The organism is Candidatus Enterococcus huntleyi (assembly GCF_009933175.1).
In the GTDB taxonomy this organism is placed as follows: Bacteria; Bacillota; Bacilli; order Lactobacillales; family Enterococcaceae; genus Enterococcus_K; species Enterococcus_K huntleyi.
Window position 1 is genome coordinate 112539 of sequence record NZ_MAEJ01000032.1, and the last position, 57671, is coordinate 170209.

A 57671-nucleotide genomic window follows, 5' to 3' on the forward strand; every position below is an offset into this window, starting at 1 on the left:
TGCACTAAGGCGTAAGAACAAAGCAAAGAAGAGTGCGTACCACCATGAGAACAAACCATTCTATCGGACACAAGCATGGCGTGATGTTTCTGATTTTGTTTATGAAAGAGAAGGTGGTTGTTGTCAAAGATGTGGTCGCTTTGTATTTGGAAGGCAAGCACATAGACACCACGTAGTACCGATCAAAAAGAACGACATGCTCAAGCTTGATCCAAATAATATTCGCTTATTATGTCCAACATGTCATGTAATTGAAGAAAATGAGACAGACGAGAAGAAAGTTTTCCCGTCTTATTTTGATTAACCCCCCCTATCCTTTTCTGATAATTTTGTTCGCCGGGAGATAGGGTAGAGGGAGTTACGCGCATCGTTTTTTTTCAAATTTCAAAAACAAAAGGGGGGTATGTATAAAAAATGACGACTAAAGCGCAACGTAAAGCGATTGTTGATGAGAAAATTACTGCGGAAAAGGCGCGAATTTTGCATATTATGCAATTGTCCGATATCTATACAATTACCCTTGATCCGTTGATTGAATCTTATCTGGATATCTTTGAAATTTATCAATATAAATTTTTGGCGTGGAAAGAGAAAGGATTTCCTGAAACGCAAAAATACACGAACAAGTCTGGAGCAACCAATCCCTCAAAACATCCTTTAGCTCAACAAGTGGAAACTTGGTCTGATAAAAAGATAAAAGCACTTGATTTGCTAGGATTAACAAATAAATCTGTAGGAAGTAAAAAAGTTACTGGTGGTTCCACTGCAAGAATGAATGAAGAAATTAAAAGACCAGAGGAATCACATATGGATGAATTTACTAAGCATAGGAATAAATGGCGTCCGAAAGAAGGTGCTAATTTATGATTGAACAAGGTGTGAATTACGCGGATTTATTTGCAAAAGAGGTGAGAAAACACCCTGAAAAATATCCTAAAACGGTTAGACTTTCAATTGATCGTTGGTACAAATGGAAAAAAAGAAAAGATATTTGGTTTGATGTAAACCGTGCAAATGAAATGATGGACTGGGTGGAAACATTTATTGTCCATACAAAGGGTGATATGGTAGGGAAACCGTTTATTCTGGAACCTTGGGAGAAATTTATTTATTCATGGATTTATGGTTGGGTAAAAGAAAACGAAAAAGGAAAAACGGTTCGGGTTACGCGTGAAGCATATGTTCAAATTCCTAAAAAAAATGGAAAAACCCTAATCGCGGTTGGTTCTTTGGGTTACGCAATGTATGGCGAAGGAGCTTTATCTGTAAACTGTTATGCGTGCGCATCTGATTTTGCACAAGCACAGTATGCAGCACAGCCGTTTGCGGATGCAATCTTAAATAATCCGTATTTGCTCGAAGGAACTAAAATTTTTAAAGGACCAAAAGGAACAGTATCTAGCATTACTTATGAATATTTGAGCGGAGAACTTGCATTAAAGAATAAACTAATTGTGCAAACACAAAATATTGATAATATTGAGGGTTCCAATCCTTATTTCATTGTGAATGATGAATTGCACAAACAAGAAAAAATGGAGCAGTATGACAACTTCAAGTCGGCACAGATATCACTAGCTCAACCGTTAATGCTTAATATTTCAACAGCTGGTAAAGGTTCATCGTCGGTTGGCATGCGTGTTTATCGTGAAGCAAAAGAAGTTTTGCAGAAGGATGATAACGATTCTAACTTTGTTTTAATTTACGAACCAAACAAAAATTATGATTGGACTGATCGTAAAGTTTGGGAAATGTGTAATCCAAACTGGGGAATATCAGTGGACTTGTCAGCTTTGGAATCAGCTTTTAAAACTGCGCAACGTTCTGCTCATTCAAAAGCAGAATTCCTTACTAAACATTTAGATGTTTTTGTAAATAGTGCAGATAACTTTTTTGAGCAAGATCAAATAGAACCATGTTTAGTTTCATCAAAAGAACTAGGTAACTTGCAAAATGAACCTTGTTACGTAGGGTTGGATTTATCGAAAACACGGGACTTAACTTGTGTGTCTCTTAATTTCCCGACGTGGGATGAAGACGGAAAGTCCATTCTAAAAGTTAAACAACTGTATTTCATACCAAGTGAAAATCTCGATTTTAGAGAAAAAGAAGACAACGTTCCTTATCGAGAATTGGAAGAGCAAGGATTTGTAGAATTCTGTGATGGTAAATTTATTGATCAAGAACAAATCGTCCAGTTTATACAAGACTGCATGGATTTGTATGATATCCAGCAAGTGAACTATGATCCAGCTATGAGTGACAAAATTGTTGAGAGGTTAGAAAATCTTGGACTTGAGTGTATTGAGGTTCCTCAGTACGGTAAATATCTTAATTCAGCGTTTGATGACTCAGAAAGATTGTTTCATGAACAAAGAATACTATTCGATAATCCTTTGCTTTTGTACTGTACATTGAATGTGGTTGCTTTCACCAATACTCAAGGTTTAAAAATACCTAGTAAGAAGCAATCAAAAAAGAAGATTGATGGTTTCGTGGCGTTTTTATGTGCCCATAAAGAAACAATGGATCAAATGACTGACTTTGATGATGGTCAAATGGAAGAGTATTTAGGCAGCATTTATAGGTAAATTATTTGAAAGGCGGTGAGACTTATTGAGATTAAGAGATAGAATTTCAAATGCAGTATTTTCATTCATAGAAAAACGAGGATACATTGAAGATATCTTTGGTAAAACAACACGATACGGGCAGAGATATGTTAATGATAATTCAATCATGGAATCTTCTGATGTATATGAATTAGTTCAAGATATTTCTAATCAAGTTGCATTGGCTACTCCAATGGTAATCGGACCAGATGGACAAGAAATTAAAAATCATTTCTTGCTGAATATTCTGAATAACCCAAATGATTATCTAACTGGTTTCGAGTTTTCGAAGCTGGAAACAAATACACTTTTGATTAATGGTGAAACATTTCCCTTAACCGATCGTGATCAACTCCATTTGGCCTATGGCGTAACTACAAAAATCAATGAACGGCTGCAAGAAGAGTTTAGTATGAATGGTCAAGAGATTCCTGGTCAAATGATTCGACATATTAAAAATATCGGAACTGATTCATTAAAAGGTGCCGGAATTATTGACCTAGCTCGAAACACGCTAGAAGGTGTTCTAAGCGCTGAAAAGGTATTAACAGATAAATACTCAAAAGGTGGATTACTTGCGTTCATGCTTAAACTGGATGCACATATTAATCCGAATAACAGTGCACAAACTCAAATCGTTTCAAAAATTCTTGATCAATTAGAAGGAACTCAAGATGACAATAATCACACAGTCAAGATGATTCCTTTAGGGAAAGGCTATTCTATCGAGACGCTAAAAAGCCCGGTTGACGACACAGCAATTTTGAATTATTTAGGCGTATACAAGAAAGATCTAGGGAAATTTTTAGGAATCAATGTCGATACTTACCAAGCACTAATGAAATCAGATATTGAAAAAGCAATGATGTATTTGCATAACAAAGCAATTAAACCAATATTGAAAAACAAGGGCGAACATTACACTGCTCTTTTTTTTATGCCTAATTCTGGCTACCGAGTGGAGTGGAAAATCAATATTTTGGACTTCGTTCCTTATTCAACAAAAACAAACATCGGCTACAACATTGTGCGTACTGGTATTACTAGCCCGGATAATGTGGCAGAAATGCTCGGATTCCCTAAACAGAATACACCAGAAACGCAGGCAATCTATATTTCAAATGACTTATCAAGGATTGGACAGAAGAATGCAACAGACAATTCTTTGCCTACTGGTGACGAGTTGAAGGGAGGTGATGGAAATGAAAAAGAAGGAAATTCGGACATTTGATATCACCAACTTGACAACAAGAGATGACACCGAAAACAACAGTCGTATCGTAACGGGGTATGCATCAGTTTTCAATAGTCCGACTCTTTTATGGGAAGGGTTAGAAGAGAAAATTTCTCCAGGGGCTTTTTCAAGAGCATTATCTAACTCAGACGTACGTTGTTTGTTCAATCATGATTGGGGGAAAGTATTAGGACGTAACAAAAGTTCCACATTGCGTTTGGAAGAGGATGACCACGGATTGAAATTTGAAGTGGAATTACCTAACACCACCTACGCGAATGACCTCGTTGAGTCCATGAAACGCGGCGATATTAATCAATGTAGTTTCGGTTTTATTCCCACAGAAGAAACATGGGATTACAACACTGACCCAGTGCTTCGTACGGTCAATGAAGTGGAATTATTCGAAGTATCAATCGTTTCTCTTCCTGCCTATCAGGATACAGAAGCAGCACTTGCTAGAAGCAAACAGGAAGTCCAGCAAGACATTGCAGCACGAAAGAAAATGATCCAAAAAATAAATGACGCATTAGCGTAATGGAGGAAATAGAATGAATAAAAAATTATTGAAAAAATTACAAGCTCGTCATGAACAACGTTTAACAGAATTACGTGGACAAATCGAATCAGGTGAGGTTCGTGAAGCGGATATTGAATCCGTACAAAATGAAATTGACACCTTAATTGATGAACTAAAAGATATCAAAGATGAATTGGATGAAGAACCAGTAGACCCACCGGCTGATCCAGAACCTGATGTGGATCCTGAAGATGGTGAAGGTCGTTCTGCAGATCCGGCAGATCCAGTTGATCCAGAGCCAGATTCTAATGAAAATCGGGCTGGTATGATCACGCAACAACAACGTGATGGCTTGTTGGGCAACATAAAAAAAGGAATGGAAGGACGAAACGCATTGAACAAAAAGCAAAAAGAACAACAACAGCGCAAGGCGTTTGCTGATTTCATAGTAGGAAATATCTCTGAACATGAAGCTCGTACATTAGGTATTGTAACAGGTAACGGATCCGTCACAGTTCCAGAAGTGATTGCTTCAGAAGTTATTACGTACGCGCAAGAAGAAAACTTGTTACGTAAATATGGTCAAGTTGTTCGTACTTCGGGTGATGTTAAGTATCCTTTCCTAGTTAAAAAAGCAGAAGCAAATGTTAATAAAAAAGAACGTACGACGGATGTTCCTGAAACGGATATTGAATTTGATGAAATCACTTTGGATCCAGCAGAATTCGATGCATTGGCAACAGTTACTAAAAAGCTATTGAAAATGTCTGGTGTTCCTGTTGAGGATATTGTGGTTGAAGAGTTGAAGAAAGCCTATGTGCGAAAAGAAATCAATTACATGTTTAATGGTGATGATGCAGGAAATGAAAACCCTGGGGCATTAGCTAAAAAAGCAGTGGCTTTTACTCCTTCAGCAGCTGTTGATTTGACTGCCGCCGAAGCTGGTCAAAAGCTTTATGATGCTTTGATTGAAATGAAGAATACTCCAGTATCTGAAGTAATGAAAAAAGGACGTTTCATTATCAATCGGGCAGCATTGACAGCAGTTGAAAAAATGAAGACAACTGATGGCTTCCCATTGTTACGACCATTTACTCAAGCTGAAGGTGGAATCGGACATACTTTGGTTGGTTACCCTGTTGATTGGACTGATGCTGCAGACAAGAAAGGTGAAGTCGATACACCAGTCATTTACTTTGGCGATTTCTCTGCATTTAAAATTCAAGAAGTTATTGGAGCGTTAGAGATTCAAAAACTAGTTGAAAAATTCTCTGGAAAGAACCAAATCGGCTTCCAAATCTATAACTTACTAGATGGGCAATTGATTTATTCGCCATTCGAACCAGCCGTTTATCGCTACGAAATTGGGAAAGTTACCGGTGGCGGTGAATAATTATGGTCGAAAAACCTAAAGAGTTATCTTTAGAAGAAAAGTTCAAGGCACACATTCATTTTGAGGAGGGCATGGATGATTCCATGCTCTCTTTCTATTTGGAGATGGCGAAGGATTATGTTATGACCGCTACTGGTGGCCAAAAAGAATATTTGATTTTATTAGTGGCAGGTATTGGTTATGAGTATCGAGTTGCTGAAGGTGAGCTAGAAGCAGCATTGAATGCTATTACACCATTTATTGTGCAAGGGGTGATCCAAAATGCCGAAGAGACAGACCAATAAACTTAGATGGAAGGCTGAATTGTTGGAAATTGAAGAAGCTTTAGATTTAAATGATCATCCAGTTACGGTTTATAGAAGTAAAAGAGTTTTATATTACGAAGATATCGGTGTGACTGCCCAAGAAAAATATTTATCTCAGCAAGCAAAAACCGACGTTGTCAGACGGATTAAGATTAGATTGGATAAATCTATTACTGAGAAGCTAAGTGCCGTAAGAATCGATTCTGTAGCGTATAACATTACACGTATTTATACGAATGTTGATGACCGAGAAATGGAGTTGAGTTTAGCTTATGTCAACTAGTTTTGAAGGTCTAAAAAAAGTATTGAAATCAACAGGATTGCCAGTTACCCGTGACAAAGCAAAAAAAGGAACCGTTTATCCTTACATCGTTTATTCAAACGTAAGTAAAGGAAAAAAAATGGCCTCCTCAAAAGTTCATAGACGATTGCCATATTATCAAATTTCTTTTTATACGACAGGAACAGAAAGTGATTTGAATGTCCTAGAGAACGCTTTAGAAAAAGCCAATATCTCGTATTCTGATTTTGTAGGAATACAAGGAGATGAGAATGACGATACTGTGACGAATTATTATGCTTATGTGAGGTGTGTTGAAAATGGCTAATAACGGGTTTAAAGATATGGCGGACTATCTTAGTAACCTTTCTAAAGTGAATCCGAACAAACTTACAATTGATTCGCTAGAAAAAGCCGCTAGTTTTTATCTTAAACAACTACTGCCCAATATCCCTAAATCTCTACGTACAAAAAAGCATATGAAAGATCACATTAAAGTAATAGTTGAAGATGAACAGGTAAAAGTAGTTTTTGAAGACACTGCTTTTTATTGGCGATTCGCAGAGAATGGAACTGTAAATCAAAAAGCACAACATTTTGCGAGTGGTGCATATGAAACGAATAAAGGTCAGATTGAAGAAATTATGACAAAAAAAATTATTGAATTATGGGAAGGATGAATCATTAAATGGATGCTCAAGAGATTAAATTTTTCGAAGGTTTAAGTGATATTTTAATTGCGCCTATGTTGACTCAAGAAACGACAACAACAGAACCGACGTATGATGCGGTTATTCAACTGCCTATTGCAACTAAATTAGCAATCAAAGGAAACGGGAGTACATTAGAAAAATATGCTTCTAGTAAACTATTTCGCTCCATTAGTCGGGAAACAAAACACGAAATAGGGTTAGACCATGTGGGGATACCAGTTGATTTATTAGACAAACTGAAAGACTTGAAAGCTTCAAAAGGTGTTACATTCAGTAATACGAAAGCTAAACAGTACCCATTTTTTGCATTTGGTTTTATTGGGAATATTGAAGGTGGCGCTCAAATGGCCGTATGGTACCCAAAGGTTCAGTTATCCAATGTGATTGATGAAGAATATGTTACAACTGAGGCAGAAATCGATATTAAAGATGTTACTGCGAATTTAGTAGCATATGGATTAAATATTGAACCCAATAATATGTTTGCTACCTTTAACTCCTTACGAGATACGGCGGCAGGAGTTACGTTAGACAAGTTTATCAAACAACCTGTCATCAGTGAATCACAATGGAATGAATTAGCTGCTGCAACAGGTGGAGGCGGTGGGAAGTAATGGCTAGACTGATTGATTATGGAATCCATGTAAAGGATTTAAAAAATGCAGCAGAAGTCACGATTCGTGGTCAAAAGTTCCCGATAGCTTTTACAATGGAAACAATGGAATATATCGCAGATATCTATGACGACGATTATTCAAAGTTTGAAGAAGAAACAAATCGTATGTTAAAAAGTAAAGGTGATAGAATCTCATCTGCTGATTTAACTGCAGGAGATTTAAAAATTATGCGATCATTAGTTTATGCAATGTTACGAACTGGCGGATTGGAAGATAGTCCAGAAGATATCTTTATCTTTCTAGGAATGAGTCAAAACATAATTGACATTTATGGCGTTTGCATGGAAATTTTCTCAGATCAAACATTTCAGGTCGCTGATATAAAAAAATCCAAGAAGCCACAAGACTTCAAGAATTCAAATCAAACTCAAAAAAGAAAAAACAAAAACAAGCACAAGAAGAAATAGGAACTCCTTGGGCTTTTTATATCTATGTTGCCCTCACTCTTTTAAATTGGAGTGAGGATTTCTTTTTAAAAGCAACGCCCAACTTGTGGCTTAAGTCGTACATCCAATGGGTTCAAGCGAATAATGCTGATTTTGAAGTGCCAGAAACCATTCGCATGGATCAAAGTCCATTCTGGGGATAGGAAAGGAGCGCTAAGATGGCAGGGAAAGAATCTGATGTTGTATTAAGATTTAAAATGGATGGTCAGGTTCAATATGCGAAGACCATAAAAGAAATAAATCAAGAAATGAATCTAGCAGCTACCGAGTACAAAAACCAAGTATCTGCTATGGACAAGGATGCAACACAAACAGAAAAATTAAGGGCAGCAAAACAAAAATTAGAAAAACAAGTGGAGTTAGCTAGTCAGCGAACTAAACAATTAAGAGAAGAGTATGCACAATCAGTAGCAGAAACCGGTCGCTACTCTACGCAATCGGAAAAATTGTATAAAAAGTTACTAGATTCTCAAACTGGAGAAAATAAATTAAAAGATGCTTTAGAAGAAACAAATGAAGCCTTGAAAAAACAAGGTGATGTATCTATCGAAACTGCCAAAAAGTTAGAAAAAATTGAGGAAGCTGGTGAAAAAGTAAAAGGGGTCGGAGAAAAAATGTCCGTAGGAATAACGGCTCCTTTAGTTGGAATTGGTGCAGTAGGGTTTAAAACAGCCAATGATTTAAGTACCGCTCAAGGTCAAATTCGCGCCGCTTTCGGATTAACGGAAGATGAAGCAAAAAATTTAAATCAAGCCATGGAAGATGTTTTTGCTGATGGGATGGTAGAAAGCATTGATGAAGCAAAAGAAGCTGTGATAAAAATTGTAAATCAGTTTCCAGAATTAAAAAAACAAAGCTCTGAAGCTATTCAATCTATGACTGAAAAAGCTTTAACTTTAGAAAAAACGTTCGATTCTGACCTTGACGAAACTATGCGTGGTGCTAATGCGTTAATGACAGCTTATGGATTCAATGGTGAAGAAGCTATGGATCTTATTACAGTTGCAACTCAAAATGGTTTAGACAAAACACACGAGCTAGGAGACAACCTAGCTGAATATGCGACTCAATTTGAGCAATCGGGTTATTCTGCCCAAGAAATGTTTACCATTCTTGAAGCAGGATTGGACGGAGGGGCATATAACCTTGATAAAGTGAACGATTTAGTAAAAGAATTTGGTATACGAGTATCTGACGGAACAATAGAAGGAGCGGTAGAAGGCCTCGGAGGTAATTTTCAATCTTTGTTTAATGAAATAAAGAATGGAGGGCTTACAAATAAAGAAGCCTTTCAGAAACTAGCCAATGAAATCACTAATTTAGGCTCAGAGCAAGAAAAAGCGACAGCGATCTCTGCGATATTCGGTTCTCAAGGAGAGGATTCAGGTATCCAAGTAATTGAAGCTATGTCAAAATCAGCTGATGCAATAAACAAAAACAAAGAAGCATACGAAAATGTCAGTGGCGCGAGTGACAAATTAAAGGAGCAGATGAAAGAAACGGTCACGTATCAAAGTGCCATGAATGAACTGATGCTTGCAGGCTCAGATATTGGAGAAGTATTTGCTCCTTATATTCAAAAAGCAGCTGATGCTGTCAAAGCGTTCGCGCAATGGTTCCAGAGCCTTGATCAAGATTCAAAAAATTGGATAGTCACTATAGGAGTATTAATCGCTACAATCGGTCCTATGCTAGTAGTATTTGGTACTTTAATGGGATCGATTACGAAAGTTGCAGGTGCCATTCGAACGTTACAAGCAGTTTTTGGAGCCATGAAGTTAGCTTTTGCAGCAAATCCATTTATTCTTATTTTAGGAGCTATTGCAGCTCTTGTTGCAGCGTTTGTTTGGGCATATAACAACGTAGAATGGTTTAGGGATGGCGTGAATGCGGTTATTGGTGGCATAAAAGATATTGTCGTTCAATACTTTAATTACATCAAAGGATTTTTAGGGAATGTTTTTGGCGGTATTCTGAAGAATTTTGAAAATTTTTATAATGCAGGTAAACGTATATTCAACGGGTTTATTGATTTTATTACGGGTGTATTTACAGGTGATTGGTCTAAAGCGTGGAATGGGATTGTTGATATCTTTGGAGGGATATTTGATGGTATCTCTGCCGTAGCAAAAGCCCCAATTAATGCCATGATTGGGTTGATTAATGGGTTTTTAGGCGGGTTAAACAACATAAAAATACCAGACTGGGTTCCAGGGGTCGGAGGTAAAGGATTCAAGATATCCACCATTCCTTATCTAGCAAAAGGCGGTCATTTAGTGAATGGACAAGCAATTGTAGGTGAAGCTGGTCCAGAGTTACTAACTGCTAAAAATGGAAAGACTACTGTTACACCATTATCTGATGATGAAAAGCGAAAAGGAATCGGCGGTAAGGTTGGGAGCAATATTACACTTGAACAACATAATCATTTTGGAAATGTTGATGCCAATAACCCTTCGGAACTAGATCGGATGAATCGAAAACTAGCAAGGGCTGAAAAAGAGCTTGAACAAGCATTAGGAGGGATTGTTTAATGAGTGTTACGTTCATGAATTCAGATGAACCAAATTTCATTTGGAAAAATCTAAATGCATTGATTGATATGGAATGCATCATTGAATCAGAACTTCCTGATATATTACCAAACAAGCGATATGAAACTTATTCTGTTGTTGGCAGAAACGGGGAATTAACAGAAACATTCAATGATTATGAGCCTTTTGATTTTGAAATTAAAGATATCAGCGTTCCATACGATCGATTACAAGAAGTTAAGCGTTGGTTGACGGGAAAAAGTAAATTGATTACACATAATGATGAGGACAAATATTTAGATGCGGTTTGTTCCATGAGTAAAGCAGTCTCATTCGAAAATGAATGGGGCTGTTTTTATAAGTTTGACGTGGTATTTCGCTGCCAACCGTTAAAAAAGAGAGTGAATGAGCCACCTAAAATAATAACTTCCTCTCGAATAGATTTTACTGATTCAGGAGACGAACTAGCACATCCATATTTTGAGATTGATTCAAAAGGTGGCAATCTATCTCTAACGATTGGTGTTAAGACAATTTTACTACAAAATACCTTAACAGGAATGATTACTGTAGATACTGAATTGGGAAAGGCTATGCAAGAAGGTGCCCCACTGTTTACTCGTGGTGATTGGCCAACAATTAGCCCCGGAAAAAATCGATTGATTGTATCAGGGAATTTCCAAGAAATTAAATTATGGAATAGGAGCGTGTATCTGTGACACAGAACTTTATTTATGGCTATCAAAAGATACCGAACAATCTCTCCGATCACGGAGCCTCTTTAACTGATTGGCAAGATTTGCCTGAGATTAATCGAGTTTTAAACGGTCAATATCGATTTTATGGGAATTATAAACGTGATGGTCAATTTCGCAGTTACTTAAAAAAAGGAAATTTTCTTAAGGCGATTGTTGAAGATGGTTCCTATCAATATTTTGAAATATATACTGTCAAAAAGAATGTCAATTCTGTTGCTGTTACAGCAAGACATATCGGTTTTATGGCGAATAGAAATTTCATTGTCAATTCTTTTACCGATAATGGAAATGGCACAAAGATTATGAATAATCTATTTAAAAATCTATCGTTTCCTCAGAAATTTAATTATTTATCAAATATTGGTACAACACATCAATTTACGGCAAAACAAGTTGCGCCAATAGAAGCGATTATCGGTTCCAATAATGGCAATCAAAATCTAGTGGGTGTCACTGGTGGAGAATTGGTCATGGATAATTACGATTTAAAACTGGTGAAACAAATTGGCGCAGATAATGGTTTTAGAATTGATTTTGGTATTAATCTTGAGTCAATAGAAGAGGAATATGATGACGATTCGGTCAGAAATAGTCTCTATCTGATTGGGGGAGTTCCTGATAATGATTATGACGAAGATAAAGAGCCTATTGAATATGGTCTGTTAGAAATTTCTGGAGTAACCGATGCAAACAGACGAATTGCGAAAAGAGAAAATTCAGAATGCAAAACAATAAATGACCTAAAAAAATGGGGACAATCTTTATTTGATAAAGACCGGATTCACGAACCAAAAATAACTCATACCGTCAGCATGGTTTCGTTAGAGCATACGCTAGAATATGGTGAAATGTACCAAGAACTGGCTTCTTTACATTTTGGGGATGTCGCACATGTTCGAGCAAAAGAAATTGATATTGAAGTACAAGAGAGAATGGTTGAATACACTTGGTTTCCAACAATTGGAAAGTTTAAAGATATTGTGTTGGGGAATGATTTATCTATGTACACCTCAAAAGTATCTAGCCAAACACAAGAATTGAAAAAAAAGATTGATAATCGAACGGAAACGCTTGTTCAAACGGTATTGAATGCGACAGCTTGGATTACTGGTAATTCTGGCGGTCATGTAATCTTTCGACCTGAAAAAGCCCCGTCTGAAATATTAATTATGGATACTGCAGATGTTGCGACAGCAAAGCGTGTATGGCGCTGGAATTTAAATGGATTGGGATACTCGGAAAATGGTGTGAATGGTCCATTTGGATTAGCTATGACTTCAAAAGGAGAGATAGTAGCTGACTTTATCAAAGTTGGCACTATTCAAGCAGACGTTTTTGAGTCTTCTTTTAATGCATATGGCGACGTAATGAAACTTGTAAAAGGGACTCTACAAGCATGGAACAAAGGTAAAAAAATCATGGAACTGACAAAACGAGGGATGGAGTTTTGGAATACAGAAGGGAATTTAATCGGAACGATTGGAACAACCGATTCTGCCGGAAATCCATTTCCAAATAGTGCCATAAACCCTCCTATCCCAGATCATTCTCTAGTTATAAAAACTGAAGAGGACGGGCATTGGATTGTATTATCTCCCGAATTAGAAAAGGGATTGATGCTTGGCCCGGATTTAGCAAACTATATAGGAAAACGTTTTATTTTTGCTGGTCTTGTACAGGCGAAGGAACTAAAAGTTGTTGATCGAATTGATACAAAAGAACTCTATGTAAATGGTGTGAAAATCGATACTAATGGTGGAGGTAGTAGCGGCGGTGGCGGAAGCTGGAACGGGCAATATCCACCAGAAATAACTACCGATCGAGATAAACGGTATTGGCAAATTTGGGCTATGGCGATTAGTGCAGGATTTTCTAAACAAGCCGCAGCCGCTTTACTGGTAAACGCTCAAGGAGAATCTGATGCAAATCCAATAGCTGATGAAGGCGGAGGACGTCCTGGTTTCGGGTATGGCGTTTGGCAATGGACAGATTCAAATGGAGCATTGAGTGGACGCGTGTATATGATTAACTTAATGACCAAAGCTGGTGTTTCTGATGATCCAGATACCATCCAAGCACAATTTAAATTGCTTATGTGGCATGCACCAAATGGCCAATGGATAGCAACAAGTGCCTATCCGTATTCTTGGTCTCAATTTATGAATATGACCGATATCAACACTGCAGCACAAGCATTTGTATCAAACTTCGAGCGTCCGCTTGACCCACACCCAGAACGGACTACATGGGCGCAGGAATGGTATGACAGATTCGTAAATATCAAGATTCCGGAAAACACAGGATATAAACAACCGATTGCTAATCCACAAGTTACGAGCGAATTCGGATGGCGTACAAGTCCTATAAATGGCTCTCAAGAATTTCATAATGGCATTGATTTAGTCAATAGTAATCCAAACACGCCAATTTTTGCAGCCGCTGATGGTGAGATTATCCAAGCAGGCGCAGAATATTTTGACTGGTACGGAAATTACACGGTGATTAAGCATGCTGACGGAATGTATACGGGCTACGCTCATCAAAGTAGGATAGATGTATCAAAAGGCGCAAAAGTTACGCAGGGACAACAAATTGGGCTAATGGGAACAACTGGCCCATCAACAGGCGAGCATTTACATTTCCAATTTATGGATGAGTTTTATCCGTCATCAAGCGGACATTTTAAGAATCCTCGTGATTATATTAAATTTTAAGATAGGAGCTGAATAATTTTGGCAATTAGATACCCAATTACTCTTTCAACAACAGAGCCCAATAACAATATCGGTTTAATAAAGATACGACAGGCTGATGAAGAAACACAAACCTTGGTAGTAGAAATTACTGAAAATGCCATTCCTAAATCCTACGAAGGGCTACAAGTCTTTTTCTGTGCAAAACTGGGTCAAACGGAAGGTATAGGACTCATTGAGCAAAAACTGAATACAAACGAAATGAAGGATCCTAAAAAAGGTCTATTAGAATATACGATGCGACCTGAGGACTGGCAAGAGTTAGGGCGTCAAGTGGGCTATTTTAGTTTTAGAAAAATGAAAGATGATCATGAGTGGGTTGAACAGTTTTCTACTCGTGATTTTTATTTCCATATCACTAAGAGCGTATTTTCTGACGGCGTTAAAGAAGTTAAAAAGGATGGATCAACTTACGTATGGACAATTGAAGACTTAATTCGATTATTTAATGAATATATCGCTAGTGGTAAAACTGACTGGGAAGACTTTGTCGAACAAAACAAGGATATTATTGAATCTGTTGATCCTGGTGGAGAGCTACTTTCTCGCTTAGGATTATTTAATCGTTTTAGAGCTTGGGACTTTTCTGTGATTGAAAAAATGGAAAATGAGTTTGCCGAGCGAGAATTCAATGTGAAATGGTTTGGCGCGAAAGGTGGTCTAGTTGAAGATGATACTGACGCTATTCAAGCAGCTATCGATAAAGCTGCCGAAAACGGTGGAGGAATAGTGTTGCTACCACTTGAGTCTTATCGCATCACTCATGCTTTAAGAATGAAAGACAATGTAGTTCTAAAAGGTCAAGGATCACAGATGTGGGAGACGAATGCCCAGCGAACAAAGATTGTGTTGGATAGTACCAATATTAATGAAACAGCTATTGATTTTCGTGGAAAGCTGTTAGAAACGAATGATTATCCTGACAAAATTATTTATGATTTAACCAAAATTAAACACACGTTTGGCGCAGCCCTTGTCGATCTGCACATTACCAATATTCCCGAAAATCGAAATAGTGCAGGAGTTATGTTCAATTGTTGCCCAACCTGTTTCCTTCAAAATGTCTCTATTGATGGAACATTCGAAGTGGCGCTTGTATCTGCAATGTCATGGTTTACATCATTTAAACGTGTTTATGCTAAAGGTATATTTGTTGGCGCGTTTATGCAAGGAATGAATGCAAGCAATATTGATATGCTGTTAGTTGGAGGGAGAAATCAAACAGAAGTTGCTAATAATATGAGTTTGAACGTATCTGGAAAAGACAAAATAGACAAATCAGTTGGCTTGTTCTATCGAAATAGTCCAGGAAATACGTTTAATTCGTTGACGGCCGAGTTTTCATATAATGGTCTAATGTTTTACGAAACAGGTAGCGTGATAATTAACGGTTTATATTTAGAAAATCTTATTAACCGAGGGCTAGAAGTTCGCTCCATCACTCAAGTAACTGTTGATGGAGGACATGTTGCAGCCGTGCCAAAGTTGTACAAAATTACAGATAGATCGAGTGTAACAGCAAGCTCTATCGATGTAGCAACCAATGATAAATATATCGAGACGATCGATGATTATTCCAATTTATTATGTATTAACGAGAAATTTCCAAGGTACTCTCATACCCGATTAAAATATATTGGTCATTTTGTAAATAATGTTATAGCAGTAGATTCTGTAAACGGTGATGATGGTAATAGCGGAATCATGTATAACGCAGAAATTCTCTATCCAGTTAAAACATTGGAAAAGGCGTTTGCGATTTGTGAAGCGTCCGAAAACAGCGATTTTACAATTTATTTGCAAAGCGCAAGTACCTATAGTTTAGCTAACTATGCAACAACGCTTACTAAAAAATACACGTTACGAAAACGCGGGTACGGAAATAATCCTGTTATTTGGAGAGGTGGCGCAAGTGCTAAGTCAATCAAAATGGAAGATGGCGCAGTTAGTTTGATTAACGTGAACATCTTAGATGAATCAACAGGAAATGCAATAACAGAGGTTGGTGTATTCAGTTGTTCAGGAAAATCGACACTTGGGTTTCAAAATTGTAACATCAATGTGGGGGTGAATGGCGTTATCCAACCAGGTTACAATAGAGGGGCGATTATCGAATTATGCTTTGCCACTTGCACGTTGTCTGGAAGCTGGTTAGTAGCACGGCAAGCAACAGGACTCGGAAAAGCAGTAGTTATTGAGACTAGCTCATCTACAACATTACCCTCATCAATGGCGACTAATGGGATACCATCAACTGTTAATTTTTTAGCATCGACATTATTTAATAAGTAGTTATTGAGAGACTTACAATTGTAGGTCTCTTTTTCCTATTAGATAAGGAGTCGATTAAATGAAATGGTATGAAAAAATTGAGCGCCATCATGTTTGGCGAGCGATTGCGTTGTTTTATCTGTTTGGTTTTGGCTTACTGTTGCACTGGTTTTTAAAATAGAAAAGGAAAGTGAGTATATATGGATATGAAAATGTTACTTTGGGCAGAAGAAATGATGAAAAACGAGTATGGGAAAGTCTTAATTTGGTTAGGGTTTGTAATTATCTTGATGGCCATTGATATGGTCACTGGGTTTATTCAGGCATACATTAACCATGAAATTAAATCAGGAAAGATGAGTACAGGATTGCTTAAAAAGTTTGCATTGCTACTTGTTTTAGTGGCTATCATTCCGTTAACGATTGTACTTCCTGAATTGTTTTCAGTAAGTATTATTGTAGGTGTGTATGTGTTAGAGACGCTAAATGAGATGGTTAGTATCATTGAAAACCTAAATAAATTAGGCGTGGCTACAGCTATGTTTGAGCCGATTATAAAACGTCTGCAGAGCGGAACGAAGGAGGATGATAAATAATGGCAATTAATATAGAAACGGCTATTAATCATATGGAATCACTAAAGGCAAAGGGAGTCACGTACTCGATGTATGGCTCACGAGTGGGAACAGATGGCACAGCTGATTGTAGCGGCGCTATTTTTGCTTCATTAAGAAAAGCTGGGGCGTATAATCCTGGTTGGATACTCAATACTGATAGTATGCACGCATGGTTACTAAACTTAGGTTTTAGTTGTATCGCTACGAATAAAGAGTGGACGGCTAAACGTGGTGATATTGTCATTTTTGGCAAAAAGGGAGCGAGTGGAGGGGCTGCAGGACATGTTGTAATCTTTACTAGTCAATCTCAAATTATTCATTGTAACTATCCTAAAAATGGTGTGACGATAGATAATGAAGCTACAACTTGCCCTTATTCAATGGGCTGGTATGTGTACCGTTTAAGTAATTCATCTAAATCAGAGCCGAGCCAACCAAATGACAAAGGGCTAGAATGGATTGAAAGTGGAAGTTTTAAGCTAATAGAAAACAATGTAGCTTTGCGATCAGATAAGAAGACAAGCAGCAAACTAATTGCGCGATTAACTAAAGGTGATGTTGTTAAGTATGACCGCGCCTATAAAGCACCAAATAACTATATTTGGATTCGTCAAAAACGTGCGAGTGGTTATGCTTGGATTGCGACAGGTGAAACCGACAAAAATAATAAACGTGTAAGTAGCTGGGGAAATTTCTATTAGTTATCTAAAAAGCCAAGTATCCGTGAGTGGGTACTTGGCTTTTTTTATTTTATGCGAATTGAGTCTCCAGGAGATAAAAAGTAACTGTCGGGACTCATCCCATTCAACTCATAAATAGTTTCTACTGGAACACCAGTACGAGCAGCAATTTGGTCAGGATTTTCCCCCGCCTGAACAGTAGTATATTCTTCTCCTTGTGGTGCTGGTTCTGATTCTGCTATTTTATACTCAGATTGTTCAGTTTGTTTCGGAGGTTCGATGGTATATTCTTCATATGACGGTTCGCTAAATTCAGGTGTTTCTATTGCAGCAGATGCCATATAGGCATCAATTATTTTTTGAGCTTCTTCAGAATAAACTGCAATTAACTTACCTGCCCATTCTTCATAAACAGAATAGTCATCTTTATTATTTAATTGTAATTCAGCCATTTTCGCTACGCCTTCATTTGAAGTTTCTGCAAGCTTTGCTACTTTTTTATTTGATAGTTCGGCTAAAGCATTAATTCCGCCTTGAATAGAAGGATATTCTGCATTATATTCATCAACCAGTTTAGGCGACTCATCCTGCATTTTTTTAGTGTACTCATCAAGTATGGACTGATAAGATGCTTTTGGCGCTACTTCTTTTTTTGTTTTATTAATTTTTTCAGAAGGTTTTGTTGTGCTTGTCTCAGTAGTACTTACTTTTGTTGTTGAGGAGCTGCTAGTGGATGAACTACTATTTATAGTATTTTCTTTACTTGAGCATCCACCTAAAATCATAATTGATAATACAGTGATTCCTAACCCTAGTTTTTTCAAATTTCTCCCTCACTTCTCCTATTAATATTCAACCCCATTATATCAGATTACATATAAAAAAATACCACCATTTTTATGGTGGCAACGGACAATATGCTGTTCAAGTAAGTTGTGTTTAGAGGCGTCCGCATATCTATTATAGCAGAGCCTTACTTTTTGGATAAACACTATGCTCGAATTCATACATAATTTTCGTTTTTCCAATTGCATTATATTTCCTAGTCACAAATTGATTTCTTTTATTGTATAGACCAAGTATAGACAGTTGCATTCCTTCATCTACATCGGCTAGAAAGGACAAGGAGTGCAGACTAATCAAACAGTTAACGTTTTTGTCATTGGTTATTAAAGTAAATCGTACAAGTGGCTGTGCGGTAAACTGCAAAACTCGAATCTTATCAACTGTGCCAGTCAAATTAATCATGGAATCACTCCTTTAAATTATTTTTTTTGATGTACTTCAGCTTCAAGGATGTAACGTACTCTTAGTTTCCCGTCTTTTATAATTGTTTCCTTTTCTAAACTTACAGGTTGATTGCTTGTTCCTGTAGCAAGAACAGAAATAAAATTCAAGTCAATTTGGGTCTGAACGGTTTCTGTTGAATCTCTGTAAGAATCTGCAAGCTCATTTCCAAAGTTATTTCTAATAAATTCTTCCATCATACTAATCACCTCACTGTCATTATACGAACGTTTGTTCTTGTGTGTCAAGCGAACAGAAAATAAATATTTAGGAACAAAACGACTACCATTTGAATACCAAAATAATGGCATTCATGACTGCTGATGATAGATATAGAACACAGTAAACGTTGATTTAGTAGCATTTGAGTATTTATTTTTATTGATGAATAGAGTAAAAATAGAAGATGATATTCCGCATGTGGATATGAGGATTGGGTAGAAGACAATCCGTATATAAAAATATTTTTATAAGTTAAATGGATTAGACGATGATTCCTTGATGATTAATCAGAAAGTTATTGTATAATGAGTAATAAATAAGAGATGGATGCTGCTGCATGGAGAGTTTTTAGACCTGATTCAGTCAGAACGAGGAGGGGTCACTTGAATAGTGTGGATAAATACTTAGCATTTGCTAAAACAAATAAAGATAGATTTATTTCAGATATTGTAAAAGGCAAAAAAACCTTGTTTGACAGGGAAGCCATTTTTATGGCAGGAAGCCCTGGGGCGGGTAAAACAGAGGTTGTGCTTAGTTTGACTGAAAGTTATGAAAACTATGTTGTAATTAATGCAGACTATTTTCGAACGCAATTCCCTGATTATAATGGAAAAAATTCAAGCTTATTTCAAAAAGGTTCATCGTGGTTAGTTGAGCAGTCCGTAAAATATGTGTTGGAACAAGGATATTCATTTATTTTAGATGCAACATTTGCTATACCTAGTGCGGATAAAAATATAGTAAGAGTATTAAAAAATAATTTTTCAATAACCATTTTTTATGTCTATCAGCAACCAGAAATAGCATGGGGGTTCACTAAGAAAAGAGAGCAAGTTGAAGGAAGGTTTGTACCAAAAAATACATTTATCAATGCCTTTTTTCAATCTAGAGCAAATATTAAAAAAGTAAAAGAAAGACATCCAGAAATATTATTAAACTTAATTGTTAAAGACTATCAAAATAATATTTCAGAAACTCATTTTTCAGCAGACAATATTGAATTATCTTTACCTTTGACCTTATACACTGGAAGAACTGGAGGAGCGAATCCATGGATGAAAAAGAAGAAGTTAAGCGAATTGTAGATAAATATGGGCAAAGCATTAGACAATTACTCGATAATGGGACCATCAAAGAAGTGAAGACAGTATTTAAACATGTAGCAGACGAATCCAATCGCAAACAAAGGAAGTTAGTTGGATTAGATGACTAAAATGAAAATTATTGTTCGAAGGGAGCCTATATCGGGGTTCCCTTTTTGCGTATAGATAAGTGGGACGCTTCATTTTTCCGTGTCTCCTCCTGATAATTTTGTTACCCAACGAATGTAAGCTCTTTCTTCCGGGCGTTTCTGTAGTATAATGGAGATTATTTTAGCAAACAAACAGAATAGTTACTTATTCTGATCGCGCGGTTATAGATGTATTTGATGGTTCTATCGATAGTGAATAAAGGAGAATTAGGGATGGAAAAAGAGAATCGAAGGATAAAAATGACGAAACTTTTACTCACAGAGAGCTTTCTACAGCTTTTGGAGCAAAAGCCACTTTCGCGGGTTACTGTAAAGGAAATATGTGCGCATGCTGATTTGAATCGGTCGACTTACTATCGGTATTTTTCAAATCCGTATGATCAAATGGAAAAGCTTGAGAAGGAAATTATAGAAGAAATGCTCTCTTGGATTGATGCCGAAAGTGGGGAGCGTAAGCTATATTATGATGCGGAGGGTTTATATTCTCTGATTAAGCAAATCTTGGATTATATTGATTCCAAAAAAGACATGTTTCTGATTCTGTTAAGTAACAACAGAGATTTGAGTCTGCAAAAGGATATTTTAACGGTTCTTGCTGAAAAACTGCTCACAAAAGAAGTGAAAGATTCTGCGGACAACCATCTTCTACAGAAATTTGTTTTTACAAGCACTGGCTGTTTTGGTCTCATTTATTATTGGTTGGTGACGGATCGGCAAGAAGCGACTGAAGAGCTGTCAAAGCGGATTTCAGAGTATTGTCTAGAGGTTTTTCAGCATGAAATAGTTAAATAGAAGCGTTGGATTGATGAACCCTATTCGTTTTCTTTAGAGTGGAGCAATCGGATGTTACAAGTATTATAAGCTTCAAACACAAATGAGGATCTAGATAGAGTTCTAGATTCCAGACATAGAAAGTATTTTTTCAGCGGTAATATAACAGTGTAACAAGCTAAACTAGGTAACCTTAGAGCAGTTAATTGAATCTGATTAGCTGCTTTTTTGTTTGTCTGTGAGTGAGAATTGGAAGAAAGCGATAGTCATTATCTGCCAAGTTTTGTTAAATTAATTTCCAGTGATCGGCTAAAATTCCAACAGATTTTGCTAAAGTGTCGATTTCAAAACATTGCGAACAGCTTTGCTGATTGAATAGTTTTGGTCCATGCGTATAATCGAAAACATGAACGTGTTTATTAAGTAATCATTGAAGCTAAAAGAGAAAGGGGTCTGCATTATGGCAAACAGAATTTATTTATTAACAGGTGCAGCAGGATTTTTAGGAAATAATATAGCAAAACAGTTAATTGAGGCAGGCTGCAAGGTTCGTGGCCTAGTATTAGAAGGCGATCCAGCGGAAAAACATATTCCTCAAGGCGTTGATATTATCCACGGAGATCTGACTGATAAAGAATCTTTGGCGCGATTTTTCGAGGTCGACGCAGAGAATATTGTCTGTATACATTGCGCAAGTATCGTTTATTTAAAAGAAGAACCAAGTGAATTAGTCCGCCGTGTCAACGTGGATGGCACGCAGAATATTATTGATTTTTGTTTGAGCAAGAATGTCGAAAAATTGGTTTTTGTTAGTTCGACTGGAACGGTTTCGGAGCTTCCGCACGGAACGGCGATGAAGGAGCCGGAAGCTTTTGTAATGGATGATATCGTGGGTTATTATGGCAAGACGAAGGCGATGGCAACGCAGCTTGTGATGGATGCGGTGAAGAATCAAGGATTAAAGGCATCAATCGTCTATCCGACTGGAATTTGTGGACCGAATGATTATGCGCATGGCCCAGTTTCGACTTTCATCATTCAGTATTGCAATGGGGAAACTAAGATGGGCATTCCGGGCTCATTTAACTCAGTAGATGTCCGAGATCTTGCAGCAGGAACTATTGCTTGTGTAGACAAGGGCCGGATTGGGGAAGGCTATATTCTTGGAAATGAAGTGGTCTCTATGAAGGAGATGTTTCAATATATCAGTGAGGCAAGTGGCGTGAAGATTGTCCGGACGATTCTGCCTATGGCTGTTGCAAAACTGATTGTAAAAGGCGGCGTTCTAATGGAAAAAATAACAAAGAAAGAGCCCTTATTTACAGAATTAATGTTGTATAATTTAGTCCGCAACAATGCCTTTGATAGCAGTAAGGCAAGAAAGGAATTAGGCTACACCACGAGACCATTCTCAGAGACTATTCGCGACGAAGTTATCTGGTTGAAGGAGGAAGGTCAGATTCAGCTTAGCAAAGAATCATAAGGATAGGGTCGTATAACTTAAACGTAAAAACCAGCGCACTCTCAGTTAATCCTGAGGCATGCGCTGGTTTCTTTCACGTTATAAAAATGTTTTACCCTAATGGTGGTTGATGATTGTTTGAAGAGTTGTTGGCTTGTTGTTCTAACAAGTCGCGGATTTCGCTGAGGTAGATTTCGACAGCGGGTGTTTCTTCAAGTAACTCTTCCTCTTCTTCTTTTTTGCGAAGATTTTTGGCGCGGTTAGCGACTTTGACTACGATGAATAGCACAAATCCTGTAATCAGGAAGGTAATAATCGCGGTAATCACATCACCGAAGGCAAACTTAACCCCTTTGACTGGTGAGTAATCTAAAATAGAAGCGGCTTCCTCCAAATCTTTCCCATTTGTGAAGAGTGAGATGATTAAAGCGACTAGTGGCGTGATTAGGCCTTCAACAATTTTGTTAATAATGGCAGTAAAAGCACTCCCAATCACAACCCCAACAGCTAAGTCTAAGACGTCGCCTTTTGTAATAAATTCTTTGAATTCTTTAAGCACAAATTTTCCTCCTTTATTATTGCTACACCCTAGTATAACTAAGAACTTGTGAAATTTGAACCAATAAACGTTTACTAGTTGTAAAATTCCTCAAAGCCTGCAGAGCTATGCTATAATTGATAATACGTGAAAAAAGTGTAAAGGAGATTTTAAATAGATGATGACAGAATTAGTAAATGGCGTAAATTTCCACCTTTTACCGACCAAAAAATATAAAACTTTGCGAATATTTCTTCGTTTTACGGCGAGATTGGATCAAGCAACGAGTACCAAACGGACGTTGTTGAGCAGTTTACTGGAGACAAATAGTTTGAATTATCCTGATCAAACAAAATTAAGTGCTCGTTTGGCCGAATTATATGGCGCTAGCTTTGGCTTGAATGTGGGTAAAAAGGGGAATCTGCATTGGCTGAATGTTGGCTTAAATGTGGTGAATGGCAAATATGTCTCCGATGAACAGTTACTTTCTGAGGTGGTAGACTTTTTGAAAGAGGTCCTATTCTATCCAAATATCAAAGAGGGCGCGTTCGAAGCGCAAACCTTTGCCTTAGAAAAAGAGAATATGCGAGCGTATTTAGAGAGTCTAAAAGAGGATAAGCAAACTTATGCATCCTACTCGTTACAGGAATTGTATTTTGATAAGGATGCACATCAAAGAATTCCTAGTTTTGGGACCGTCGAAGCTCTGGAACAGTTGACAGCAGAAGCGTTGGCGGCCTATTACCATGAGATGATGGCTACTGACCAAGTGGATATTTTCATGGTTGGGGATGTCGATGAGGCAGCAGCGACGGCGCTAATCAGTCAGTTGCCGTTTGCGCCGAGAGCGACTAGTAAGCCTGAGATTTTCTATCAACAGCCAGTCAGTAATGTGATTGCTGAGCGTCAGGAGCAAGAAGCAATTACTCAGGCGAAATTAAATCTGGCATATTCGACAGATGTGTATTATGGTGAAACGCAACGCTTTGCCTTGATGGTTTTTAATGGCTTATTTGGCGGCTTCCCGCATTCTAAATTATTTATGAATGTCCGTGAAAAGGAGAGCTTAGCCTATTATGCTTCTAGTAGTGTCGATACCTTTAGAGGCTATATGACGGTTCAAACGGGCATTGACGGCGTAAATCGCAATAAGGTCATGCATTTAATTGCTGAGCAGCTGGAAAGTCTGCGTCAAGGGGAAGTTTCCGATTTGGAATTGGCTCAAACGAAGGCTATGCTGAGAAATCAGTACCTGTTATCTTTAGATAACCCGCAATCAGCGATTGAAACGAATTATATTAATCAATGGCTGCCGGAAACGGAGCTAACAGATGAGGCTTGGTTAGCTTTATTGGAGGGTGTGACAGTGGCTGAAGTCCAAGCCGTTGCCCGACAAATCAAGCTACAAGCGGTATTCTTTTTAGATGGGGAGAGCGACCATGAATAAAACATATTATGAACAAATAAATGAAGTTTTGTACCAAGAAACATTGCCAAATGGCTTACAAGTCTATTTATTGCCAAAAAATGAGTACCATAAAACGTATGGCTTGTTTAGTACCAATTATGGCTCAATCGATAATGAATTTATTCCATTAGGTGAAACGGAATTGACTAAGGTGCCAGATGGAATTGCTCATTTTCTAGAGCACAAAATGTTTGAAAAAGAAGACGGCGATGTTTTTCAATTGTTTGGTCAACAAGGTGCTTCCGCTAATGCTTTTACCAGCTTTACTAAGACGAGCTATCTATTTTCGACCACCGATCAAGTGATGCAAAATCTAGAAACGTTGATTGATTTCGTGCAAGCACCTTATTTTACTGAAGAGACGGTGGAGAAGGAAAAAGGCATTATCGGTCAAGAAATTCAGATGTATGAAGATGATGCAAATTGGCGCTTGTTTTTCGGGATTTTGGGCAACCTGTACCCGAAACATCCGTTGCATATTGATATTGCGGGGACGATTGAAAGCATCGGCGAAATCACTGCGGAGGATTTGTACACTTGTTATCGAACATTTTATCATCCGAGTAACATGACGTTATTTGTGGTGGGTAAAATGGACCCTGAAGAAATGATGACAACTATCCGTGAAAATCAAGCGGCCAAAGAGTTTGCGCCAGTCAAAGAAATTGTCCGTCATTTTCCTGAAGAAGGCCCGACTGACTTAATCAAAGAAAGTCAATTAGAAATGGCTGTGTCACGACCTAAATTTGTTTTAGGCATCAAAGGTACAGCGGAATTACCAGAAGAAGGCCGCGAATTATTGCGCTTTAAGCTAGCTATGAGTTTATTTATGCAGTTGGTGTTGGGTAATACCTCTCAAAGTTATTTAAATCTGTATAATTCAGGCGTAATCGATGACTCGTTTGGCTTTGAATTTAATTTGGATCGTAGTTTCTATTTTGCCGACTTCAGTGGCGATGCGGATCAGCCAGTGGAAGCCGCAAATAAAATTGAAGAAGTGTTATTAGGTTTTAAAGAAAATCCAGAAATTAACCAAGAGAATTTGACGTTATTAAAGAAAAAAATGTTAGGGAAATATTTCCAATCATTAAACTCGCTCGAATATATTGCCAATCAATTTACTCAAAGCTTGTTTGGTGACACCACGCTCTTTGATATGCCAGAAGTCATCCAGTCGATTGAACTTTCTGATGTCATGGCTGTCGCAGAGTCATTTGTGCAAGCTGAAAACTGTAGTCGATTCTACATGTATCCTAAAAAATAAGCACAAAAAATAGCGTATTATTCGACTGAAATTCGCCGACTGCCTATGATTTTCAGTCGGCTTTTTCTATAACCTTGAAAAACTATTAAGTTTCGTTTTAGACTTATAAGAAACCTATCCCCAGCTCGCCTATTTTGTGGTATTCTTAGAGAGGTCAGAAATCTGTTCCAACGTTTTTGACAGACTTAATTTGAACGAGAATTGGTTCAAAAGATGGCCTTGAAAATAAGTGGACAGCAAATTTAGTGTGCATAAGTTTCGTTAAATCAGGAACTTATTGCGTATAATAGAGCTTACGAAGCCAAAATGAGTAATAATTGGGCCGGTTTCTTGCACTCATTGAAAGAGTAGCGGTGTAATAAATAACGGCCAACAGTAGAATGCTGTATCAGATGGATGAATAAGCATAAATAAATGACAAAATTGCCTCAGTTTTAGGGGATGCAATAAATTAGACTGGAGAAGATGAGCGAGTGGCCAATGGATATATAGGAGATAAATTACGGCAAGCCCGTTTAGATAAAAATATTTCGTTAGATGAACTGCAGCAAATGACGAAAATTCAAAAACGCTATTTAGAAGCGATTGAATCAGATAATTATGACTCATTGCCAGGAACTTTTTACGTGCGCGCATTTATTCGACAATATGCGAACGCGGTGGGCGAAGATGGGGAACATTTAGTTGCTGTATTTAACGGAGAAGAAGATTTGTACCCGGTAGACCGGATCAAACGACCTGAACCGGAGCTTGCGAATGGGTCAAGAAAAGATATTTATGAAGATGAACACACACCAAGTCGTTTTGTCAGAAGTTTACCAGCAATTGCGCTGGGACTAGTTGCATTAGCTATTTTAATTGTTGTTTTTTATTATACATGGCAAAATCGACAATCAGATCCGATTATTGGCAGTCCGGCTTCATCGGTGAGTGTAGAAAATGAAGTGACAACTGAAACGACTGAAAGTAGCAGTCAAACGGCAGAAACATCAACAAGTAGCTCTTCAACAGAGAGCACGACGCAAGAGTCTTCAACCACCGAGTCAGAAGAGCCTAAGATGAAAATATCTTTGGATAGTCAAGCGGGGGATGATGTTAATATGACCTTTGCGGAAGCAACAAGTCCGATTAAGCTTGATTTTGAAGGTCAAAATGACATTTGTTGGATTGGGATTATGGTAGATGGTGCCTACATTTACCAATATACTTTACAGCCTGATGAAAAGCAGTCAACGACGCTACCTGAGAATCTTGCCAATGCAACAATCGTCATCGGTGCAGGAGCGAATGTCAAAATTAAGGCCAATAATGAAGCGGTCAACTTTAATCCGAAAAATGAAGCGTTAAGAAAGAACGTTAATTTGACGGTGACTTATCAACAATAAAAACGAGAAAGTTAGGCGAACTTGGCCTAACTTTTCTTGAGTGTTCTTGTCACTTTAGTGGAAAGTTTTGGCTTTCTCACGTAAAATAAGAGAGAGCAAGAGAGGGGTATTTTTGTGAACTTACCAAATAAATTAACGGTGTTACGTATTTTTATGATTCCCATATTCATAGTGATTTTGGCGCTGAATCTCGACTGGGGTAGCTTAACTGTGGGCGAGGTTCACTTGGAAATTACGCATTTAGTGGCCGCAATTATTTTTGCCGTAGCCAGCATTACAGATTGGTTGGACGGAAAGATTGCTCGTTCTCAAGGATTGGTCACGAATTTTGGGAAATTTGCCGATCCATTGGCGGATAAAATGTTAGTGATGACGGCGTTTATTATGCTCGTCGGTCAAGACAAAGCGCCTAGTTGGGTCGTAGCGATTATTGTCTGTCGTGAATTAGCAGTTACTGGTTTGCGTTTATTATTAGTCGAAGATGGCGAAGTTATGGCGGCTGCCTGGCCTGGAAAAATTAAAACGGCGACACAGATGGTAGCGATTATCTTATTATTGATCGACAATGTGCCATTTAATTTAATCAGTCTGCCACTAGCAGACATCATGCTGTACATTTGCTTAGTGTTTACTATCTATTCTGGAGTTGACTACTTTGCCAAAAATAGCCATGTCTTCAAGGGTTCCATGTAATAATTTGACTGATTAGCTAAATAAAAAGTTGCTTGAAAATAGAAAAATGATTATTTGAGTCCAATCAGAGTAAAGAAGCTAGGTGTTAGCTTCTTTTTTTTGTTAAAATAAAGAAAGTTGAGTCTCGCTCAAAAAGAGACCTGAAACTTTACTGAAATAAATCAAAAAAGGTTGAGAAGAAAGCCAAAGAAAAAGTTTGCGAAACCAGTGAGCCAAAAAGGTGATCTAAAAAGGCAATAAAATTCCGCTAAAAAAATAAATCTATTTTCTTGGCGTATATTACTTTGTGGAAGAGGGAAAAATTATGAAGGCAGAAATCATTGCGGTAGGAACCGAATTACTATTGGGTCAGGTGGTTAACACGAATGCGACGTTTATATCTGAGCAGTTAGCAGGGCTAGGATTAGATGTGTATTATCAAACGGTGGTAGGCGATAACCGCGCGCGTATTGAGGAATTATTAGTTTTAGCTGATACACGTAGTGATTTAGTTGTATTATGCGGGGGTTTAGGACCAACTGAGGATGATTTAACGAAAGAAGTTGTGGCGGCGCATGTGGGGAAACCGCTCGTTCAAGATCCACAAGGTTATGCTGTTTTACTAGAATTTTTTAAGAAATCAAACCGCGCGATGACAGAAAATAATTTACAACAAGCATTGACGATTGAAGGGAGTATTACGTTGCAAAATCCTAATGGGCTAGCAGTGGGTTCGTTATATCAAGGCGATAAAAGTACGTATTTACTTTTACCGGGACCGCCTAGTGAACTGAAACCAATGTTTCGTCAATGCGCGATTCCTGAGTTGGCGAAAGTTTTCCCTGCTGACGAGAAACTTTATTCGACAGTCTTGCGTTTCTATGGGATTGGCGAATCCCAACTGGTGACGGATTTAGCAGAGTTGATTGAAACACAAACGAATCCGACAATTGCGCCTTATGCCAAAGAAAATGAAGTGACTCTAAGGATTACCGTCAAAACAGCTGATGAAGCTGAGGCAGAGCGATTGTTAAAAGTTACCGAAGAGAAGATAATGGCTCGAGTGGGCGAGTTTTTCTACGGCTATGGTGATGACAATAGTTTAGCGGCGGTAGTGGTAGATTTATTACGTCAGGCAGATCAAACGGTGACTGCGGCAGAGAGTTTGACTGCAGGTCTATTCCAATCAACCTTAGGTGGGATTCCAGGAGTATCTGAAGTCTTTCCAGGTGGCATGGTGACCTATTCGCCTCAGTCGAAAGTAGCCGTTTTAGGGGTCAAAGAAGAGACAATTGCAAAGCATGGAGTCGTCAGTGAAGCCTGTGCAAAAGAAATGGCGCAAGCAGTCCTAGAACTGGAACAAACTGATTTTGCGGTCTCCTTTACCGGTGTCGCAGGTCCAGATGCGCTAGAAGGTCAAGCAGCTGGAACGGTTTGGATTGGCTTAGCAAAGAAAGATGGAACAGTTGAAGCGAATTGCTATCAGTTCAACCGAAATCGTGCTTATGTGCAAAAAAGTGCGGTAATGAAAGGATTAGACTTGATTCGTCGAGCCATTTTATCAGAAAAATAAAAATGCGAATATTTGTTCGGTTTTTCTTGATTTTTTGAAAAAAAAAAGCTATGATAGTTTTATCGAAAAGAAACGTAACTGGTGAATTTAGCTAGTACGTTTAACTATAAGGAGGATTATCCGATTGGCAGATGATCGTAAAGCAGCCTTAGATGCTGCACTAAAAAGAATAGAAAAGAATTATGGTAAAGGCTCTATTATGAAGCTAGGTGATAAGATAGACCAACAAATTTCGGTTATCCCAAGTGGCTCTCTAGCTCTTGATGTAGCTTTAGGTGTCGGTGGTTATCCTCGTGGCAGAATCGTTGAAGTCTATGGACCAGAAAGTTCAGGTAAAACAACTGTTGCGCTTCATGCTATCGCTGAAGTGCAAAAAAATGGCGGAACAGCAGCCTTTATTGATGCTGAGCATGCCTTAGACCCGCAATATGCCCAAAAATTAGGGGTTAATATTGATGAATTGCTTCTTTCTCAACCAGATACAGGTGAACAAGGTTTAGAAATCGCTGATGCTTTGGTTTCAAGTGGTGCTGTCGATATTGTTGTTATTGACTCAGTAGCAGCCTTAGTACCACGTGCCGAGATTGATGGTGAGATGGGTGATAGTCACGTCGGATTACAAGCTCGATTGATGTCACAAGCACTACGTAAATTATCAGGTTCGATTAATAAAACCAAAACAATTGCTATTTTCATTAACCAAATTCGTGAAAAAGTCGGCATCATGTTCGGGAACCCAGAAATTACACCAGGTGGACGTGCCTTGAAATTCTACGCAACGATTCGTTTAGAAGTTCGTCGTGCAGAACAATTAAAACAAGGAACAGATATCATCGGGAACCGTACAAAAATTAAAGTCGTAAAAAATAAAGTAGCGCCACCATTTAAAGTGGCTGAAGTTGATATGATGTATGGCTTAGGAATCTCTCAAGAAGGCGAGCTATTAGATATGGCTGTCGAGAAAGATATCGTTGATAAGAGTGGTGCATGGTATTCATACAAAGAAGATCGTATTGGTCAAGGTCGTGAGAATGTCAAAGTCTACATGACAGCTCATCCTGAGATGATGGCTGAGGTTTCTGCTCGTGTCCGTGAAGCATACGGCATTGGCGATGGCTCAACATTAGTAGAAGAAGGCCAAGAAGAATTACCATTAGACGAAGAATAAATCCAAATAGATAATGAAGAAGTGCCAGTGGTAGCATAAAACTATCACGGGTACTTTTTTGATGTCTGGTCTATAACTAAAAAAAATACGCGAACACCTTCAACTACTTCATGAAGATGTTCGCGTATTTTTTTATAAAGTGTACTAAGCGATACCCAATGCTGAGAGAAGCATAGAAATAATTACAATAACTAAGATAATCCAGTTTAAATTTACTTTTTTATTTTTCATAAAATATAGAGAAAGTAACGTAACAGACAGTGGAACTAACCCAACAAATATTTGATCTAGGATATCTTGAATAACTAATGGATTATCTTTTACTGCAGCATATTCTAAGGTTGTTTTAAAGGAAACGGTGTTAAAAGTCATACCACCAGCCATAATCAGTCCTAGTGTAGAGGCTGCTTTAGTAAGTATGTCCATTAATCCCTTATCGTAAAGCTCCTGAATGTAGGTAGCACCTAAACTATACCCCATAAATCCACTGTAATATCTAACAATCACAGAAGGGATATTGTATAAAGCTAAAAATATAATTGGTGCTAGGATATTTCCTTGTTGTCCGATATTGATAGCAATACCTGCTGCTAATACTCGCAAAACTCCCCAAAAGATTGAGTCACCGATACCAGCCAAAGGCCCCATTAAACTTGTTTTAACCGCAGGGATCGATTCTACGTCAAAATCTGATTTAAGGCTATTTTCTTTTTCCATTGCTGCTGAAATACCCATGACAAAAGGAACGACATTCCCAGTTGTATTAAACCAAGTCATATGTCTTTGTAGAGCTTGTTTGCGATCTTCTTCGTTTGTATAGAATTTATTAATAAAGGGCATCAAAGATACGCAAAAGTTAACACCACCAGACTTTGCGAAACTACCGTCTGCATATAATGAAAAAGATCTAAAAAACATTTTTCGAATCATTTTTTTCTCATCTGAACTTATATTCTCAAATTTAGCCAAAGAATTCATCCTCCTCTGAAAGTTCTACTTTGTCAGTAGTTACTGTATTGAGTTTAGTAAATCTAAAATCATTCATACCCATTGTGATAACAAAGATTAAACCGAATCCTGCTAAGGCAATTAATGGAATATTTAGATAAGCCACAGCTAGAAATCCTAAGAAGTAGTATATGGCTAAAGAATTTGTCCAAAGCATTTTTAAAAGAATAGCTACCCCAACTGCTGGTAATAAACCTCCACAGACTTGCAGCCCATTCATAATTACTTCAGGAATACTATTTACGAACACTTCAACTGCACTGGAACCGATTAATACTGAGATGAAAACGATAATTGGAAATACTGAAAATTTCAGTACCCATAAAGAATAATGCATACGGAAAATAGCTTTATCATTTCCTTCAGCTGCTAAACGGTCATACGTGGGTGCAAAGATACTCATTACTACATTCATCAAAGTTTCGACATAAGCCGCCAAAATTCCAATAGGTAGTGCTAAAGCTAAAGCGACTTCGTTTCCCCCACCTAAAATAATTGCAAAGCCTGCTCCAAAGACAGTTCCTACACATGGGTTTGCAGAAACTGCACCGCCAATATTTACGGCTCCCATGAAAACAGCCTCTAAAGCTGCGCCGATAAGTACACCTTGTTCCACATCACCTAAGACTAAACCTACTAAAGATCCCACAACGATGGGACGATCAAGCATGCTTTGTCCGAGTAACCAATTACCACCAAAAGTTATAAAAGTTACTAGTGCTAATAATGCTGCTGTTCCTACCATATTACCCCTCCTTAAAATCTGACTCTTTAACTAAGTCAGTTAATTTACTTTTTTTGTCACTAGGTAGCATTTGGAAATAAGTATTAGAATTGATTTTTTCTAACTCTTCGATTTTTTTGTAATCTTCATGAGTAATTCTCATTTCAGGCAAAATACTGATTCGCTTCAAGTCAGAACGAACCATTCTGCCATAGTTGCCCAGATTTATATAGTCAATTTCCGGAAATTTTTTGCTCAGTGTTAAGGCATCATCTAAATTATTGACAAGAATCATGATTTTCATTCCTTGTGCTTTCGGGTTCTCTAATAATTGAATCGTATCCATAATATTTTTAATAATTACTTTTACATTATTTGGTGTGGCCATTTTTAAAGCCATCTGCTGTGTCTTGTCATTTGCTACATTATCATTGGCTACGACAATTCCTTGTACGCCCAATTCTTTTGTCCACATCATACCTGTTTGTCCATGAATTAATCGGTCGTCTAAACGTAATGCTACAATCATCTTATTGTCCTCCTATTTTTAATCGAAAAAGTCTTCGTTTGTTTCTTCAGCTTTAGTAACTCTTAATTGCGTGCGACTGCCTTCTAAAATTGCAGGCAGGTTTTTCTGGAAGTCAGAAATATCAGCAAACGGGGTCAGTAATATTTCCATAATTACAGGTAAATTGGTTCCTGTTATGATCGTTACTGGTGCATCCCCATAGGCTAAAAAAGCATTTTGATTGACGCTTCCACCATATAAATCAGTAAAAATGATGTTTAGATCTTGTGGAGATGGCGTAGTAAAGAATGTATTTAGTGTCTCTTGCCAATCTTCTTCGTCGCTTAAGTACGCGGCGATAGCTTTTAGTTGTACATCTGCCTGCTCGCCAACTAAAAGGTTTAAGGCACTTTCGAAACCAGTTGCAAGGTGTCCATGGGTTACAATCGCAATTTTTTTATTCATTTGTGTCCTCCTCAATGTAATTGAAAAACTTGAAGTCCGCGCTTTTCCTCCCTCCAGATAAGTCATTACAATGCAAACCAATAAAGCTTCCAGTAAAGGCACTTCCAACACTACCAGTGAAGGGTTTTGCAATATAATCATCAGATAGTTTGTAGGTATCTACTTCTTTATTGATTTTTATCCAGTCTTGGTTATCTTGTGAAAAGTAGAAAGACAATTTATCCGGGGTAACTACAACTTTCATGTAGATTGGGCCATCATCTAATGGGATTTTATTTTTTTTAAGTGGCCAATCCATCACTTGTCCTTCGCACTGCATAATATCAATGACTCTTCCTAAGACATCATCATGGGAAATGTATAAAGAAATCCAGTTCTTAGTATTATAGAAGCAAGTAATTCCAGCCATTTGTTGGAAATTATCTGGTTCAAACTCAACTTGAGTTACAACGGTGAAATTTAAACTTTCGAATCTTCTGGCAACTAGTGACTGTTGGAAAACAGAATAGAGTGATTCGCCGCCAATTAGACGTAAGTATCCTGGACGTTGAGAGAGAGTACCCATCGTTTCGTTAAAAGGGACTCTCAATGTTTGGAACTCACTTGGTAATTCAGAAACTGAGAAGTTACCATCCCAAATAGTTGGTTCGAGTCCTTCTGTGGTAGAGATTTTTGGTGCAGGTACTTCTATTTGAGCGATTCTCCCTCCTTGTACATAGGGCCAATCATTTTCCCAATAAATTTTTGCTAGGCTTGTCTCTCTTCCTAATGGACAAAAACCTCGTTCTTCTAAAATGGATTTTCCTTTTCTTTTGATTGGCCGAGCCATAAGATAAGTCATATACCATTCTCCAGAATCAGTTTGTATGAAGTCTGCATGGCCAGCCTTTTGAATATGATTTCGTGGGTCAGACCAAGTAGATAAAATTGGGTTTTCTGGATGAACTTCATAAGGTCCGTAAATAGAAGTCGCTCGAGCAAGCGTGACTGCATGTTCATATTTAGTGCCACCTTCAGCAGTAACTAAATAATAATAGCCGTCTTTATAAAATAGATTAGGTCCTTCTGTTTTTCCAAGGTCAGTTCCAGTAAAGATAATTTGTTTTTCACCCATCAGCTTTTGTTCAGTTACGGAATATTCTTGAATCGCAATTCCGCCATACCAAGGGTTATAATTTCGATAATCATAAATTAAGTTTAACATGTATTTTTTGCCATCTTCATTGTGAAATAGGGAAGGATCAAATCCACTGCTATTTAAAAATACTGGATCAGACCAATCTCCATCGATTTCATCACAAGTAACTAAATAATTATGAACATCTTTAAAGGCTCGATGCTCTTTCATGTTTGAGTAAATTAACCAAAATTTATCATCATGATAAGTTAGGCTTGGAGCCCAAACACCTCCACTATCTGGAACTCCATACATATCTAGTTGGTTTGTTCTAGTCAAAACAGTAGCTGCAAAAGTCCAATCTTTTAAATTGTTCGATTTATATACGCGTACGCCTGGAAACCATTCAAATGTTGATACAGCAATGTAATAAGTGTCTCCTTTCTTACAAATACTCGGATCTGGATTGAATCCTTTTAATATTGGGTTTATAATCATTTTGTGCACTCCTTTTTTAAACCGCTTTCTTAAAATGAATTATATATATTAAGGTAGCCAATGAGAATATCATAAATCATTGTTTTTTTACCATTTTTTAATCTGGAGGTCTTTTTCATGAAAGCCGATTTCACAAATATCAAAATGTTACCTAATCAAGATGTATCTATTCGATTAACCTCAGCACATAAACAAACAGTCAAAAAAGAATGGGATGTTGGCGAGGAAATCCATAACTCTTTCGAAATACTTAAAGTAATTGCAGGTGAACAACAGTCTATTATTAACGGGGTTGATCATTGCCTTACAAAAGATGCCATTATTATTTTGCCACCTAAGCTGTTACATCATAATATTTGTAAAAGCGAAAGTGGATTAACGTATTTCTGTATTCATTTTCATATTGATGAACCGAGTTTAAAATATGCTTTGGTCAATTCCCTACCCCTAATTATTACTAAAGATTACACGGAATATGACAAAATTAATGAAGTCATTAAGCAGTGGATTGATATGCTAGATAAGGATACTCCGTATGACGTAATTGATAAGCTAAAAACACAGACTGTTTTTACGGAATTACTAATTGTACTCTCGGAATTATTTTTAACTGATAATAAAACCTCTTCTTCAAGCTTTATTTATGCTCAAGAATTAGCACAAAAAATCAAACAGAATTTTAGATGGTATACGAATAACCCAAGTCATAGAAATAAAGAATTATTAAGCATTAGTTGCTTGATTAATGAGATAGGTATCAGCCACAATCATGGCATCCAGGTTTTTAAAGAAGTCTATGGTGTCTCACCCAAAAAATACCTTGATGAGCTTAAATATCAAGAAGCTAAATTATTATTACAATATCCATTTTCTTCTATTGAAGATATTTCGGAACGTATTGGCTATAGTAATCCAGGTCATTTTAGTCGTCAGTTCAAATTATGGAGTGGGATTTCACCGTTGCATTATAAAATAAAACAAAGGGAGACATAATAAAGCTAAGTTGAGTGCTACTTATTTTTGGTATTTGTGAAGGGAGATATGACTAAAAAGAAGAATAGGGAGTGATTCGTTTCTTTTGAGGAAAGAACAATTCAAAAGCTTAATCTTTAAAATTTTTGTAAGCGATTAATCACTTGTTATAAATAACAAAAAAGTTTAGAAATACATAAGAAAAACGCTAAAAATAACAGATAGTTTCATTATCAAAAAAAAATTTTAGGGTTGGAGGCTTTATCTAATCAATTTGAGGGCAATTTCAGGTAAGACTCTCCGTAATTAAAGTTGACACTCACCCTTACAAACATTAGAATAAAGTAGTGTCTAATCACACATATGCAAGTAGGCATATTGATAATTAAAAATAGTTTATCAAAAAACTACAATAATAATTTAATGAAAAAGAAAGATAGTATGGAGGTGGATTCAATGGGACTTACTATTCTCCTCGCTATCATCGGTTTAATTGTCGGCCTTGTTTTAGGCTTTGTATTCGAAAAATCTCGTCATACAAAAGAGATTGACGGTGCAAAAAATTCTGCTGTAGGCATCTTAGAAGGTGCACGCAAAGAAGCAGAAACCCTAAAAAAAGAGGCTTTGTTGGAAGCTAAGGAAGAAAACCAAAAGTATCGGTCAGAAATCGAAAGTGAGCTGAAAGAAAGCAAATTAGAAGTTAAAGCACAAGAAAATCGTTTGCTGCAAAGAGAACAATCTTTAGATCGTAAAGATGATTCTATCGAAAAACGCGAAAACTCACTGGAAGACAAAGAAGAAAAACTTGGTGCCAGACAGCAATTAATTGACGAGCGAGAAAAAGAAGTTGAAAAATTAATTGAAGAACAAAAACATGAATTAGAACGAATCGCTGGATTATCTAAAGATCAAGCAAAAGGCGTCATCATGAAAGAGACAGAAGAGGAATTGAATCATGAATTAACAGTCATGGTCAAAGAATCTGAACAACGGGCAAAAGAAGAAGCAGATCGTAAAGCGAAAAACTTACTTTCTCTAGCTATTCAACGTTGTGCAGCTGATCAAGTCTCTGAAACAACGGTCTCTGTTGTCACATTACCAAATGATGAGATGAAGGGTCGTATCATCGGTCGTGAGGGTCGAAACATCCGCACACTGGAAACACTAACTGGGATTGATTTAATTATTGATGATACGCCGGAAGCGGTCGTGTTATCAGGTTTTGATCCAATTCGTCGTGAGATTGCTCGAATGACCTTGGAAAAATTAATTCAAGATGGTCGAATTCACCCAGCTCGTATTGAAGAGATGGTGGAAAAATCTCGTAAGGAAATGGATGAACGGATTCGTGAGTATGGCGAACAAGCAGCTTTCGAAGTTGGCGCACATACGTTACATCCAGATTTAATCAAGATTCTAGGACGTTTACGTTTCCGTACAAGTTATGGACAAAATGTCTTAAATCACTCAATCGAAGTAGCCAAATTAACGGGCGTCTTAGCTGCTGAATTAGGCGAAGATATCCAATTGGCAAAACGTGCTGGTTTACTACATGATATCGGTAAAGCGTTAGATCATGAAATTGAAGGTTCTCACGTTGAGATTGGTGCTGAACTTGCTGCCAAATACAAAGAAAATTCAGTAGTGATTAATGCGATTGCCTCTCACCATGGAGACGTCGAAGCGACTTCTGTCATTTCTGTTTTAGTAGCAGCTGCTGATGCATTATCTGCGGCAAGACCAGGTGCGAGAAGCGAATCATTAGAAAATTATATTCGTCGTTTAGAAAACTTAGAAAATATCTCAAATGGCTTTGAAGGCGTTGAATCAAGCTTCGCTGTTCAAGCTGGACGTGAAGTTCGTGTTATGGTTAAACCAGAAGAAATTTCTGATTTAGATGCGGTTCGTTTAGTCAGAGATATCCGTAAGAAGATTGAAGATGACTTGGATTATCCAGGTCACATCAAGGTCATTGTGATTCGTGAAACACGCGTCACTGACTATGCGAAATAATTTATTACAAACAATAGAGACAGAAACCTTAGCAATAGGGTTTCTGTTTTTTTCTTCGCTTTTCTGTGAGTATAATTTTTCGGCAGCTATTTCTCACGTTGATTTATCTAGTTCACGCGTAGTTGTGTTTTTTTCTGACAGTCTACCTACATTGTCTATTTCCTTATTTTGAATCAGTGGCAAATACGACCAGAATAGGCTACTATTAAGTACATAAATTAGGCGAAATTACTTGATAGAGGGTATTTTTTTGGAATTAGCGAAACTAGGTTTAAAAGCTCTGGAATGTAAGAACATGAAAAATAACGAAGGAAGTCTGTATTGTGAAAAAGAGAATGCAACAATTTTATCAGCTAGCCAAAAAGCATAGTCTGATACTTAAACTGATATTTTTTGGCTCGATTTTGATTTTTGTCTCAAGTCAGGTGGCAAATATTGCCCATGGCATGAGCTGGCATGATATTTTAGAAACAATGAAACAACAAAATAAATTAAACTTACTGTTGATGATGTTGACAGGTCTGGTAGGTGTGCTACCGATGTTGTTGTATGACTGGGTGACTGTCCGTGTGCTAGAAAAACAAGGGAAACCTAAGATGGCGCGAAAAGAATGGTTTGTGGCAGCTTGGACAACGAATACTATCAATAATTTAGCAGGCTTTGGTGGCGTGATTGGAGCTAGCTTGCGCGCGAAGTTTTATGGAGCAGGGACTGATAAAAAACGCGTCCTAGCGACGGTCTCGAAAGTTGCGTTATTTATGCTTTCAGGTTTATCAATTTGGGCTTTTCTGACTTATGTGGATAGTTTGTTTATTCATAAGAACACTCTTTTCTTAAACTACTGGTTCTGGCTAGCAGGCGGCAGTTTCGTCGCACCAGGCTTGATATTTCTAGTCTATTTAAAGAGGAAAACACTCTTCAAAGAATTTGTACCGAAAGGGATTATTGGATTAATTAGTGCTTCTTTCGGTCAGTGGACGGGTGCGCTGGCTGTCTTTCTAGTTATCGGTCATTTAATGGCGGTGCCTATCCAAATGGTTGATATTTATCCGATGTTCATTATTGCTACGCTGATCGGTATGTTGACAATGGTGCCTGGTGGTATGGGGACCTTCGACGTGTTGATGATTTTAGGGATGAGCCAATTAGGGGTAAATCAGGACACAGCAGTCGTTTGGCTGTTGTATTATCGCTTATTTTATTATCTAGTGCCTTTTTTATCTGGGTTAATTTTATTTTTGACGCATGCGGGGGTCAAGGTAAATCGATTCTTCGATGATTTGCCACATTTATTTTCTCAAAAAATTGCCCATAGCATCGTAGTAGCTGCCGTGTATTTTGCGGGGATTATGATGGTGTTACTCTCGACAGTCACTAATTTGTCAGCTATTAGTAAAGTTTTCCAGTTTCTGTTACCATTTTCTTTTAATTTTTTAGATCAAACCTTGAATCTATTGGTAGGTTTTTTGCTACTAGGCTTAGCTAGAGGACTTTCGATGAAAGTAAAAAAAGCTTTTTGGCCGACGATTTTTTTATTAAGCTTCGGGATTGTAAATACTATTCTGCGGACCACTTCGCTACGTTTAATCATCGTCTACTTACTGATTGTTTTAGCAGTCTGGATCTCTAGAAAAGAGTTCTATCGAGAAAAGTTTGTTTACTCTTGGGAGGCAATCATTGCAGATGGGCTACTTTTTGGCTTTCTTTTTATTGCCTATGCGGTGGCTGGCTATTTCAGTAATAAAGGACAGGCATTTCCGGGTAAATTAATTTCAAATAAATTCTTTTTATTTCCCGCGGATGATATCTGGTTTTCCGGTTTGGTTGGTTTAGGAGTGTCATTACTCGCACTAGTGACGTTATACCAATACCTAGCGAGCACCGATGTTCCATTAGGAAAAGAGTTAGATGAGCCGCGGTTTGAAGCACTTCTTCATCGATATGGCGGTACCAACGCTAGTCATTACCTAGAGTTACCTGGGTATACGTACTTTTATTACCAAGAAGATGGGCTGGATGAAGTGGTCTTTGGTTATCAAATGAAAGGCAATAAATGCTTTGTTTTAGGTAATCCGATTGGAAATCAAGACAAGTGGAAGGCAGCGACCTTAGCATTTATGACTCAAGCAGATAAGTTGGGGTATCAGTTGGCATTCCATAAAATTTCTGAACAATATATTGTGATTTTGCACGATTTAGGCTTTCATTTTGTGAAGATTGGTGAGGCCGCGATTGTTCATTTGCAAAAAGAAAATCTTCCCTCTTTTACCGAGACTTTCGAATTGAAGAAGTTACTTAAAGAAGGGTTTTATTTTACTTTTTACCCAGTTTTACCTAGTGAAATTTATCAGGAATTAAAACTTATTTCGACAGAATGGCTTGATGGACAGGCAGAAAAATATTTTTCTGTCGGGCGCTTTGAAGAAACCTATATAAATAAAAGTGGGGTAGGGATTGTCCGCAATCCAGCAAATAAGATAGTCGGTTTTATTACTCAGCAACCAGTCAACAATCAGGTCGCATCCTACGATTTATTACGTGTAGCGAAGGGTCAGCCTGCTAGTTTACCTGATTTTTTGATTGCCCATTTAATGGAGTATTATAAACAGCAAGGGGAAAAAGAAGTTGATTTGGGTATGGCCCCACTGGTTAATGTTGGCGATACTCGCTTTTCCTTCTTTGAAGAGAAGATTATGCATATCATTTATAACTATGGCACGTCCTTTTATGGTTTCCAAGATAATTATGAAGCCAAAAATAATTACGTTGATGCCTGGCAAGGTCGCTATTTTGCCTATATGAAGAATAGTCGCTTTACCTTGACTGCCGGACAATTGTTGTTATTAATCGGTCGCGGTAAAACCAAAGGAATCACAGTAGCAGAAGAAGCGATGATTGAAGTATAATGCCACACGTAAATTAAGACAAAGTAAAGTTATAAATGGCAAATAGTTGGCAGTTCTTCGATTAATTACTAATAGAAAAGACAAATAGACTGGGTAAATATGTAAATTGTTTACCCAGTCTATTTGTCCTTGATTTTATTGGTTGAGCAAATTGCTGTAGCTTAGATAAAGGGCGGTAAAACGGGTATCATTTCTGGGATCCCATGGCTTAGGCCGCCCACAGAAGTGGAGAATTGAGGTGTGTTCCATGACCCAATGAATGTCGTGCTTGCGTAAGCTTCGAGCTAGGTAACTGGTATACATGCGAGCGTCATAATTCCAGCGTTCTTCAGGCACTTCCACGGTATATTTTCCATACAAATAATTTAAGATATCTTGATCGGGTAAAAAGAGCTGAGCATCGTATTTCTCGATGGTCGCACTGATGTCCTCCCAGCGAACTTTCTCGCGCATCATGGTAAGATTCATTAGCAAGACACCTGAATTATAGTAACCGTGTTCTAAATCTAGCCGAACTTTATTGAGTGGGGTCGAGACATCCAGTAAACCAGTATGTCTGGCAGCTGCGAACATCGCGTCATCGATGGGTGTTTCCCAAAGTTCAGTCAAGGAATTGATGACCAGTATATCAGGATCTAGATAGAGAACCTTGGTCAAATGGGTAGGTAAGATTTCCCCAGCTAATAGTCGGAAATACATTTCTTTCGGATAACGAGCGACCGTCGGAGCGTTTGTCCAAATAGAGCCATCTACGGTAACGGGCTGTAATTCATGGCCTAAATCTATCAGAAAAGACGAGAGTGCTCCAAGTTCCTGTTCAGGGATACTTTCATGAATCAGCCAGACGCGAAAAGTTTGGTGTGGATTATTATGATGAATAGACAAAAGAGCCACCTTCAATGGTTGTAGATATCCTTCATTGAGCGTAAATAGTAAATCAATTTTTTCTTTCATTGAATCTCTCCTCGTTCTCTTTACTCCTAACAGTAATCTATTGGCGCTACAAGTACGGTGACTACTGGAATGAGCCTGGTTTTCTCATGGATTATGTAGATATCTTTAGTGTATCCTAATGCCCTTTTTTTTACAAAGGAGGGGCTATTACGGATAGAAGGCCGTCTGTAGCTGTTAATGAAATCTGGCATTGAATGAAATCGATTAAGTTTTTACAAAGGTAAATAAAAGGAGTAAACTAGAAATTGTGAAAAAGTTTCAATTATGCGAATAAAACCGCTAGTTTCGTTTGTTTTAGAATGAGTGAAGTTTTCCGATTTTTCACAAGTCAGAATTTTTTTTACAGAAGAATTCATGATAGAATAGGCGAAGGATTCTTGGCTGGTAACAGGTCGGATGAAAGAAATTATACTTAATTATTAGGGAGCGTAAAAGAATGAAAAAATTTTTAGTTGCAGCGAGTTTATTGGCCTTATTTAGTTTAGCTGCGTGTGGCAATACGGATGACAAAACAAAGGATTCAGGTAGCGCGTCTGCGGACAAAGATACAGAGAAAGTCGTGAAATTATCTGTCGGCGTGATGCCTTCAACAGATAATATTCCCTTTATTTTGGCACACCAACAAGGCTTTGATAAAAAATATGGCGTTGATATCGATATCCAAGCATTTAAGTCAGCGAAAGATCGCGATGCGGCCTTTTTGGCAGGGAAAGTCGATGCGATTAACACAGATTTAGTAGCGATGGCGATTTATCAACAAGGTGGCCAAGATGTCAAAATAACTAGCTCAACTTATGGGCAATTTGATTTGGTGACAGGGGACGATAGCGTCAAAGAATTAGCGGATATTAAAGGCAAAGAAATTGTCTTAGGTAAGAACGGCGGAACGGAATATGCGGTCACAGAAATGCTTGCTACAATTGGTATGAAAGAAGCAGATGTGACGATTACGGACGTTCCAGCAGTGCCAAGCCGCGTGGAATTGATTAAGAGTGGCCAAGTTTCTGCGGCCATTTTACCAGAACCATTGGTGACGATTGCTAAAGCAGATGGTATGCGCGTGTTGGGCTCGACGAGAGATATTGGCATTAACCCATTTGTAATTGGCGCTCAAGCCAAAACCATTGATGAAAAATCTGCAGCCTTCGAAGGTATGTACAAAGCTTATAATGAAGCGGTTGAATACATCAAATCGCATGATAAAGAAGAATATATTCAATTGTTTATCGATGAAATTGGTTTCCCTGAAACCTTGAAGGATCAAATTACGATTCCTGATTATACGCCAGCGGCACAAGCGACAGAAGCTGATATTACGGCAGCTTTTGCATGGGCCAAAGACAAAGAGTTATTGGAAAAAGATTTAACACCTCAGGATGTGCTTAGCGATGTCTTCTTTAAATAGTAAAAACCAAGCACTGAGCTTGATCCAAGTGGCAGTTGAGGTCGGCGGAAAAACAATTTTAAAGGATATTTCAATGACCTTTGAACCGCAAACTATTTATACGGTAATTGGTCCTTCTGGTACGGGAAAATCAACATTGATGAACGTTTTGAGTGGACTGATTCCAAGCTATACTGGGACGATTTTATATGGATCAGAGCCCTATCAACCAACCAAGCATGTCTTAGGATTAGTGCCGCAAAATTACGGATTGTTACCCTGGGAGACCGCTTGGAAAACCGTCACTTCCAATGTGAAGATTAGCCAGAAAAAACGAAAATTAACGGCAGCAGATGAAGAGAAAATTCAAGAATTATTTACCGCGATGAACTTAGAGAGTGTGAAAGATTCTTACCCAAGTCAAATGAGTGGGGGACAACAACAGCGGGTCTCAATCACTCGCGCATTTGGCGTGGATGGTGATTTATTATTGATGGACGAGCCTTTCTCAGCGCTAGATGCTTTTACCCGTGAAAGAACCCAAGATTTATTCTTAGAGACGTGGAAAAAACATCCGGTTACGACTTTTTTCATCACCCATGATATTGAGGAAGCTTTATTATTGGGGCATAAAATTGTGGTCATGAAAGGGCAGCCAGGAGAAATTCATACAGTCATGGATAGCCCGTTTTCATTAAACGAGACGTTAGCCGAGAAAAGACGATTGCCTGATTTTTATGAGCGAGTCAATGCCTTGAGAGAGGAGATTCAATCATGAAAAAAAATCAATTTGGAGAACGGTTATTAGGGTTGATAGTAGCGGCTATCGTGTTACATTTGGTGTGGTTTTTGGCGAGTATTTTATTGAATCAAAGCATGCTTCCGACGCCACAAGTAGTCTATGCGAACTTTCCTAAATTAATGGAAAAAGAGATTGAGGTTCATTTCTTGGTCAGTCTGGGTCGTGTCTTAGCAGGCATGAGTATTGCTTTAATTCTAGGTTTCGCTTTGGGTTTGTTGATGGGTTCATTCAAAACACTCAACAAACTGTTTGATCCGTTATTGTATCTGACCTATCCAATTCCTAAAATGGCGATGCTACCGATCGTGATGCTTTTGTTTGGTTTGGGTGATGCGTCGAAAATTATCATGATTGTGCTGATCGTATTTCCGCAAGTCGTTTTAGCAGTACGTGATGCGGTGCGTAATATTCCGGGGCATTATTATGATATTTATCGCAGTATTCGGGCGACGAAAATCCAGCAATTTGTGCATATCACTTTGCCAGCTTCGATGTACGCGATTTTGAGTACGAGTCGTATTTCATTAGGTACAGCGATCTCGATCCTGTTCTTCACTGAAAATTACGGCACCGAATACGGCATGGGTTATTACATTATGGATGCCTGGATGCGACTGGATTATCCTTCCATGTATGGCGCGATTCTCTTATTGAGTCTGATGGGCTTTGTCTTATTCCTAGTCATCGATTTTATCGGCTGGCTTGCGATGAAATGGGAACGAGTCTAAGAAAAGACAAATAAACAACTGAAAGATAAGCGAAAGAAAAATAAAGAATAAAGCCGAGGCAAGTGAAGAACCGAATAATTTACTAGTCTAATCAAAAAAAGCAGTAGAAATCTACAGAAGATTTCGCTGCTTTTTTGTCTTGTCAGTATTTTTTAAGTTAATTTCTCTCGCTACGCACTTATTTCAGATAGCGTTCATGACGGTAGAAGCGCCAGATGAGATAGGTTTGCGAGATGGAGAGATAGAGAAAGATTCCAGAAACCAACAAAATAGCTTTAGCGCCCACCAAACGATAGAGAAAGACGGAGCAAATTACGCCAGTAATGAAGAATGTGACTACTAGTAAAAAGTGAATAAATTTTTGTTGGGCTGCTTTTTTACCGGTCATTAAATAATCGTATAGATTGGTAGCAACGCCTTTCAAATTTCCTGTGGTGAAGAGATTGGTGTAGGCTAAGCCATTAATTTTATCAAAGGTGACCCACTGAATCGCTGCTGTAAAGGCGATGATAATCGTCACAAGACTCGTTTGATGATTGATAAAAGAGAGACTGACGAGAAAGAATATAACTGTTTCAAAGTAGAGGACGAATAAGCGCCAAAAATGAAGTTGTTTCTTTTGAAAGTAGTCAATTAAAAATTTGGCTAGTAGGATGCCGAGAAAAAAGAAGAGCGTAGAAAGTAATTTTTTACCGACACTCGCCCACGCACCGTCGAAGGCTTGAATAATAGCGAGCACAATATTGCCTGTCTGAGCCGAAGCAAAAGCTTCATAATGTATATAAGTATAGCTGTCCATAGCGCCACCGATAAAACTTAAGAGTAAGCCTACCCAGCGGTCTTCATGGAAGGAAGTTTCCATAAGTCTCACCAACACTTTTTGTTGTTTTTATTTACACCAATTATCTTATCACATTTTGTGAAGAAAGCCACGGATAGCCAATCGCATCGCTTTCTTAGGAAATAGCTAGAATGTTTCTCTTTACATGTGGTTTTTGGTAGTATTTAATAGAAGATGTAGGATTGAAAAATGTCTTTCTATCCAAGCAATAGTGGTTAAACTTAAGTGGTTCAACGAGTTTTTTTACCAATTGACTGAGGTTACAAGACGGCGGTGCTATACTTTTATTCCCGTCTATGATAGAATACTGACGATTATTTAGAATGAGCGAATGGGTGAGCTGATGGAAATCATAGAAAAAGCGCCAGCTAAGATTAATCTTGGACTGGATGTGTTACATAAACGATCTGACGGCTATCATGAGTTAGAAATGATTATGTCGAGCGTCGATTTAGCTGATCGACTAACTATTGAAGAAATCGCTGAAAATAAAATTATTATCGAAACAAATCGGGCTTTTTTACCTGTGGATCAAAGAAACCATGTATATCAAGCAGCAATGATAGTTAAAGAACGCTATGGAATTGATCAAGGAATCAAGGTTTCAATCAAAAAAAGTATTCCCGTTGCGGCTGGTTTAGGCGGAGGGAGTACGGATTGTGCGGCGGCACTTCGCGGATTAAATCGTTTATGGGACTTAGATTTATCTGTTGAGGAATTGGCTGCTATTGGCATGGAAGTCGGCACGGACGTTCCGTATTGCGTCTATGGTAAGACGGCGCTAATCACGGGCAAAGGGGAGAAAATTACGCCCATTCCTGATATGCCGCAGTGTTGGGTCGTATTAGTCAAGCCTCGCATGAGTGTCTCAACAGGGAAAGTGTTTAAAGAAGTCAATATGGACGAGCTACACCATCCCAATATTGATGAATTGAAGGCAGCGATTTATGCCAATGATTACCACCGCATGACGCAGGCTGTCGGGAATAGCTTGGAAGCCATCACAATCAAACGTCATCCAATTATCCAACAAATTAAGGATCGCATGATCAAATATGGTGCAGATGCAACCTTGATGAGTGGCAGTGGTCCAACTGTCTACGCGCTTTGTCAACAGCATTCCCGCGCCCAAAGAATCTATAATGGCCTAAAGGGTTTTTGTGATGAAGTTTATGTCGTTCGTACATTGAAATAAATGAAGAGCTGCAAAAAAAATGGAAAATAATACCTGAATACCTGAATACCTGGGTAACTGGGGGATAACTGAATAAATGGAAGATGCGAATCTAGTAATAGCTGTGATGGACCCGGTGTGGTTTTTGTTTCAGTTACGTAGATTCGCTTTTTTCTACACTCAAAAAGTAGTGTGTAGGTAGAGCGTGAAGTAAGTGTGTAAAATCTGTATAGACCTTCTAGCGTGAGGAATAAGGAGTTTGGCTAATATCCATCTTGGCATGCTTCTTGCGACTAATTAAGTATGTAGTATTCGGGAGTGGGTTTATCAGGAAAAATAAGGAGTAGCTGTTAGGCGAGGACTTATGTTTTACTGAAAGAATCTGTCTGAGAAATGGACTTTCGAAAATCAGTGAAAAAAATTGGAGGAAATAAAGATGGTTCAACGATTGATTAGTGCAACGGCTAAGGAAATTAAGCAAATGACGAAAGAGGAATTATTCCAAAGTATCAAAGCGAGTGAAGGACGCGTCGTGTTGAGTGAGAATGTTGTGGTTCAAGCGTCAGTTGCTGGGGATATTACCTGTGCGGAATTATCGAAAGCTTACGGGGCGGATATGATTTTACTGAATGCCTTTGATGTCAATCATCCCGTTGTTGTAGCGGCTTATGAAGGTCAATATAGTGCTGAAACCTGTGTCCCAAATGACGAAGTGGTCAACCGCCTGAAAGAGCTTGTGGGCTTGCCAATCGGCATGAATGTTGAGCCGGTGGATGATTCAGTCAAGTTAGAATCGACAAAAGTTGAAATTGCCTTGGGCAGACAGGCGTCTGTTGAGACCTTCAAAAAAGCCAATCAATTAGGCTTAGATTTCATTTTGCTGACAGGGAATCCAGGAACGGGCGTAACCAACGAGTTGATTGCTAAGAATGTCAAAATTGCGAAGGAGCATTTTGACGGGATTATCATCGCGGGTAAAATGCACAGTGCTGGCGTTGATGAACCGGTTGTGAGCTTGAAATCAGCGGAACAATTTATCGAAGCTGGCGCGGATATCGTGTTGGTGCCAGCGGTGGGTACAGTCTGGGGAATCACTGATGCGCAAGTCAAAGAAGTTGTTGATTTGGCTCATTCAAAAGGAAAATTAGTCATGAGTGCGATTGGGACCTCCCAAGAAAGTGCTCAACCTGATGTCGTGCGTCAAATTGGGATTCGAAACAAAGTATTGGGTGTTGATATCCAGCATATTGGCGATGCGAATATGGGCTTAGTCGGGATTGAAAACATCAAAGAATTATCAGATGCCATCCGTGGCAAACGTCACACAGTTGCCCGTATGGCTCGTTCAATCAATCGCTAAAAGGTGGATTAGGTTAAACGGATTCTGTGTGGATGAGTTATTGTTGATTTTGGTTTTATCTTAAACATAGAGTTGACTGTGAGACGCTTCTTTGAAGAAGCGCAGGCAACTCTATTTTTTTGGCTTTACTAGATAGAAAGGAAATAATTACAGCTGATTTTGGTGATAGATGATGGACGGTGTTGATTTATTGGAAGTGAGGAAATCGTCTCATTTACACGACTAAAATGAGTGATGCTTCATATTAGTTCCGATTTATAGAGGAATCTTCTAGCTAAATCGGAAATTTTACGCTTTCTGTTGACGAAGTGGAAAGACTCTGATAAATTAGATTTTGTTCTTCAAATCGTAATTTTCCGATTTGCCAAAATTATAGACAGAGAGTATGAGGGGTTCAGATGAAAAAGGTTCAATTATTAGCAAGTCTATTTGTGGGTATGTTAGTATTAACTGCCTGTGGGGATAAACAGAATACGGCTGAGAAAGCCAACTCGGATAAGTTGCAAGTTATGACGACTTTCTATCCGATGTATGAATTTACGAAAAATATTGTTGGGGACGCTGGCGAGGTTGAGCTACTTATTCCAGCTGGAACTGAGGCGCATGATTATGAGCCTAGTGCTAAGGATTTAGCCAAAATCAGTGAAGCAGATGCATTTGTGTACAATAGCTCTGAGTTCGAAACTTGGGTGGCAAATGTGGAAAAGAATTTGTCCGATAATTTACTCATCGAAGCAGCTAGCACGATTGAACTGGCGGAAGGTGAAGAGTCAGATGCACATGACCATGATCATGAAGGCGAAGAGCATGATCATGAAGCAGAAGACCATGAGCATGAGGGGGAAGAAGCGCACGACCACGAAGCTGAGGAGGCCCATACTCATGCACTAGATCCGCATGTATGGTTGGATCCAACTCTAGCTATTAAAGAAGTTGAAAATATTAGCGCGCAATTGAGTGAGAAATATCCTGAGAAGAAAGAGCTCTTTGAAAAAAATGCGGCGAGCTACATTACCGAGCTGAAGGAATTGGATGCTGAATTTCAAGCGGCTTTTAAAGACGCGAAAAATAAAACTTTCGTGACACAACATGCAGCATTTGGTTATTTGGCAAAACAGTATGGATTGACTCAAGAAGCTATCTCAGGTGTGTCGCCAGACCAAGAGCCTTCACCTAGCCGATTGGCTGAATTGAAGCATTATGTGGAAGACCACGAGGTAAAAGTAATTTATTTTGAAGAGAATGCTTCATCTAAGGTAGCTGAGACCTTGTCTAACGAAACAGGGGTTGAATTAGCTGTGCTGAACCCGCTAGAAAGCTTGACAAATAAGCAAATCGAGCAAGGGAAAACGTATATCACAGGTATGAAAGAAAATCTAAAAGCTTTACAAAAAAGTATTCGATAGTCGTAGGTAAAAGTAGGTAACGAATAGCTAGATAGTAGTGAAATAGTAGTTAAACAGTAGGTAATGAGTAGAGAGAGGGTCGCGAGATGCGTTATGTAGAAGTGGATGGATTAACATTTTATTATGATGATGAGCCTGTGTTGGAGAATGTTTCCTACCATGTAGATGCTGGTGAATTTGTTATTTTGACTGGTGAAAATGGAGCGGCAAAATCAACCCTGATTAAGTCGACACTAGGTTTGTTAAAACCCACCAAAGGAACGATTAAAATTGCCGATAAAAATACTGAAGGCCAGAAGCTTTCGATGGGGTATATTCCACAACAAGTAGCTTCATTTAATGCTGGTTTTCCTAGCACTGTCATAGAATTGGTTCGTTCTGGACGTTACCCAAGAGAACGTTGGTTTAAGCCATTAACAAAACGGGATCATCAACATGTCGAAAAGGCCTTGCAAGCAGTTGGCATGTGGGACGTACGTCATAAACGGATTGGCGAGCTTTCAGGGGGACAAAAACAGCGAATCAGCTTGGCTCGAATCTTTGCTACAGATCCTGATTTGTTTATCCTAGATGAGCCAACTACTGGAATGGATGAGCAGTCACGTAAAGATTTCTATCGTCTTTTGCGGCATAATGCCCATGATCATGGCAAATCAATTTTGATGATTACCCACGATCATGAGGATATTAAAGAGTACGCGGATCGACAAATTCGCTTAGTTAGAAAGGAGGATTCACCATGGCGTTGCTTTCATATGAATTCATGAGACTCGCATTTTTAGCTGCGATTTTCATCTCGGGGATTGCCCCGATGCTAGGTGTATTTTTAGTCATTCGTCGGCAATCGTTGATGGCGGATACTCTATCTCACGTCTCGTTAGCTGGAGTGGCACTGGGGTTCTTTCTTAATTGGAATCCGGATGTGACAACGCTTATCGTAGTGATTGTTGCGGCGGTTATTTTGGAATATTTGCGAATGATTTATCGGACCTATTCTGAGATTGCAATTGCCATTTTGATGTCAGGAGGCTTAGCGCTGGCATTAGTCTTGATGCAGTTTAGTGGCGGTAATTCAGCAACTAGTATCCAGTCGTATCTATTTGGTTCAATTATCACAATTACCAAAGAGCAAGTCATCCTGTTAGGCATTCTATTTGTTTTAATTGCTGTTTTATTCTTCCTATTTAAACGGCCGATGTATGTCTTAACGTTCGATGAGGATTCGGCTCATGTCGATGGCTTGCCGATTCAGTGGATGTCGATGCTGTTTAATGTCGTGACCGGGGTGGCAATTGCAATGATGATTCCGATAGCTGGTGCGTTGTTGATCTCAGCGATTATGGTACTGCCAGCTGCGATTGGCATGCGTTTGGGAAAAAGCTTCAATGCTGTGATTGCGATTAGCGTTGTGGTCGGTTTTATTGGTATGTTGAGTGGTTTAACGGGTTCGTTTTATTGGGAAACACCTCCTGGAGCTACTATTACACTAGTTTTTATTGGTTTATTCTTAGGAGTCAATCTTCTCAAAAAAATCAGAGTTGGTTTTCAACGGAAGAAACATTTAGGAAATTAAAGAGAAAAACAGGGAAAAACGAAAGTTTTTCTCTTTTTTTTTCTTAATTTTAATGAATAAGGCATTTTTTGAAAAAATAATAAGAAAATACTCGATATTATTCGGATAAAGCCTTATAATGAGAAACGATAAAAAAATGATAAGGAGTTGAATTGTGTGAAAGTCCGTCGAAGTGAACGCTTAATTGACATGACGCAGTATTTACTTAATCATCCTCATGAATTGGTTTCTCTAACTTATTTTGCTGCGCGTTACCAGTCAGCAAAGTCATCAATTAGTGAAGATTTAGCAATTATTAAAAAAACATTTAAAGAGAGAGGCACAGGGCTCCTAGAGACAATTCCTGGCGCTGCAGGCGGTGTCCAATTTCTTCCAGAAACGTCATATGAAGAGGCTAAGGAATACATTACTTCGTTGGCTGATCGCTTATCTGAGCAAGATCGTCTTTTACCTGGTGGCTATGTTTATCTTTCAGATTTATTGGGTGAACCAGAGATGTTGCGTCAAGTGGGGCGGATCATTGCTTCAAAATATGCGGGTAAGAAAATCGATGCTGTTATGACAGTGGCAACAAAAGGTGTGCCCATTGCACAGGCGGTTTCTTATTATCTAAATGTACCTTTTGTTATTGTGCGTCGCGATTCAAAAATAACCGAAGGATCAACGGTCAGTGTTAATTATGTATCGGGTTCTTCTGAGCGAATCGAAAAGATGGAGCTTTCTAAACGAAGCCTGAAGCGTGGTTCGCGTGTCTTAGTGGTCGATGACTTCATGAAGGGCGGCGGAACTGTCAATGGAATGAAGAGTTTGATTGAAGAGTTTGAAGCCGAATTGGTGGGCATTACTGTCTTTGCTGAATCTAAATTCCACGGTACACGCGCTATTGACGACTACACGTCATTATTATATGTCGAAGATGTCGATACACAAACGAAAACTATCTCAGTCGTTCCAGGAAACTATTTTACAGAAGAATAGGGTATCACCTGAGAAAATGTAGCGAACAGTAGCCAACGATAATCGACTAACTGTCATTCGTGGGTTCAATCATCGCTAATAACTTACAATAATTCATACCAATCAGTAAATCAATGAGGTCCACTACTGATAACTGCTAGCACACTAAGCCGGCTAGTAAAAATAATCAGAAAAGACTGGAAGAGCAATCCAAGTGGTGGCTGTTCCAGTCTTTTGGTTTAGGTGGAAAATAAGCAAAAAATTAGGCAGAAGATCTGTTTACTAGAGCCACATTTTAACTGAAAGTGACCAGATTTCCCTTGAATTGGCTACTTTTTTAGAAAAAGAACCAAACAATTAGGAGAAATATTTCATTTTGGTGAAAAATCAATAGGTCTAGTTGAAAAAAAGCAGTGGCTAAGATACACTGAATAAGGAATAAAAGGCGAAAAATTAATTAGGAGTGAATGGCATGGAAACTCGTTACGCAATCATCCTTGCAGCAGGTAAGGGTACGCGCATGAAATCAAAATTATATAAAGTTCTGCATCCTGTAGCAGGAAAACCAATGGTAGAGCATATCATCAATCGTGTGGTAGAAACACAGCCAACAGAAATTATTACGATTGTTGGACATGGCGCAGAGATGGTGAAAGAACAATTAGGTGAACGCAGTCAATATGCGTTGCAAGCAGAACAATTAGGTACGGGTCACGCGGTATTACAAGCGGAACCTTTCTTAAAAGGCAAAAAAGGCACGACGTTAGTGATTAGTGGAGATACTCCTTTGCTGACGACGGAAACATTAAATAATTTATTTGAATACCACCAAGGTAAGAAAGCGAGTGCGACAATTTTGACTGCTCATGCAGAAGATCCGACTGGCTATGGCCGTATTTTACGTGATCATGTGGGGATTGTTAAGAAAATTGTTGAACAAAAAGATGCATCAATCGAAGAAGCTCGTGTCCAAGAAATCAACACTGGGACTTACTGTTTTGACAATGAAGCTTTATTTGAAGCTTTGAGTAAAGTTGGCACAAACAATGTGCAGGGAGAATATTACCTGACAGATATCATCGAAATTCTGAAAAATCAAGGGCAGACAGTAGCTGCTTATCAAACAGAAAGTTTTGAAGAATCACTTGGTGTAAATGACCGTGTGGCCTTGGCGAATGCGAATAAGAGTATGCGTGAACGAATTAACACAATGCATATGATGAACGGGGTTTCATTTATCGACCCAGCCAGCACTTACATCGATGAAGGGGTAAAAATTGGCGCGGACACTATCATCGAAGCGGGTGTGCACATTAAAGGTACGACTGTGATTGGTGAAGATTGTTTCATCGGTGCGAATTCACAAATCGTTGATAGCACGATTGAAAATAACGTTAAAATTTACTCTTCTTCTATAGAAGAAAGCTTTGTGAAGGATCATGCGGATATTGGTCCTTATGCTCATCTACGTCCGAAAGCTGAGATTGGCGAAGGCGCGCATATTGGCAATTTTGTTGAAATTAAAAATGCGACGATTGGTGAAAAAACGAAAGTTGGTCATTTAACCTATGTGGGTGATGCGACTTTAGGCAAAGAAATCAATGTCGGCTGTGGTGTAGTCTTTGTGAATTATGACGGCAAGAAGAAATACCGGACGACTGTTGGCGACCATAGTTTTATCGGCTCAGCAGCTAATCTTGTAGCGCCATTAACCCTTGCAGATAACACAGCAATCGCTGCTGGATCGACAATTACCAAGGACGTACCAGAGTATGCTTTAGGGATTGCGCGAGCACGACAAGAAAATAAAGAGAATTATGCAAAAAGAATGCCCTTTCTAAATTAAAGTTCTCCCAAATAACTTGATTTATCTGACAAAAATGACTAGTATTTAAAAGGAAGAATACTTTAGAAACGTATTGAAAGAAAACGGATTTTTTTCAGGCGGCTTAGTTTATCAACAAAAAGAAAGTGGAGGTCCCCATGTCGAAACATTACTTTGATCCAAGATTGAAAATTTTTGCATTAAATTCAAATCGTCCTTTAGCTGAAAAAATTGCTGCAGCAGTAGGTGTTGAGTTAGGAAAATCTTCAGTAAATCAGTTCAGCGATGGTGAAATTCAAGTAAATATAGAAGAAAGTATTCGTGGTTCTCATGTCTACGTGATTCAATCAACCAGTAGTCCAGTCAATGATAATTTGATGGAATTATTGATTATGATTGATGCTTTAAAACGTGCCAGTGCCAAAACTATCAACGTAGTGATGCCTTATTACGGCTATGCACGTCAAGATAGAAAAGCCCGCGCTCGTGAGCCAATCACAGCAAAATTAGTAGCGAATATGATCGAAAAAGCAGGAGCAACGCGGATGTTGACCCTGGATTTACATGCGGTTCAGATTCAAGGATTCTTTGATATTCCTGTCGATCACTTGATGGGTGCGCCATTAATTGCAAACTATTTCTTGGAAAAAGGCATTTCTGGCGATGATGTAGTCGTTGTTTCACCTGACCATGGTGGTGTAACGCGTGCTCGTAAATTAGCCGAATTCTTGAAATCACCGATTGCGATTATCGACAAACGTCGGCCAAAAGCTAACGTTGCAGAAGTAATGAATATCATTGGGAAAGTTGACGGCAAAACATGTGTCCTAATCGATGACATGATTGATACAGCTGGTACGATTACCCTAGCAGCCAACGCTTTGAAAGAAGCCGGCGCGAAAAGTGTTTATGCCTCTTGTACTCACCCTGTATTATCAGGACCTGCGTTACAAAGAATTGCCGATTCTGCGATTGAACGTTTAGTTGTAACAGATTCAATCAACTTACCAGAAGCACGCAAAATTGATAAAATCGATGAAGTCAGTGTTGGCGACTTGATGGGGGATGCTATCAAACGTATCCATGAAAACAAACCTGTCAGCCCACTATTCGAAACAAAAAAATAATTTGGATAAATAGTTCAGAGCATTCATTTGAATACTCCAAAACTAGCATCTAAAAAGTGAAAATGAGTAAGCGAGGAACTTCTTGCTTGCTCATTTTTTGTCGAAATCTAAAATAAAAAGCAAAAACTAGATAGGGAAAAATCTGGGTAAACCTAGGCAACCTTAGGTAAACTGAAATGTGTGTGAGGATAAAATAAATCAACAGGACTTAGTGTGAGAGGAACATTTTTACCTAGGTAAAGGGTAAAACAATTGGGAAAAAGTGACTATTTTACTTATGCTACAAAATGTATCGCGATAAATAGTGCATTCTTAGATTAATAACTTTAAACTATTTAAGTGAACCTTCAGAATAAATGTAAGGAGATGATTTCATGGATATTGGAAGTAAATTAAAAGCTGAAAGAACAAGAAGAGGACTAACTCAAGAATATGTGGCTACAAAAATGAGTGTGTCACGTTCCACTGTTTCAAGCTGGGAGCTTGGAAGAACCTACCCAGATTTGGATTCTCTTGTTAAATTAAGTGATTTTTATGAAATATCTCTTGATAATTTATTAAGGGAGGACAAAGTTATGGTGAAGAAAATGGATAAAGATTTGAGAAGAGGGCGCTTGTCGCTGAAAGCAATTCCCATAGTTATAGTTATTTTAGTAGGGATTTTATTTTTTGCGAATAAGAACTTTCATTCAAATACACGGGTACCGATACCTTTGGCGAGTATCAGTCGCGTTTCAATGGTTCCAGAAGAATTATCCAAGCAAACAGAAATTGGCTTAGAGGTTTCGGAAATGGATCAAACGAGCTATTCAGGTTATAGTGAAAGTATCCAAGATGAGGTACTGTACATCACATTGTGGAAATCCTCGGCTTCTAGTAGTAATTCAAAAGCATTTAAAATTAATTTAAAGCTAAACGATTTTTCTGCAGATGAGATAAGTTCTGTAAAAAAAGTAGTTTTAGTTTCGGATATCTTAGGCGATGAAAAGAATTTATCAGATTATGATAATAAAGTAATCTGGGAATAGAATATTTTTGAGATAGTTTAAAGAATAATTGGATTACTAAGTAGGGAGACTTTAACTATAAATGGTATGCTTGTAGATTCATCTATCGTTCAATTACTAACCGAATTGTTTTAACAATCGACCAAAATAGACAATCTTTGACAGCGACCGACCGAATTATTTCCCTATTTTGGCGGTTTATGCTATTATACACACGTACCAAAATTAAAACTAAATAGAACACTATCACAAAGGGGAGCCTGTTTGGCTGAGAATGAGGAAACTCTAAACCCTTCGTACCTGTATCGATCATTCGAGCGTAGGAATTGTGATGGAGTAATGATAAATTATTACTTCTCCTTTGTGACTTTTGTTCTAGAAGGAGGAGTTTTTTTGAGCAAAGAATTAAAAGTTTGGATTGAAGGAGCGATTATTGCGGCACTTGCGATGGCGTTAAGCTTCATTCCAACAAGTATTGGGGTGAGTTTTTCGATTTCTCTAGGGGTTATTCCAATGACCATCTTTTCTTTACGACGAGGCTGGAAAGCGGGCGTAATGGCTGGATTATTATGGGGGCTGCTCCATTTTCCGACAGGGCGAGTTGATTACTTGTCGGTGATTCAAGTCTTGATTGAGTACCCAATTGCTTTTACGTTTGGTGGATTTGCTGGGGTGTATGCTGCAAAAGTACGTCAAGCAACTTTAGCTGGGGACTATAAAAAAGGGCGGCGCTATATTCTGGCGGGCGCATTTACAGGTGGCTTGGCTCGTTACTTTTGGCATTTTGTTGCGGGGGTCGTTTTCTGGGGAAGCTATGCGATGTGGGGCTTCAGTCCGGTCCTTTATTCCCTCGTTATGAATGGAGTTAGCGGGTTAGCAACGATTGCTGTGGCAGTTGTGGTGTCTTTATTGATCTATCAAAAGTCACCAGAATTGTTTATTCCAAAAGAAGTTCGACGGGCTCATCAACTACAAAATAGTCATTAGACTAGAAAGTTAGCGAGTAACAAAATAAAATAGGCAATTAAATAAAATAAGGCACGTAGGAATGTGAATCATGTACATTCTTACGTGTCTTTTTGGTCTAGATAAAGTATGTTATTAAGTGGAAGTAATAAATGCTCTCTAACGCGTATATTGTGCGAAAAGTAGGTCTTCTTGGCCTTTTTCTAGTCGCCATTTTCGCTTATTTGATTGGTAGATTAATGTGGCTAACAAGTTTTCTTCTTGATAACGAGCTCCTTTGATCTTCCAGACATAATCTTCTACCACATAGATTGGAATCCGATACTCTTTATCGATTAGTTCAGCTTGCTCAAATGAAAAAACTACACCTTCTTGAAGAATGCCGCGCATGTCTTTCAATAGGTCACTATCTAGCTTTTCTACAGAGATTCCCTTACGAAAGAACGTTTTTCGATCATTTAATTTCTCTAAAAGAATACGGGTTAGTTTGTCCGCAAGTAT

General features: G+C 38.3%; 55 protein-coding genes, 1 pseudogene and 1 riboswitch (2 of these 57 cut by a window edge). Of the genes and pseudogenes, 44 read left to right on the top strand and 12 right to left on the bottom strand.

Going from position 1 to position 57671, the window contains the following annotated elements:
• From BAU15_RS15045 to BAU15_RS15130, 18 genes are all read left to right on the top strand, one after another.
• Positions 1-304, top strand: the 3' portion of a protein-coding gene (locus BAU15_RS15045) for an HNH endonuclease (protein ID WP_161843544.1). Its footprint begins 65 nt before the window's first position; only the last 304 of its 369 coding nucleotides appear in the window; its start codon lies beyond the left edge, outside the window; the stop codon is at positions 302-304.
• Between the two features lie 110 nt (positions 305-414).
• Positions 415-867, top strand: a complete 453-nt coding sequence (locus BAU15_RS15050) for a P27 family phage terminase small subunit (protein WP_161843545.1) — start codon at positions 415-417, stop codon at positions 865-867.
• Complete coding sequence (locus BAU15_RS15055; RefSeq protein ID WP_161843546.1) at positions 864-2591, top strand: terminase large subunit; 1728 nt, start codon at positions 864-866, stop codon at positions 2589-2591. The genes BAU15_RS15050 and BAU15_RS15055 overlap by 4 nt, the downstream gene beginning before the upstream one ends.
• 25 nt (positions 2592-2616) lie before the next feature.
• Entirely contained in the window at positions 2617-3843 is a 1227-nt protein-coding gene (locus BAU15_RS15060) for a phage portal protein (protein ID WP_202622753.1), read from the top strand.
• A complete protein-coding gene (locus tag BAU15_RS15065; protein WP_161843547.1) occupies positions 3815-4384 on the top strand; it encodes an HK97 family phage prohead protease in 570 nt (189 codons plus the stop codon). The genes BAU15_RS15060 and BAU15_RS15065 overlap by 29 nt, the downstream gene beginning before the upstream one ends.
• 13 nt (positions 4385-4397) lie before the next feature.
• The gene (locus BAU15_RS15070; RefSeq protein WP_161843548.1) at positions 4398-5759 is read left to right on the top strand and encodes a phage major capsid protein; all 1362 of its coding nucleotides are present in this window, start codon (positions 4398-4400) and stop codon (positions 5757-5759) included.
• 2 nt (positions 5760-5761) lie between these two features.
• Positions 5762-6043, top strand: a complete 282-nt coding sequence (locus tag BAU15_RS15075) for a head-tail connector protein (RefSeq protein WP_161843549.1) — start codon at positions 5762-5764, stop codon at positions 6041-6043.
• Positions 6021-6347, top strand: coding sequence for a head-tail adaptor protein (locus tag BAU15_RS15080; protein ID WP_161843550.1), 327 nt, complete (start codon positions 6021-6023; stop codon positions 6345-6347). The genes BAU15_RS15075 and BAU15_RS15080 overlap by 23 nt, the downstream gene beginning before the upstream one ends.
• Complete coding sequence (locus tag BAU15_RS15085) at positions 6337-6672, top strand: hypothetical protein (RefSeq protein ID WP_161843551.1); 336 nt, start codon at positions 6337-6339, stop codon at positions 6670-6672. The genes BAU15_RS15080 and BAU15_RS15085 overlap by 11 nt, the downstream gene beginning before the upstream one ends.
• A complete protein-coding gene (locus BAU15_RS15090) occupies positions 6665-7024 on the top strand; it encodes an HK97-gp10 family putative phage morphogenesis protein (protein WP_161843552.1) in 360 nt (119 codons plus the stop codon). The genes BAU15_RS15085 and BAU15_RS15090 overlap by 8 nt, the downstream gene beginning before the upstream one ends.
• An 8-nt stretch (positions 7025-7032) precedes the next feature.
• Positions 7033-7671: a major tail protein gene (locus BAU15_RS15095; protein ID WP_161843553.1), complete on the top strand. Its 639-nt coding sequence runs from the start codon at positions 7033-7035 to the stop codon at positions 7669-7671.
• Positions 7671-8141, top strand: a complete 471-nt coding sequence (locus BAU15_RS15100) for a hypothetical protein (RefSeq protein ID WP_161843554.1) — start codon at positions 7671-7673, stop codon at positions 8139-8141. Before BAU15_RS15095 ends, BAU15_RS15100 begins: the two co-directional genes overlap by 1 nt.
• Positions 8142-8338: 197 nt before the next feature.
• On the top strand, positions 8339-10714 hold the full coding sequence (locus tag BAU15_RS15105) for a phage tail tape measure protein (RefSeq protein WP_161843555.1): 2376 nt from the start codon (positions 8339-8341) through the stop codon (positions 10712-10714).
• Entirely contained in the window at positions 10714-11433 is a 720-nt protein-coding gene (locus tag BAU15_RS15110; protein ID WP_237580214.1) for a phage tail protein, read from the top strand. The genes BAU15_RS15105 and BAU15_RS15110 overlap by 1 nt, the downstream gene beginning before the upstream one ends.
• Positions 11430-14186, top strand: coding sequence for a phage tail tip lysozyme (locus BAU15_RS15115; RefSeq protein WP_161843556.1), 2757 nt, complete (start codon positions 11430-11432; stop codon positions 14184-14186). The genes BAU15_RS15110 and BAU15_RS15115 overlap by 4 nt, the downstream gene beginning before the upstream one ends.
• Positions 14187-14204: 18 nt before the next feature.
• On the top strand, positions 14205-16517 hold the full coding sequence (locus BAU15_RS15120) for a phage baseplate upper protein (RefSeq protein ID WP_161843557.1): 2313 nt from the start codon (positions 14205-14207) through the stop codon (positions 16515-16517).
• Between the two features lie 179 nt (positions 16518-16696).
• Positions 16697-17092: a phage holin family protein gene (locus BAU15_RS15125; RefSeq protein WP_161843558.1), complete on the top strand. Its 396-nt coding sequence runs from the start codon at positions 16697-16699 to the stop codon at positions 17090-17092.
• Entirely contained in the window at positions 17092-17814 is a 723-nt protein-coding gene (locus BAU15_RS15130) for a peptidoglycan amidohydrolase family protein (RefSeq protein ID WP_161843559.1), read from the top strand. Before BAU15_RS15125 ends, BAU15_RS15130 begins: the two co-directional genes overlap by 1 nt.
• 44 nt (positions 17815-17858) lie before the next feature.
• Here BAU15_RS15130 and BAU15_RS15135 read toward each other — a convergent pair whose 3' ends face one another.
• From BAU15_RS15135 to BAU15_RS15145, 3 genes are all read right to left on the bottom strand, one after another.
• On the bottom strand, positions 17859-18617 hold the full coding sequence (locus BAU15_RS15135; RefSeq protein ID WP_161843560.1) for a LysM peptidoglycan-binding domain-containing protein: 759 nt from the start codon (positions 18615-18617) through the stop codon (positions 17859-17861).
• A gap of 136 nt (positions 18618-18753) precedes the next feature.
• On the bottom strand, positions 18754-19041 hold the full coding sequence (locus tag BAU15_RS15140; protein ID WP_161843561.1) for a hypothetical protein: 288 nt from the start codon (positions 19039-19041) through the stop codon (positions 18754-18756).
• A gap of 17 nt (positions 19042-19058) precedes the next feature.
• On the bottom strand, positions 19059-19277 hold the full coding sequence (locus tag BAU15_RS15145) for a hypothetical protein (protein WP_161843562.1): 219 nt from the start codon (positions 19275-19277) through the stop codon (positions 19059-19061).
• Positions 19278-19685: 408 nt separating this feature from the next.
• Here BAU15_RS15145 and BAU15_RS15150 point away from each other — a divergent pair.
• From BAU15_RS15150 to BAU15_RS15160, 4 genes and pseudogenes are all read left to right on the top strand, one after another.
• Positions 19686-20361, top strand: a pseudogene (locus tag BAU15_RS15150) (zeta toxin family protein).
• Positions 20354-20515, top strand: coding sequence for a hypothetical protein (locus BAU15_RS15635; RefSeq protein WP_202622754.1), 162 nt, complete (start codon positions 20354-20356; stop codon positions 20513-20515). Before BAU15_RS15150 ends, BAU15_RS15635 begins: the two are co-directional and overlap by 8 nt.
• Before the next feature lie 252 nt (positions 20516-20767).
• Positions 20768-21346 carry a TetR/AcrR family transcriptional regulator gene (locus tag BAU15_RS15155; protein ID WP_161843564.1) on the top strand — a complete coding sequence of 193 codons (579 nt, stop codon included), beginning with the start codon at positions 20768-20770 and terminating at the stop codon, positions 21344-21346.
• Between the two features lie 439 nt (positions 21347-21785).
• The gene (locus BAU15_RS15160; protein WP_161843565.1) at positions 21786-22808 is read left to right on the top strand and encodes an NAD-dependent epimerase/dehydratase family protein; all 1023 of its coding nucleotides are present in this window, start codon (positions 21786-21788) and stop codon (positions 22806-22808) included.
• A gap of 91 nt (positions 22809-22899) precedes the next feature.
• On the opposite strand, the gene mscL is transcribed toward BAU15_RS15160, so the two are convergent.
• Entirely contained in the window at positions 22900-23346 is a 447-nt protein-coding gene (gene mscL, locus BAU15_RS15165) for a large conductance mechanosensitive channel protein MscL (protein WP_161843566.1), read from the bottom strand.
• A gap of 157 nt (positions 23347-23503) precedes the next feature.
• On the opposite strand from mscL, the gene yfmF reads away from it, so the two are divergent.
• From yfmF to recA, 6 genes are all read left to right on the top strand, one after another.
• Positions 23504-24772 carry an EF-P 5-aminopentanol modification-associated protein YfmF gene (gene yfmF / locus BAU15_RS15170; protein WP_161843567.1) on the top strand — a complete coding sequence of 423 codons (1269 nt, stop codon included), beginning with the start codon at positions 23504-23506 and terminating at the stop codon, positions 24770-24772.
• On the top strand, positions 24765-26057 hold the full coding sequence (yfmH, locus tag BAU15_RS15175; protein ID WP_161843568.1) for an EF-P 5-aminopentanol modification-associated protein YfmH: 1293 nt from the start codon (positions 24765-24767) through the stop codon (positions 26055-26057). The genes yfmF and yfmH overlap by 8 nt, the downstream gene beginning before the upstream one ends.
• Positions 26058-26530: 473 nt before the next feature.
• Positions 26531-27442, top strand: a complete 912-nt coding sequence (locus BAU15_RS15180; RefSeq protein ID WP_161843569.1) for a helix-turn-helix domain-containing protein — start codon at positions 26531-26533, stop codon at positions 27440-27442.
• A 114-nt stretch (positions 27443-27556) separates the two neighbouring features.
• Entirely contained in the window at positions 27557-28135 is a 579-nt protein-coding gene (gene pgsA / locus BAU15_RS15185) for a CDP-diacylglycerol--glycerol-3-phosphate 3-phosphatidyltransferase (RefSeq protein ID WP_161843570.1), read from the top strand.
• 304 nt (positions 28136-28439) lie between these two features.
• Complete coding sequence (locus tag BAU15_RS15190; RefSeq protein WP_161843571.1) at positions 28440-29687, top strand: competence/damage-inducible protein A; 1248 nt, start codon at positions 28440-28442, stop codon at positions 29685-29687.
• A gap of 124 nt (positions 29688-29811) precedes the next feature.
• A complete protein-coding gene (recA, locus tag BAU15_RS15195) occupies positions 29812-30855 on the top strand; it encodes a recombinase RecA (RefSeq protein WP_161843572.1) in 1044 nt (347 codons plus the stop codon).
• A 144-nt stretch (positions 30856-30999) separates the two neighbouring features.
• On the opposite strand, the gene BAU15_RS15200 is transcribed toward recA, so the two are convergent.
• The 5 genes from BAU15_RS15200 to BAU15_RS15220 are packed head-to-tail and all read right to left on the bottom strand — an operon-like array spanning position 31000 to position 35175.
• Complete coding sequence (locus tag BAU15_RS15200; protein WP_161843573.1) at positions 31000-31833, bottom strand: PTS system mannose/fructose/sorbose family transporter subunit IID; 834 nt, start codon at positions 31831-31833, stop codon at positions 31000-31002.
• Positions 31817-32608 carry a PTS mannose/fructose/sorbose/N-acetylgalactosamine transporter subunit IIC gene (locus BAU15_RS15205; RefSeq protein ID WP_161843574.1) on the bottom strand — a complete coding sequence of 264 codons (792 nt, stop codon included), beginning with the start codon at positions 32606-32608 and terminating at the stop codon, positions 31817-31819. The genes BAU15_RS15200 and BAU15_RS15205 overlap by 17 nt, the downstream gene beginning before the upstream one ends.
• A gap of 1 nt (position 32609) precedes the next feature.
• Positions 32610-33116, bottom strand: coding sequence for a PTS sugar transporter subunit IIB (locus BAU15_RS15210; protein WP_161843575.1), 507 nt, complete (start codon positions 33114-33116; stop codon positions 32610-32612).
• An 18-nt stretch (positions 33117-33134) separates the two neighbouring features.
• Entirely contained in the window at positions 33135-33560 is a 426-nt protein-coding gene (locus BAU15_RS15215; protein ID WP_161843576.1) for a PTS sugar transporter subunit IIA, read from the bottom strand.
• A complete protein-coding gene (locus tag BAU15_RS15220; protein WP_161843577.1) occupies positions 33553-35175 on the bottom strand; it encodes a glycoside hydrolase family 43 protein in 1623 nt (540 codons plus the stop codon). Before BAU15_RS15220 ends, BAU15_RS15215 begins: the two co-directional genes overlap by 8 nt.
• 117 nt (positions 35176-35292) lie before the next feature.
• On the opposite strand from BAU15_RS15220, the gene BAU15_RS15225 reads away from it, so the two are divergent.
• The 3 genes from BAU15_RS15225 to mprF all read left to right on the top strand — a co-directional run bounded on the left by BAU15_RS15225 (position 35293) and on the right by mprF (position 41066).
• A complete protein-coding gene (locus BAU15_RS15225; RefSeq protein WP_161843578.1) occupies positions 35293-36168 on the top strand; it encodes an AraC family transcriptional regulator in 876 nt (291 codons plus the stop codon).
• Positions 36169-36603: 435 nt separating this feature from the next.
• Positions 36604-38160 carry a ribonuclease Y gene (gene rny, locus BAU15_RS15230; RefSeq protein ID WP_161843648.1) on the top strand — a complete coding sequence of 519 codons (1557 nt, stop codon included), beginning with the start codon at positions 36604-36606 and terminating at the stop codon, positions 38158-38160.
• Positions 38161-38483: 323 nt separating this feature from the next.
• Positions 38484-41066, top strand: a complete 2583-nt coding sequence (mprF, locus tag BAU15_RS15235) for a bifunctional lysylphosphatidylglycerol flippase/synthetase MprF (RefSeq protein ID WP_420022134.1) — start codon at positions 38484-38486, stop codon at positions 41064-41066.
• A gap of 135 nt (positions 41067-41201) precedes the next feature.
• On the opposite strand, the gene BAU15_RS15240 is transcribed toward mprF, so the two are convergent.
• Positions 41202-42020, bottom strand: a complete 819-nt coding sequence (locus BAU15_RS15240; protein ID WP_161843579.1) for a glycosyltransferase family 8 protein — start codon at positions 42018-42020, stop codon at positions 41202-41204.
• A 436-nt stretch (positions 42021-42456) separates the two neighbouring features.
• Between BAU15_RS15240 and BAU15_RS15245 the strand changes: the two genes are divergently transcribed.
• From BAU15_RS15245 to BAU15_RS15255, 3 genes are read left to right on the top strand one after another with little or no spacing between them, the layout of a single operon-like run.
• Positions 42457-43425, top strand: coding sequence for an ABC transporter substrate-binding protein (locus BAU15_RS15245; RefSeq protein ID WP_161843580.1), 969 nt, complete (start codon positions 42457-42459; stop codon positions 43423-43425).
• Entirely contained in the window at positions 43409-44182 is a 774-nt protein-coding gene (locus tag BAU15_RS15250; RefSeq protein ID WP_161843581.1) for an ABC transporter ATP-binding protein, read from the top strand. The genes BAU15_RS15245 and BAU15_RS15250 overlap by 17 nt, the downstream gene beginning before the upstream one ends.
• Positions 44179-44934 (top strand): ABC transporter permease, encoded by a 756-nt coding sequence (locus BAU15_RS15255; protein WP_161843582.1) that lies wholly within the window; start codon positions 44179-44181, stop codon positions 44932-44934. The genes BAU15_RS15250 and BAU15_RS15255 overlap by 4 nt, the downstream gene beginning before the upstream one ends.
• A gap of 178 nt (positions 44935-45112) precedes the next feature.
• Here the strand turns inward: BAU15_RS15255 and BAU15_RS15260 are convergent, their stop codons facing one another.
• A complete protein-coding gene (locus BAU15_RS15260) occupies positions 45113-45805 on the bottom strand; it encodes a YoaK family protein (RefSeq protein ID WP_237580215.1) in 693 nt (230 codons plus the stop codon).
• Positions 45806-46118: 313 nt separating this feature from the next.
• Between BAU15_RS15260 and ispE the strand changes: the two genes are divergently transcribed.
• The 10 genes from ispE (at position 46119) to thiT (ending at position 57191) form a co-directional block, all read left to right on the top strand.
• On the top strand, positions 46119-46970 hold the full coding sequence (ispE, locus tag BAU15_RS15265) for a 4-(cytidine 5'-diphospho)-2-C-methyl-D-erythritol kinase (protein WP_161843584.1): 852 nt from the start codon (positions 46119-46121) through the stop codon (positions 46968-46970).
• Between the two features lie 415 nt (positions 46971-47385).
• Positions 47386-48309 (top strand): DUF7916 family protein, encoded by a 924-nt coding sequence (locus BAU15_RS15270; protein ID WP_161843585.1) that lies wholly within the window; start codon positions 47386-47388, stop codon positions 48307-48309.
• Positions 48310-48707: 398 nt separating this feature from the next.
• A complete protein-coding gene (locus BAU15_RS15275) occupies positions 48708-49715 on the top strand; it encodes a metal ABC transporter substrate-binding protein (protein ID WP_161843586.1) in 1008 nt (335 codons plus the stop codon).
• Positions 49716-49801: 86 nt separating this feature from the next.
• Positions 49802-50482: a metal ABC transporter ATP-binding protein gene (locus tag BAU15_RS15280; RefSeq protein ID WP_161843587.1), complete on the top strand. Its 681-nt coding sequence runs from the start codon at positions 49802-49804 to the stop codon at positions 50480-50482.
• Entirely contained in the window at positions 50455-51288 is an 834-nt protein-coding gene (locus tag BAU15_RS15285) for a metal ABC transporter permease (RefSeq protein WP_161843588.1), read from the top strand. The genes BAU15_RS15280 and BAU15_RS15285 overlap by 28 nt, the downstream gene beginning before the upstream one ends.
• 156 nt (positions 51289-51444) lie before the next feature.
• Positions 51445-52266 carry a pur operon repressor gene (gene purR / locus BAU15_RS15290; protein WP_161843589.1) on the top strand — a complete coding sequence of 274 codons (822 nt, stop codon included), beginning with the start codon at positions 51445-51447 and terminating at the stop codon, positions 52264-52266.
• 451 nt (positions 52267-52717) lie between these two features.
• Positions 52718-54091, top strand: a complete 1374-nt coding sequence (glmU, locus tag BAU15_RS15295; protein ID WP_161843590.1) for a bifunctional UDP-N-acetylglucosamine diphosphorylase/glucosamine-1-phosphate N-acetyltransferase GlmU — start codon at positions 52718-52720, stop codon at positions 54089-54091.
• A 137-nt stretch (positions 54092-54228) separates the two neighbouring features.
• On the top strand, positions 54229-55197 hold the full coding sequence (locus BAU15_RS15300) for a ribose-phosphate diphosphokinase (RefSeq protein WP_161843591.1): 969 nt from the start codon (positions 54229-54231) through the stop codon (positions 55195-55197).
• A gap of 374 nt (positions 55198-55571) precedes the next feature.
• Positions 55572-56225, top strand: coding sequence for a helix-turn-helix domain-containing protein (locus tag BAU15_RS15305; protein ID WP_161843592.1), 654 nt, complete (start codon positions 55572-55574; stop codon positions 56223-56225).
• Between the two features lie 221 nt (positions 56226-56446).
• Positions 56447-56547, top strand: a riboswitch (TPP riboswitch).
• 50 nt (positions 56548-56597) lie between these two features.
• Positions 56598-57191 (top strand): energy-coupled thiamine transporter ThiT, encoded by a 594-nt coding sequence (gene thiT / locus BAU15_RS15310; RefSeq protein WP_237580216.1) that lies wholly within the window; start codon positions 56598-56600, stop codon positions 57189-57191.
• A gap of 138 nt (positions 57192-57329) precedes the next feature.
• Here thiT and BAU15_RS15315 read toward each other — a convergent pair whose 3' ends face one another.
• Positions 57330-57671 carry the end of a hypothetical protein gene (locus tag BAU15_RS15315; RefSeq protein WP_161843594.1) on the bottom strand. It continues 438 nt past the right edge of the window, so the window shows 342 of its 780 coding nt (coding positions 439-780); its start codon lies beyond the right edge, outside the window — the gene reads right to left on this strand; its stop codon occupies positions 57330-57332.

Bases quoted from the DNA above. Each gene is read 5' to 3' on its own strand.
- BAU15_RS15095 (WP_161843553.1), top strand. From the start codon at position 7,033: ATGGATGCTCAAGAGATTAAATTTTTCGAAGGTTTAAGTGATATTTTA.
- BAU15_RS15220 (WP_161843577.1), bottom strand. From the start codon at position 35,175: ATGATTATAAACCCAATATTAAAAGGATTCAATCCAGATCCGAGTATT.
- BAU15_RS15080 (WP_161843550.1), top strand. From the start codon at position 6,021: ATGCCGAAGAGACAGACCAATAAACTTAGATGGAAGGCTGAATTGTTG.
- BAU15_RS15055 (WP_161843546.1), top strand. From the start codon at position 864: ATGATTGAACAAGGTGTGAATTACGCGGATTTATTTGCAAAAGAGGTG.
- BAU15_RS15145 (WP_161843562.1), bottom strand. From the start codon at position 19,277: ATGGAAGAATTTATTAGAAATAACTTTGGAAATGAGCTTGCAGATTCT.
- BAU15_RS15140 (WP_161843561.1), bottom strand. From the start codon at position 19,041: ATGATTAATTTGACTGGCACAGTTGATAAGATTCGAGTTTTGCAGTTT.
- BAU15_RS15050 (WP_161843545.1), top strand. From the start codon at position 415: ATGACGACTAAAGCGCAACGTAAAGCGATTGTTGATGAGAAAATTACT.
- BAU15_RS15125 (WP_161843558.1), top strand. From the start codon at position 16,697: ATGGATATGAAAATGTTACTTTGGGCAGAAGAAATGATGAAAAACGAG.
- BAU15_RS15190 (WP_161843571.1), top strand. From the start codon at position 28,440: ATGAAGGCAGAAATCATTGCGGTAGGAACCGAATTACTATTGGGTCAG.
- BAU15_RS15210 (WP_161843575.1), bottom strand. From the start codon at position 33,116: ATGATTGTAGCATTACGTTTAGACGACCGATTAATTCATGGACAAACA.
- BAU15_RS15300 (WP_161843591.1), top strand. From the start codon at position 54,229: ATGTCGAAACATTACTTTGATCCAAGATTGAAAATTTTTGCATTAAAT.
- BAU15_RS15245 (WP_161843580.1), top strand. From the start codon at position 42,457: ATGAAAAAATTTTTAGTTGCAGCGAGTTTATTGGCCTTATTTAGTTTA.
- yfmH (WP_161843568.1), top strand. From the start codon at position 24,765: ATGAATAAAACATATTATGAACAAATAAATGAAGTTTTGTACCAAGAA.
- BAU15_RS15075 (WP_161843549.1), top strand. From the start codon at position 5,762: ATGGTCGAAAAACCTAAAGAGTTATCTTTAGAAGAAAAGTTCAAGGCA.
- BAU15_RS15100 (WP_161843554.1), top strand. From the start codon at position 7,671: ATGGCTAGACTGATTGATTATGGAATCCATGTAAAGGATTTAAAAAAT.
- BAU15_RS15200 (WP_161843573.1), bottom strand. From the start codon at position 31,833: ATGAATTCTTTGGCTAAATTTGAGAATATAAGTTCAGATGAGAAAAAA.
- BAU15_RS15160 (WP_161843565.1), top strand. From the start codon at position 21,786: ATGGCAAACAGAATTTATTTATTAACAGGTGCAGCAGGATTTTTAGGA.
- BAU15_RS15270 (WP_161843585.1), top strand. From the start codon at position 47,386: ATGGTTCAACGATTGATTAGTGCAACGGCTAAGGAAATTAAGCAAATG.
- BAU15_RS15090 (WP_161843552.1), top strand. From the start codon at position 6,665: ATGGCTAATAACGGGTTTAAAGATATGGCGGACTATCTTAGTAACCTT.
- BAU15_RS15255 (WP_161843582.1), top strand. From the start codon at position 44,179: ATGAAAAAAAATCAATTTGGAGAACGGTTATTAGGGTTGATAGTAGCG.
- BAU15_RS15225 (WP_161843578.1), top strand. From the start codon at position 35,293: ATGAAAGCCGATTTCACAAATATCAAAATGTTACCTAATCAAGATGTA.
- BAU15_RS15635 (WP_202622754.1), top strand. From the start codon at position 20,354: ATGGATGAAAAAGAAGAAGTTAAGCGAATTGTAGATAAATATGGGCAA.
- BAU15_RS15240 (WP_161843579.1), bottom strand. From the start codon at position 42,020: ATGAAAGAAAAAATTGATTTACTATTTACGCTCAATGAAGGATATCTA.
- BAU15_RS15110 (WP_237580214.1), top strand. From the start codon at position 10,714: ATGAGTGTTACGTTCATGAATTCAGATGAACCAAATTTCATTTGGAAA.
- glmU (WP_161843590.1), top strand. From the start codon at position 52,718: ATGGAAACTCGTTACGCAATCATCCTTGCAGCAGGTAAGGGTACGCGC.
- BAU15_RS15250 (WP_161843581.1), top strand. From the start codon at position 43,409: ATGTCTTCTTTAAATAGTAAAAACCAAGCACTGAGCTTGATCCAAGTG.
- BAU15_RS15280 (WP_161843587.1), top strand. From the start codon at position 49,802: ATGCGTTATGTAGAAGTGGATGGATTAACATTTTATTATGATGATGAG.
- BAU15_RS15085 (WP_161843551.1), top strand. From the start codon at position 6,337: ATGTCAACTAGTTTTGAAGGTCTAAAAAAAGTATTGAAATCAACAGGA.
- BAU15_RS15070 (WP_161843548.1), top strand. From the start codon at position 4,398: ATGAATAAAAAATTATTGAAAAAATTACAAGCTCGTCATGAACAACGT.
- BAU15_RS15130 (WP_161843559.1), top strand. From the start codon at position 17,092: ATGGCAATTAATATAGAAACGGCTATTAATCATATGGAATCACTAAAG.
- BAU15_RS15275 (WP_161843586.1), top strand. From the start codon at position 48,708: ATGAAAAAGGTTCAATTATTAGCAAGTCTATTTGTGGGTATGTTAGTA.
- yfmF (WP_161843567.1), top strand. From the start codon at position 23,504: ATGATGACAGAATTAGTAAATGGCGTAAATTTCCACCTTTTACCGACC.
- BAU15_RS15155 (WP_161843564.1), top strand. From the start codon at position 20,768: ATGGAAAAAGAGAATCGAAGGATAAAAATGACGAAACTTTTACTCACA.
- rny (WP_161843648.1), top strand. From the start codon at position 36,604: ATGGGACTTACTATTCTCCTCGCTATCATCGGTTTAATTGTCGGCCTT.
- BAU15_RS15215 (WP_161843576.1), bottom strand. From the start codon at position 33,560: ATGAATAAAAAAATTGCGATTGTAACCCATGGACACCTTGCAACTGGT.
- BAU15_RS15285 (WP_161843588.1), top strand. From the start codon at position 50,455: ATGGCGTTGCTTTCATATGAATTCATGAGACTCGCATTTTTAGCTGCG.
- BAU15_RS15105 (WP_161843555.1), top strand. From the start codon at position 8,339: ATGGCAGGGAAAGAATCTGATGTTGTATTAAGATTTAAAATGGATGGT.
- BAU15_RS15305 (WP_161843592.1), top strand. From the start codon at position 55,572: ATGGATATTGGAAGTAAATTAAAAGCTGAAAGAACAAGAAGAGGACTA.
- BAU15_RS15065 (WP_161843547.1), top strand. From the start codon at position 3,815: ATGAAAAAGAAGGAAATTCGGACATTTGATATCACCAACTTGACAACA.
- ispE (WP_161843584.1), top strand. From the start codon at position 46,119: ATGGAAATCATAGAAAAAGCGCCAGCTAAGATTAATCTTGGACTGGAT.
- BAU15_RS15205 (WP_161843574.1), bottom strand. From the start codon at position 32,608: ATGGTAGGAACAGCAGCATTATTAGCACTAGTAACTTTTATAACTTTT.